Annotated in this window: 52 protein-coding genes and 2 pseudogenes (1 of these 54 cut by a window edge); 18 read left to right on the top strand and 36 right to left on the bottom strand. The window is 67.3% G+C overall.

Features of this window, described 5'->3' with window-relative positions; translation table 11 throughout:
• The 12 genes from D620_RS0109470 to recN form a co-directional block, all read right to left on the bottom strand.
• Window positions 1–225 carry the beginning of a DUF1989 domain-containing protein gene (locus tag D620_RS0109470; RefSeq protein WP_017665559.1) on the bottom strand. 390 nt of this gene lie to the left of the window's left edge, so only the first 225 of its 615 coding nucleotides appear in the window; the start codon lies at window positions 223–225; its stop codon lies off the left edge, out of view.
• Entirely contained in the window at window positions 195–929 is a 735-nt protein-coding gene (gene gntA / locus D620_RS0109465; RefSeq protein ID WP_017665558.1) for a guanitoxin biosynthesis heme-dependent pre-guanitoxin N-hydroxylase GntA, read from the bottom strand. The genes D620_RS0109470 and gntA overlap by 31 nt, the downstream gene beginning before the upstream one ends.
• A 90-nt stretch (window positions 930–1019) precedes the next feature.
• Window positions 1020–2213 carry an RNA polymerase sigma factor gene (locus D620_RS0109460; protein ID WP_017665557.1) on the bottom strand — a complete coding sequence of 398 codons (1194 nt, stop codon included), beginning with the start codon at window positions 2211–2213 and terminating at the stop codon, window positions 1020–1022.
• 26 nt (window positions 2214–2239) lie between these two features.
• On the bottom strand, window positions 2240–2599 hold the full coding sequence (locus D620_RS0109455) for a YciI family protein (RefSeq protein ID WP_017665556.1): 360 nt from the start codon (window positions 2597–2599) through the stop codon (window positions 2240–2242).
• 89 nt (window positions 2600–2688) lie between these two features.
• On the bottom strand, window positions 2689–3891 hold the full coding sequence (locus tag D620_RS0109450) for a sterol desaturase family protein (RefSeq protein WP_017665555.1): 1203 nt from the start codon (window positions 3889–3891) through the stop codon (window positions 2689–2691).
• A 44-nt stretch (window positions 3892–3935) separates the two neighbouring features.
• Entirely contained in the window at window positions 3936–4439 is a 504-nt protein-coding gene (locus D620_RS0109445) for a CinA family protein (protein ID WP_017665554.1), read from the bottom strand.
• Entirely contained in the window at window positions 4436–5632 is a 1197-nt protein-coding gene (locus D620_RS0109440) for a fumarylacetoacetate hydrolase family protein (RefSeq protein ID WP_017665553.1), read from the bottom strand. The genes D620_RS0109445 and D620_RS0109440 overlap by 4 nt, the downstream gene beginning before the upstream one ends.
• A 152-nt stretch (window positions 5633–5784) precedes the next feature.
• On the bottom strand, window positions 5785–6519 hold the full coding sequence (locus D620_RS15820) for a glycosyltransferase family 2 protein (RefSeq protein ID WP_017665552.1): 735 nt from the start codon (window positions 6517–6519) through the stop codon (window positions 5785–5787).
• Window positions 6520–6595: 76 nt separating this feature from the next.
• Window positions 6596–8665 (bottom strand): NAD-dependent DNA ligase LigA, encoded by a 2070-nt coding sequence (gene ligA, locus D620_RS0109430; protein WP_017665551.1) that lies wholly within the window; start codon window positions 8663–8665, stop codon window positions 6596–6598.
• Between the two features lie 13 nt (window positions 8666–8678).
• A complete protein-coding gene (locus D620_RS15815) occupies window positions 8679–9587 on the bottom strand; it encodes an alpha/beta hydrolase (RefSeq protein ID WP_017665550.1) in 909 nt (302 codons plus the stop codon).
• Between the two features lie 58 nt (window positions 9588–9645).
• A complete protein-coding gene (locus D620_RS15810; protein WP_017665549.1) occupies window positions 9646–10533 on the bottom strand; it encodes an alpha/beta hydrolase family protein in 888 nt (295 codons plus the stop codon).
• Window positions 10533–12200, bottom strand: a complete 1668-nt coding sequence (gene recN, locus D620_RS0109415; RefSeq protein WP_017665548.1) for a DNA repair protein RecN — start codon at window positions 12198–12200, stop codon at window positions 10533–10535. Before recN ends, D620_RS15810 begins: the two co-directional genes overlap by 1 nt.
• Window positions 12201–12397: 197 nt before the next feature.
• On the opposite strand from recN, the gene D620_RS15805 reads away from it, so the two are divergent.
• Window positions 12398–13864: an HWE histidine kinase domain-containing protein gene (locus D620_RS15805; RefSeq protein WP_017665546.1), complete on the top strand. Its 1467-nt coding sequence runs from the start codon at window positions 12398–12400 to the stop codon at window positions 13862–13864.
• A gap of 10 nt (window positions 13865–13874) precedes the next feature.
• Window positions 13875–14231: a response regulator gene (locus tag D620_RS0109400; RefSeq protein ID WP_017665545.1), complete on the top strand. Its 357-nt coding sequence runs from the start codon at window positions 13875–13877 to the stop codon at window positions 14229–14231.
• A 33-nt stretch (window positions 14232–14264) separates the two neighbouring features.
• On the opposite strand, the gene D620_RS0109395 is transcribed toward D620_RS0109400, so the two are convergent.
• The 4 genes and pseudogenes from D620_RS0109395 to D620_RS0109380 all read right to left on the bottom strand — a co-directional run.
• On the bottom strand, window positions 14265–16094 hold the full coding sequence (locus D620_RS0109395) for a potassium transporter Kup (RefSeq protein WP_017665544.1): 1830 nt from the start codon (window positions 16092–16094) through the stop codon (window positions 14265–14267).
• A gap of 136 nt (window positions 16095–16230) precedes the next feature.
• On the bottom strand, window positions 16231–17025 hold the full coding sequence (locus D620_RS0109390) for an outer membrane protein assembly factor BamD (RefSeq protein ID WP_017665543.1): 795 nt from the start codon (window positions 17023–17025) through the stop codon (window positions 16231–16233).
• Window positions 17026–17249: 224 nt separating this feature from the next.
• Window positions 17250–19067 carry a translation elongation factor 4 gene (gene lepA, locus D620_RS0109385; protein WP_017665542.1) on the bottom strand — a complete coding sequence of 606 codons (1818 nt, stop codon included), beginning with the start codon at window positions 19065–19067 and terminating at the stop codon, window positions 17250–17252.
• Window positions 19068–19292: 225 nt separating this feature from the next.
• Window positions 19293–19736, bottom strand: a pseudogene (locus tag D620_RS0109380) (EAL domain-containing protein); the annotation flags it as partial.
• A gap of 239 nt (window positions 19737–19975) precedes the next feature.
• Here D620_RS0109380 and D620_RS0109375 point away from each other — a divergent pair.
• The 3 genes from D620_RS0109375 (at window position 19976) to D620_RS0109365 (ending at window position 24508) form a co-directional block, all read left to right on the top strand.
• On the top strand, window positions 19976–21667 hold the full coding sequence (locus tag D620_RS0109375; RefSeq protein WP_026092089.1) for a PHA/PHB synthase family protein: 1692 nt from the start codon (window positions 19976–19978) through the stop codon (window positions 21665–21667).
• A gap of 154 nt (window positions 21668–21821) precedes the next feature.
• Complete coding sequence (locus D620_RS0109370) at window positions 21822–22682, top strand: alpha/beta fold hydrolase (protein ID WP_233992043.1); 861 nt, start codon at window positions 21822–21824, stop codon at window positions 22680–22682.
• 59 nt (window positions 22683–22741) lie between these two features.
• Window positions 22742–24508, top strand: coding sequence for an N-acyl-D-amino-acid deacylase family protein (locus D620_RS0109365; RefSeq protein ID WP_017665538.1), 1767 nt, complete (start codon window positions 22742–22744; stop codon window positions 24506–24508).
• A gap of 16 nt (window positions 24509–24524) precedes the next feature.
• On the opposite strand, the gene D620_RS0109360 is transcribed toward D620_RS0109365, so the two are convergent.
• The 6 genes from D620_RS0109360 to D620_RS0109335 form a co-directional block, all read right to left on the bottom strand.
• Entirely contained in the window at window positions 24525–25610 is a 1086-nt protein-coding gene (locus D620_RS0109360; protein ID WP_017665537.1) for a DUF2855 family protein, read from the bottom strand.
• Between the two features lie 28 nt (window positions 25611–25638).
• Window positions 25639–26766 (bottom strand): DNA polymerase III subunit beta, encoded by a 1128-nt coding sequence (dnaN, locus tag D620_RS0109355; protein ID WP_017665536.1) that lies wholly within the window; start codon window positions 26764–26766, stop codon window positions 25639–25641.
• Between the two features lie 167 nt (window positions 26767–26933).
• A complete protein-coding gene (fabG, locus tag D620_RS0109350) occupies window positions 26934–27692 on the bottom strand; it encodes a 3-oxoacyl-[acyl-carrier-protein] reductase (protein ID WP_017665535.1) in 759 nt (252 codons plus the stop codon).
• Window positions 27693–27708: 16 nt separating this feature from the next.
• The gene (locus D620_RS0109345; RefSeq protein WP_017665534.1) at window positions 27709–28257 is read right to left on the bottom strand and encodes a hypothetical protein; all 549 of its coding nucleotides are present in this window, start codon (window positions 28255–28257) and stop codon (window positions 27709–27711) included.
• A complete protein-coding gene (gene fabD, locus D620_RS0109340; RefSeq protein ID WP_017665533.1) occupies window positions 28257–29195 on the bottom strand; it encodes an ACP S-malonyltransferase in 939 nt (312 codons plus the stop codon). Before fabD ends, D620_RS0109345 begins: the two co-directional genes overlap by 1 nt.
• 36 nt (window positions 29196–29231) lie before the next feature.
• Window positions 29232–30062, bottom strand: coding sequence for an LD-carboxypeptidase (locus tag D620_RS0109335; RefSeq protein WP_017665532.1), 831 nt, complete (start codon window positions 30060–30062; stop codon window positions 29232–29234).
• A gap of 56 nt (window positions 30063–30118) precedes the next feature.
• Between D620_RS0109335 and D620_RS0109330 the strand changes: the two genes are divergently transcribed.
• From D620_RS0109330 to D620_RS15075, 5 genes are all read left to right on the top strand, one after another.
• Complete coding sequence (locus tag D620_RS0109330) at window positions 30119–31546, top strand: glutamate ligase domain-containing protein (protein WP_017665531.1); 1428 nt, start codon at window positions 30119–30121, stop codon at window positions 31544–31546.
• Between the two features lie 35 nt (window positions 31547–31581).
• Window positions 31582–31833 carry a hypothetical protein gene (locus tag D620_RS0109325; protein ID WP_017665530.1) on the top strand — a complete coding sequence of 84 codons (252 nt, stop codon included), beginning with the start codon at window positions 31582–31584 and terminating at the stop codon, window positions 31831–31833.
• Between the two features lie 36 nt (window positions 31834–31869).
• Window positions 31870–33411 (top strand): class I adenylate-forming enzyme family protein, encoded by a 1542-nt coding sequence (locus D620_RS0109320; protein ID WP_017665529.1) that lies wholly within the window; start codon window positions 31870–31872, stop codon window positions 33409–33411.
• Between the two features lie 155 nt (window positions 33412–33566).
• Window positions 33567–34802: a carbohydrate porin gene (locus D620_RS0109315; RefSeq protein ID WP_017665528.1), complete on the top strand. Its 1236-nt coding sequence runs from the start codon at window positions 33567–33569 to the stop codon at window positions 34800–34802.
• 34 nt (window positions 34803–34836) lie between these two features.
• Window positions 34837–36576 carry a methyl-accepting chemotaxis protein gene (locus D620_RS15075; RefSeq protein ID WP_017665527.1) on the top strand — a complete coding sequence of 580 codons (1740 nt, stop codon included), beginning with the start codon at window positions 34837–34839 and terminating at the stop codon, window positions 36574–36576.
• Here the strand turns inward: D620_RS15075 and D620_RS0109305 are convergent.
• Entirely contained in the window at window positions 36573–37223 is a 651-nt protein-coding gene (locus D620_RS0109305) for a glutathione S-transferase family protein (protein ID WP_017665526.1), read from the bottom strand. The genes D620_RS15075 and D620_RS0109305 overlap by 4 nt on opposite strands.
• A gap of 10 nt (window positions 37224–37233) precedes the next feature.
• Entirely contained in the window at window positions 37234–38172 is a 939-nt protein-coding gene (locus D620_RS0109300; RefSeq protein WP_017665525.1) for a DUF808 domain-containing protein, read from the bottom strand.
• A gap of 209 nt (window positions 38173–38381) precedes the next feature.
• On the opposite strand from D620_RS0109300, the gene rpsF reads away from it, so the two are divergent.
• From rpsF to D620_RS0109280, 4 genes are all read left to right on the top strand, one after another.
• Window positions 38382–38747, top strand: coding sequence for a 30S ribosomal protein S6 (gene rpsF / locus D620_RS0109295; protein ID WP_017665524.1), 366 nt, complete (start codon window positions 38382–38384; stop codon window positions 38745–38747).
• A complete protein-coding gene (rpsR, locus tag D620_RS0109290; RefSeq protein ID WP_017665523.1) occupies window positions 38747–38971 on the top strand; it encodes a 30S ribosomal protein S18 in 225 nt (74 codons plus the stop codon). The genes rpsF and rpsR overlap by 1 nt, the downstream gene beginning before the upstream one ends.
• Before the next feature lie 14 nt (window positions 38972–38985).
• Window positions 38986–39591 (top strand): 50S ribosomal protein L9, encoded by a 606-nt coding sequence (gene rplI / locus D620_RS0109285; RefSeq protein ID WP_017665522.1) that lies wholly within the window; start codon window positions 38986–38988, stop codon window positions 39589–39591.
• Between the two features lie 93 nt (window positions 39592–39684).
• Entirely contained in the window at window positions 39685–41166 is a 1482-nt protein-coding gene (locus D620_RS0109280) for an AMP nucleosidase (RefSeq protein ID WP_267878683.1), read from the top strand.
• Between the two features lie 37 nt (window positions 41167–41203).
• Here D620_RS0109280 and D620_RS15070 read toward each other — a convergent pair whose 3' ends face one another.
• Complete coding sequence (locus D620_RS15070) at window positions 41204–41686, bottom strand: hypothetical protein (RefSeq protein WP_051020583.1); 483 nt, start codon at window positions 41684–41686, stop codon at window positions 41204–41206.
• Between the two features lie 164 nt (window positions 41687–41850).
• Between D620_RS15070 and D620_RS15545 the strand changes: the two are divergent.
• Window positions 41851–42616 (top strand): annotated as a pseudogene (locus D620_RS15545) (SDR family NAD(P)-dependent oxidoreductase).
• 6 nt (window positions 42617–42622) lie between these two features.
• On the opposite strand, the gene rimK reads toward D620_RS15545, so the two are convergent.
• The 5 genes from rimK to D620_RS16800 all read right to left on the bottom strand — a co-directional run bounded on the left by rimK (window position 42623) and on the right by D620_RS16800 (window position 47435).
• Window positions 42623–43528, bottom strand: coding sequence for a 30S ribosomal protein S6--L-glutamate ligase (gene rimK, locus D620_RS0109265; RefSeq protein ID WP_026092085.1), 906 nt, complete (start codon window positions 43526–43528; stop codon window positions 42623–42625).
• Between the two features lie 82 nt (window positions 43529–43610).
• Window positions 43611–44078 (bottom strand): ATP-dependent zinc protease, encoded by a 468-nt coding sequence (locus D620_RS0109260; RefSeq protein ID WP_017665518.1) that lies wholly within the window; start codon window positions 44076–44078, stop codon window positions 43611–43613.
• Window positions 44079–44103: 25 nt separating this feature from the next.
• Window positions 44104–45969: a M2 family metallopeptidase gene (locus D620_RS0109255; protein ID WP_017665517.1), complete on the bottom strand. Its 1866-nt coding sequence runs from the start codon at window positions 45967–45969 to the stop codon at window positions 44104–44106.
• A gap of 64 nt (window positions 45970–46033) precedes the next feature.
• A complete protein-coding gene (locus D620_RS0109250; protein ID WP_026092084.1) occupies window positions 46034–46789 on the bottom strand; it encodes an alpha/beta fold hydrolase in 756 nt (251 codons plus the stop codon).
• Entirely contained in the window at window positions 46779–47435 is a 657-nt protein-coding gene (locus tag D620_RS16800; RefSeq protein WP_017665515.1) for a DsbA family protein, read from the bottom strand. Before D620_RS16800 ends, D620_RS0109250 begins: the two co-directional genes overlap by 11 nt.
• Window positions 47436–47512: 77 nt before the next feature.
• Between D620_RS16800 and D620_RS0109240 the strand changes: the two genes are divergently transcribed.
• From D620_RS0109240 to D620_RS0109230, 3 genes are read left to right on the top strand one after another with little or no spacing between them, the layout of a single operon-like run.
• The gene (locus tag D620_RS0109240; protein ID WP_017665514.1) at window positions 47513–47962 is read left to right on the top strand and encodes a MarR family winged helix-turn-helix transcriptional regulator; all 450 of its coding nucleotides are present in this window, start codon (window positions 47513–47515) and stop codon (window positions 47960–47962) included.
• The gene (locus D620_RS0109235) at window positions 47955–49043 is read left to right on the top strand and encodes an HlyD family secretion protein (protein ID WP_026092083.1); all 1089 of its coding nucleotides are present in this window, start codon (window positions 47955–47957) and stop codon (window positions 49041–49043) included. Before D620_RS0109240 ends, D620_RS0109235 begins: the two co-directional genes overlap by 8 nt.
• 1 nt (window position 49044) lies before the next feature.
• Entirely contained in the window at window positions 49045–50637 is a 1593-nt protein-coding gene (locus D620_RS0109230) for a DHA2 family efflux MFS transporter permease subunit (RefSeq protein WP_017665512.1), read from the top strand.
• Window positions 50638–50652: 15 nt separating this feature from the next.
• Here D620_RS0109230 and D620_RS0109225 read toward each other — a convergent pair whose 3' ends face one another.
• The 6 genes from D620_RS0109225 to trmD form a co-directional block, all read right to left on the bottom strand.
• Complete coding sequence (locus D620_RS0109225) at window positions 50653–51219, bottom strand: hypothetical protein (protein WP_017665511.1); 567 nt, start codon at window positions 51217–51219, stop codon at window positions 50653–50655.
• Window positions 51216–51821, bottom strand: coding sequence for a DUF2238 domain-containing protein (locus D620_RS0109220; RefSeq protein WP_026092081.1), 606 nt, complete (start codon window positions 51819–51821; stop codon window positions 51216–51218). Before D620_RS0109220 ends, D620_RS0109225 begins: the two co-directional genes overlap by 4 nt.
• A gap of 11 nt (window positions 51822–51832) precedes the next feature.
• Window positions 51833–52858 (bottom strand): aspartate-semialdehyde dehydrogenase, encoded by a 1026-nt coding sequence (locus tag D620_RS0109215; protein ID WP_026092080.1) that lies wholly within the window; start codon window positions 52856–52858, stop codon window positions 51833–51835.
• A gap of 86 nt (window positions 52859–52944) precedes the next feature.
• Complete coding sequence (locus tag D620_RS0109210; RefSeq protein ID WP_017665508.1) at window positions 52945–55248, bottom strand: DPP IV N-terminal domain-containing protein; 2304 nt, start codon at window positions 55246–55248, stop codon at window positions 52945–52947.
• Window positions 55249–55392: 144 nt separating this feature from the next.
• Window positions 55393–55761 carry a 50S ribosomal protein L19 gene (gene rplS / locus D620_RS0109205; protein ID WP_017665507.1) on the bottom strand — a complete coding sequence of 123 codons (369 nt, stop codon included), beginning with the start codon at window positions 55759–55761 and terminating at the stop codon, window positions 55393–55395.
• A partial coding sequence (gene trmD, locus D620_RS15060) for a tRNA (guanine(37)-N(1))-methyltransferase (protein ID WP_420705279.1) occupies window positions 55758–56380 on the bottom strand: 623 nt, incomplete at its 5' end. The genes trmD and rplS, both read right to left, overlap by 4 nt.

Below are 56380 nucleotides of genomic sequence, written 5' to 3'. Positions count from 1 at the left end.
CAGGCGCGAGCCCGTCGTCAGGCGCACGGTCTCCTCGTAATCGAAGGTCCGCCCGTTGGAGATGATTTCGCCCGGATCGCTGGCAGCCACCGCGACAAGATCGCTGACCTGCCCGCCTTGCGGGTCGATCACGGTCAGGATGTCGCCCCGGGCGAGCCGCAGCGCGGTGCCGCTGCGCGGAGCGATGCGCCCGGTCACCGGGGCCGCTCCGGCGCGAAGGGGCACACCCAGCCCTCCTCGACCGCGCGACCGCTATATTGCCGCGCCTCGCTTATCGTCCCGTGGCGGGCGAGCATCGGGTTGGGCGCGCCGTTAAAGGCGACGTCGCGGGCGAGGATCACCTCGCGCATCCGCTCGTAGCGGTCCTCTTCGCGCAGCCTTGCGAACTGTTCGTGGAGGTTGAAGACGATTGCCGGGAACGGCAGGCGGCGCGCGCGGCGCGAGGCGTTGGGGTGGAGGCCGACCGCGAAATAGGCCTTGCCGCCGAAGCTCAGCGCGAAATGCGCGTCGGCCGGATCGCTGCTGAAGCCGGGCTCGGGCGCGAAGCCGGCGGCCCGGTCCAATGCGGCAAGGCTGCCGAGCCGCGCCCACAAGGCGGCCTCGAAATCGCGCTCGTCGAGGTCAGGGGGGCCGGCAAAGACCACCGCGAGGCTGCGGAATTCCGGCGCGGCATCGGCGGGCAGCATGCTCCACCGGGCAAGCGCGCGGTGGATGCGCGCATCATCCGCGCCGCGCGTGATGTCGCGCGCGGTCTCGACCTGCAAGCCGTCCTGCGCGAGTGCGGACTTGGCGCCCACGCAGGGGAAGTCTGCCGCCTCGATATGGGCGGCAAGCGCGCCGGCGGGCGATAGGGGAGAGGCGTCCGCGGGAGCGTCGGCGGGGGCGCCGGCCTCCTCGGCGGCGAGGAAGCTGCGGGGTTCGATGTTCATGGCGCCCGGCTAGGGGCGGTTGCCGCCCGGGACCCTAACCCTGTTCAGCAGGCGGCGGCAGGGCGTGGCACGGGCAAGCCGGGCGGCCCGTCAGCCCGCCCCCGTCATGTGGCGGCGCTGTTCGAGCCACAGGCGCTCGGCGCGCGGCGGTCCGAGCGCGAGGGCCGCGTCGAGCGCCGCGGCCGCCTCTGCCGTGCGCCCGGCCTTTGCCAGCAGATCGGCGCGCGCGACATGGTAGGGCCGCGTCAGCGCGAGGCGCCCGGCGGGAAGCGCCTCGATCGCTGCCAGCCCCTCTTGGGGCCCCTCAACCTGCGCCAGTGCCAGCGCGCGGCCGAGCGCAACCATCGCCGAGGGACGAAGCGCCAGCAGCACATCGAAAAGCCGCAGCACCGCGCTCCAATCGACCACGCCGTCGAAGGCACGGCGGGTGTGGGCGAGCTGGATCGCGGCCATCACCTGGCACGGCCCCGAGCGCCCCGCCCGCGCAGCCGCCTCCATCAGCGCCCGCGCCCGCGCGATCCGGGCAAAGTCCCACCGCGCAGTATCCTGCTGCGAAAGCGGCACCATCGCGCCCTCCGCGTCCAGCCGCGCCCCGGCCCGCGCGCGGGCCAGCAGCACCAGCGCGGCGAGCCCTGCCGCCTCGGGCTCGTCATGGAGAAGTTCGGCGACCAGCAGCGCAAGCCGCTCGACCTCGGCGCCCAGATCCTCGCCGACATCGGCGGCAAGCTCGCCGGCGGCATCGGCATAGGCAGCGGTGAAGGCGAGCTCCAGCGCCAGCAGCACCGCGCCCAGCCGCTCGGGCCAGGCCCCGCGCGCAGGCAGCCCGAAGGCGATCCCCGCTTCGCGCACCTTGGCCTTGGCACGGGTGATGCGCTGGAGCATGGCGGGCTCGCTGACGAGGAACAGCTGCGCGATCCGGTCGGTCGGCAGCCCGCAGATCACCTTCAGCGCAAGCGCCGCGCGCACCTCGGCCGCCAGCGCCGGGTGGCAGCAGATGAACAGCAGCCTCAGGCGTTCGTCGGGGATGGGTTCGGGCAGCGCGATGATATCGGCCATGTCGGTCACTTGGGCGAATGCCTCGGCGTGGCGCCCTGCGGCGGCGGCCTTGCGGATCCCGTCGAGCGCGCGGCGTCTGGCGGCGACGAACAGCCATGCGGGCACATCGCGCGGCGGTTCGGGCAGCGCGAGGCAGCGCGCCTCGCTTTCCGAAAAGGCATCCTCTGCCGCATCGAGATCGCGCAAGGCGGCGGCAAGCGCGGCCACCACCCGGGGCCGCGCCGCCATGATCGCCTCGGCCAGCGCCGCCGCGCTCAGCCTTGCGGCCCCATCGGCCAGACCGGGCGCACCTCGACCCCGCCCCTGGGCACGGGAATGCGCCTTGCCCATTCGAGCGCCTCGTCGAGGCCCGGCACGTCGATGATGTAGAAGCCGCCCAGTTCCTCGTGGGTCTCGGCAAAGGGGCCGTCATGCAGGGTCACCGTGCCGTTGTCGGAACGCACCGTGGTGGCAGTGGCGGCGGGCTTCAGCCGCTCGCCCGAAAAGGGGATGCCGGCCGCGACCAGATCCTCGGCAAGCTTCATGTGGCCCGCCAGCGTCGCTTCCATCAGCGCGGCGCCCCCGGGGCCGGCATAGGCGCTTTCATCCTCGTTGATCATCAGCATGAATTGCATGTCACGTCTCCGTCATCGGACCTGCCGGCATGGCAAGGCTCTGACATGGAGACGCGCCTGCCAAGCGGGATTCGACGCCTGCGCGAAAATTATTCCGCGGGCTCGGCCCCGCTTTCCTCGTCGGTCTTCTTGCCGGTGCGGGTCCATGGGTAGAGGAACTGCCCGCCATAGCCCTTCGGCACATCCTCGGGGATGCCGTAGTCCCTGGGCCAGCGGTCCGGCGGCAGGTGGAAGGTGCCGAACAGCTTGTCGATCCACGGGAAGTGGATCGCGAAATTGACGTCGAAGGCCTCGCGCTCCAATCCGTGGTGCCAGTGGTGGAAGCGCGGCGTCGCGATCCAGTGGCCGAGCCGGTTGAAATTGCCCCCCACGTTCGCGTGGAGCAGCGAGGACCAGACATAGATGAAGCCGAGATAGGCCTGCATCACCGCGGGCGAAAAGCCGAGCGTGAACAGCGGCAGCGAGGTTACCGCGCGCAGGAGCACGATCTCGGCAACGTGCATCCGCGATCCCGCCAGCCAGTCCATCGCCGTGGTGCTATGGTGCACCGCATGGAAGCCCCACAGGAACGGGACCTGGTGGAACAGGCGGTGATACCAGTATTGCAGCAGGTCCGAGACGACGAGGATGATCGCGAACTGCACCGCCCACGGCAGGCTCGCCACACCGGCGCGCAAGACGTCCCAGCTGCCCGTATTCGCATTGATGATCTGCGCGGGCGCGAGGCTGAGGAAGGCGAGGATCTGCACGAACATCGAGCTGACGAGGAAGTAGAACAGGTCCTCGCGCCATTCGCTGCGGAACAGACGCTGCTCGCGGCGGTGGGGCACGAAGCGTTCGAGCGGCGCGAACATGAAGCCGGTGGCGAGCAGGTTGACGATGAAGAAGTCGATCCCGAAGAACATCCCCCAGCCCGGTGCCGCGTCGGGCTCGACCGAAGCCCCGCCAAGCAGCGCCGCGCCAAGCCCGATCATCAGCGCGGTAAAGCCCAGCACCTTCCTCGGTCGCAGCAGCAGGCTGAGCAGCGCCAGCGCATAGCTCGCCAGCAGCATCGCGTGGAGCGCCGTGCGAAAACCCGCCCAGTCGCGCACCACCTGCAATTCGGGGGTGGTGAAGAGCGCCGGGAACTTCAGGGCGGCCACCATGACAAAGCCGCTCACAGCGAAAAGCAGCGCGAAGAAGCCCGCAAACCACCCCGATCCGAACCGCCGCACTTCGACCGGCGATTCCAGATCGCGCATCAGCTTGGTGAAGTATCCCGCCATGATCCCGCAGCGCCTCTTGCTTGCCATGCCCCGACTGTAGGGGGAAAAGCCTTGCCAGACAGTGACCTTGCCTAGCCCTCGCCCCCCAGCACCTCGTCGAGCAGCGCCAGCGCGTTGCGGGTGAAGGCGGCCATGTTGGCGATGCGATCATCCGAGGCGGTTTCGATAAGGCGCGTGTGCTCGCCCGCCGGGCCCGCCAGCGCGGCGACGCTGCGGCCGGCGGGCGCACCGCCGGGATGCGAGGAACCGCCGACCGAGCCGCTCTCGGCCAGCCCCCATTCCGCGCCGAAATTGTCGCGGATCGCGCGGGCCTGGAGCAGCGCATACTCCTCGCTCGCCCCGCGCATCCCCTTGTAGGCCTCGCGCGGGAGAGCAAACAGCACGTCGCGCGCGCGGAAGGAATAGACCACCCCGCCACCCACGAAAAAGTCGAGCGCGCCGGGCACGGTCAGCAGGCTCGCCGCGATCAGGCCTCCGGTCGCGCCGTCGGCGACGGCGACCTTCTCGCCGCGCGCGCGCAGCAGCGCGGCGATGCGCGAGGCTTGAGGGCGGAGTTCGGTGAGCAGATCGCTCAAGGCGCAGTCACCTCGACCACGATGTCTCCGAGCCGATCCGACCCGTGGCTCACCCGGTCACCCGGCTTGAGGAAATGTCCGCTCGCCAGCTCGTTGGCGACGAACACGCTTTTGACGGTCTCAACCAGGCCTTCCCCCGATGCCGGCCCGCCCGCCCGGCCATAGGCCAGCAGCCCCTCGATCAGGTCGGCGCGGGTGGGCGGCGTGAAGATCACGCCCTCGCTCGTGCCCGACATCACCGTCATGTCCGCCGTGATCCGCCCCTCAGGTGCAAGCCGGTGGAAAGCGCCGCGATAAAGAAACCGTGCGCGGCTCATGTCGCCCAGCGCCTTTTCCACCAGCGCGCGGAAATCCAGCTCCATCTCGCGCCCGCGCGCATCCTGCCGCATGTCGCCATTGACCGCCGTGGTCATCCGCACTCCGGCCACAAACCGCTTCCAGTCGCGCGGCACCACGAGGAAAGGACCGGACGGGAACTGCCCGGGGCCGCTCTTGCTGTCGGAAAAGCCGTAGCCCGAATCGAGATTGTCCGGATCGGCAAGCGCCACCAGCGCATTGCGATTGGTGAAATCGCCGCACAGGAACACGCCCTTCATGGCCGCGTCGAAATCAGCGAGGCTGGCGATGTCGCGGTCGAAGCGCATGCACAATTCGACTTCGTAATCGAGCAGGATGCGAGGCTGCGCCGCGATCCGCGTGCGTGCGGGGGTGGCAGACCCGAACTTGGGAAACTGGAACACCGCCCCGCTGCGCGATTCGGCGGCGTGTTCGGGAAAATTCGTGCCGGTGCCGATATGGACGAGGCCCGGGGGCGCCGAGGGAAGCAGCGCATCATAGGTGAGGCTGAGGCGCGGGCTCGCCGGCAGGGGATCGGCAGCATCCGGCAGGCGCGGGAGCGAGGCGAGATCGCGCAGCGGATCGCCAGTCGTCGTCGCCCCCAGCACCGCGAGCGGGATGCCGGTGACCGAGGCCCGATCAAATCCCGTGACCAGCAGCGTCGCCGCCTTTCCGTCATCCCCGCGATAGGCCGCAAGCGTGACTGCCTCGCCAAGCGGGGCCAGCTGCGGGACGAGCGCTGCCGCCTCGAAGGAGGCGGGATTGCCCCTGGGATCGGGCGAGGTCGCCCAGGCCATTGCCAGCCCCGCCACCGCAACCAGCACCAGCGCCGCGAGCACCTTGGCGAGCCTCAGCATGTCCGTTCCCCCACTGCCCTGCCTCTCACCCTGATCTTGCCGCATTGGCGTAGACGGTGCCAGTGCGTCCCGCCTGCCCGGTCTGTCCTACCATGAGACTGCCCGGGCGGCGAACCGTTCCTCGCCCCGCCCTGCCCCTGCCCCTGCCCCCGTCACGCCAGCCCGATCCGCGCGCCGACGCGGTGATCGAGCGCGCGGCGTTCATCGGGCGAGATGCCGGCGAGCCACGCGGCAATCGCGGCCATATCGAGCGAGCGGGCCCCGGCGGGCACCGCGCCGCCGCTGGCCGCGTAATGCACCGCCCAGTGGCTGACATAGGTGACGCTCGGGCGGATGGTGCGGGCCATGCGGCAGCCGGCGGCGACAAGCGCGGCATGGAACACGCGGTCACCGATGGGCGCAAGCGGCGCCGGGATCAGCGCCCAGCGCGCGATCACCGGAAAGGCGCCGGGCAGCAGGAACAGGCAGTTGGTGTCGACCAGCCCGGGCTCGTCCCCGATCGCGACGGGGGTTCCGCCGGGCAGCTCGAACCGGCGCTGCGCGACGACGAAATCGGGGCCCTGCGCCTCGCGCGCAGCCGCAAGGCACAGCGCGGCATGATCGGGATCGATGCGGTTGTCGGCATCGAGAAAGCCGATCGCGTCATAGCCCTCGCCCGCCGCGAGCAGCGCGCCCATCGCGCGCGCGACATTGCCATGGTCGGCGTGGTTGCGGTCAAGCCGCAAGTGGCGCACGGCCTCGCCATCGAGCCGGTCCTGCGCCGCGCCATCGGCAACAAGCAGGTGATCGCAGGCGATGGATTGCGCGGCGACACTGGCGATGCAGCGCGCAATCACCTCGTGCGGTTCGGTCCAGTATGGCGTGACAATGGCGATGCGTTCGGACAAACCCGCCCCCCTGCCAAGACGCTGCGGTGATGCCACAGGCAAGCGGGCAAGTCAGCCGCTTTGTCGCAGGCCGCGCCTAACCCAGTGCCTCGGCGACGATCGCTGCCCAGCCCGCCTCGTCGGTCACCTCGATCCCGAGTTCGGCGGCCTTCTTGAGCTTGGAGCCCGCGCCGGGCCCGGCGACAAGCAGGTCGGTCTTGGCGCTGACGCTGCCCGCCGCCTTTGCGCCCAAGCGTTCGGCCTGCGCCTTGGCCTCGTCGCGGCTCATCGTCTCGAGCTTGCCGGTGAAGACCACGGTCTTGCCCGCCACCCGGGAGGCGACGGTCTTGACCTCGTAGCGCGGCGGGGTGACTTCACCGAGCAGGTCCTCCCATACGGCGACATTGTGCGGCTCGTGGAAGAAATCGCCCAATGCCTCGACAACGCTCGGCCCGATGCCGTCGATGGCGGTGAGTTCGCCCGCCGCTTCGGCATCGCCGGCATGGGCGCGCTCGGCTAGCTCACGCAGCGCGGGCAGCGCGTGGACATGCTTCATCAGATCGCGCGCGGTCACCTCGCCGACATGGCGGATGCCGAGCGCGAACAGCAGCCGCGCGGCATCGGGCGCGCGCTTGGTCTCGATGGCTGCCAACAGGTTGTCCACAGACTTGTCCTGCCAGCCTTCGAGGCTCAGGACCTCGGCTCGGCGGCGGCGCAGGCGGTAGATGTCGGCGGGGCTTTCGAGCCAGCCCAATGCGAAGAACTGCGCGATGGTCTTCTCGCCCAGCCCCTCGATATCCAAGGCCTTGCGGCTGACGAAATGTTCAAGGCGCTGGGTGCGCTGGGCCGGGCAGATAAGCCCGGCGGTGCAGCGGACATCGACCTCGCCGTCCTCGGCGACGGCTTCGGAGCGGCATTGCGGGCAGTGGTCGGGGAACAGGAACGGCGCGCGCGGTTCCTCTCTGGTCAGGTTCTCGACCACCTGCGGAATGACGTCGCCCGCGCGCTGGATCACCACCCGGTCGCCGACGCGCAGGCCAAGCCGGGCGATCTCGTCGCGGTTGTGGAGCGTCACGTTGGTGACCGTCACCCCGCCGACCAGCACCGGCGCGAGGCGACCCACGGGGGTGAGCTTGCCGGTGCGGCCGACCTGGATGTCGATGGCCTCGACGATGGTCTCGGCGCGCTCGGCCGGGAATTTGTGCGCCAGCGCCCAGCGCGGGGCCTTGGCGACGAAGCCGAGGCGCTCTTGCCAATCGAGCCGGTCGAGCTTGTAGACGACGCCGTCGATGTCATAGGCAAGGCCCGGGCGGCCTGCGCCGATGGCATCGAAATGCGCGACCAGTTCCTCTGCCCCGCCCTCAATCCGGGTGAAGAGCGGCGAGACCGGAAAGCCCCACTCCCTGAGCTTCGCTACCACCTCGCTCTGCGTTTCGCCCGGGACCGCCGAGGCCGCGCCCCAGCCATGCGCCCAGAACCGCAAGGGGCGCCTGGCGGTGACGCCCGCGTCCTTCTGGCGGAGGCTCCCGGCAGCGGCATTGCGGGGGTTGGCGAAGAGCTTTCCGCCCGCTTCATGCTGCGCAGCATTGAGTGCAGCAAAAGCCTTTTTTTCCATATAGACCTCACCGCGCACCTCGAACACTTGCGGAACGCCTGCGGGGAGCTCTTGCGGAATATCGGGAATGTGCGCGACGTTGGCCGTCACGTCCTCGCCCACCTGCCCGTCACCGCGCGTTGCGGCGCGCACCAGCTTGCCGTTCTCGTAGCGCAGCGAACAGGACAGGCCGTCGATCTTGTCCTCGGCGGTGCAGGCCAGAGGAGCATCGTCGGCAAGGTTGAGAAAGCGCCGCATCCGCGCCAGCCATTCGGCCACCTCTTCTGGAGAGAAAGCATTGTCGAGGCTCATCATCCGCACTTCATGCGTGACCTTGCCCAAAGGCGAGACGGCAACCGCGTGGCCGACCTTGCGGCTTGGCGAATCCGCGCGGACGAGATGCGGGAAGGCGGCTTCCAGATCGCCATTGCGCCGCACCAACGCGTCATACTCGGCGTCGGTGATCTCGGGGCTGTCCTCGGCGTGGTAGAGCCGGTCGTGATGCGCGATCGCCTTCGCCAGCCGCATCAATTCGTTGGCGGCCTCCGCCTCGGTCATGCCTTCAGTGCTCATGCGCGCAGCTTTTTCACCGCGCCTTCGCAATGTCCAGCAGCGCGGGCCCGATGGCGGCAAAATCCGCCGTGCCGGGCACGAGCAGGTTGAAATGCTGCTGCTGGTCGACCCGGATCACCTCGACCGCAATTCCCTGTCCGCGCAGCGCGGCGAGCGTCGCCGGATCGGGATCGGGCAGCGCGCCATCGACCACCAGCATGCGGCGCGCGAGGGGCGGATTGGTGACCGGATCGAGCATCGCATAGCGCCCCGGCAGCTCGGCCGGAGTGCCGCCGACCAGCGGCGCGATCACCGGCTCGCCGCAGATCGCCGCGTCCACCCCGACAAAGGGCCCGAGCGCCAGCGGCCCGTCGAGCGCCACCACCCCGCGCACCTGTGGCAGATCGCCTGCGACAATCGCATCGCCCTTGTCGCCGCTCGCCAGCCACACCGCCGGCGTGACCCCCGCCGAGTGGCCCACGAGCGTAATGCGATCAAGATCGAGCGGATAGCCGCGCGCGAGGGTCTTCACATAGGCAAGGCCCTGCGCCCAGTCGGCGAAGGTGTCGGGCCAGCCCCCGTCCGAGCCGAGCTCGCGGTAGGAGGGCGACCAGGTGGCGATGCCGTTCTTCGCCAGGAAACCCGCCAGCGCCGCAAGGTTCTGCGTGCCCCCCATCCCCGCCCAGCACCCGCCATGATAGAGCACCGCGAGGGGGAACGGGCCCTTTCCGGCAGGGATCCGCAGCTCGCCATATTGCCGCGCCGATGCGCTGCCATAGGCGATGCGCGCGGTGGGCGGATCCGACGGCACGGTGTTGACCGACACGGGATTGTAATTGGCGGTGTCGTTGTCGGTGACCGCGACGCTGACGGCTGGCGGCGCCTCCGGCGCACAAGCGGAAAGCATGGCGGCCAGCGAAGTCGCGGCAAACAGGTGCTTCATGGTCGTCTCCCCCGGTGTGTATCGGCAGATTAGCGCGCCGGCAGGCCGGAGCAATCGGTCACTTGATGACCGCCAGCATCGCCGCCTCGTTGGCTTCGTAGACCGGGTTGCCGGGGGTGATGATGGCGAAATGGCTCGCCCCTGCATTCTCGCGCACCGTGACGCGCGCGCCGCCGTGCGCCAGGGCGGCCTGCGTCGCGGCAGAAGGCGCGGGGAGCTTCGCCTGCACAAACAGCAGTTGGGCAAGCTGCGGCTCTGCGGCGGACGGAGAGATCGCGGCAAGGCGCCGGGGTGCCTCGTCGCCGATGAAAGGCGCGACCGCCGAGAACTGGCACAGCGCGTCGAAGGCCGGCTGCTCGGCCCCGACATCGCCGGGACCGTCGAGCACGATGGCGGCGCGGGCTTCGAGCGCAGTGCGCTTGCCGACCGGCCTGTCCGCCCCCTGCGCGCTCGCCAGCCACTGTGCCGGCAAGGCCCCCGCCGAATGGCCCACCAGCGTGACGCGGGCGCGGTCGATGGGGTATTTCGCCGCGACCTCATCGATCAGCTTGGCAGAGGCAGCCCAGTCCGCGAAGGACCCCGGCCAGCCGCCCCCGTCCCCGACCTCGCGATAGTCGACATTGAGCGTCGCGATGCCGAGCTGCTGCCAGCGGGTCGCCAGCGGGGCCATGTAGGCCTGCGAGGCGATGCCGGTCTTCCAGCACCCGCCATGATAGATCACCGCCAGCGGGAACGGGCCGTCCCCCTCAGGAAGCCTGAGTTCGGCAAACCCGCGCGGATGATCGGCATAGCGCAGGATCGCGTCAGGTTTCGACGCCGCAAGGTTGGCATCGGTGCCATAGGTCGCGTTGTTCGGCTGCACGGCGGCAGGGGCCTCCTCGGGGGCTGTGGCGGGGGAGCAGGCGGCGAGGAGGAGGGGGAGGAGGAGCGCAACAGTGGGGCGCATCACACCCCCTCCAAGAGCCGGTCCGCCTGCGCCCGCGCCTCGGGCGTCACCTCGGCACCGGAGAGCATTCGCGCGATTTCCTCCTGCCGGCCGGCGTGGTCGAGCAGCACCACGGACGTCTTGGTCACCGTGCCCGAAGAGGCCTTGGCGATCAGGTAGTGCTGCGAGCCCCGCGCCGCGACCTGCGGCGAGTGCGTCACCGCCAGCAACTGCCCCTCCTGCGAAGCGAGCCGCGCCAGACGTTCACCGATCGCGCTTGCCACCGCGCCCCCGACCCCGCGGTCGATTTCGTCAAAAATGATCGTCGCCGCCCCGCCCTTTTCGGCGAGCGCAACCTTCAGCGCGAGGATGAAGCGCGACAATTCGCCGCCCGAGGCGATCTTGTTCAGGGGCGCAAAATCCGCGCCGGGGTTGGTCGAGATGAGAAACTCGACCGCATCCATGCCGCTCGCCGCCCAGCGTTCCTCGGGCAGGGCCGTTACACTGGTGCGGAAGCGCGCAGCATCGAGTTTCAGCGGCGCCAGCTCCGCCGCCACCGCCGCGTCGAGCCTTTCGGCCCCCGCGACCCGCGCGGCATGAGCCTTGCCCGCGGCCCCGACATAGGCAAGGCGCGCCTCCTTGGCGGCGGCCTCCAAGGCATCGAGCTGCGCCTCCCCGCCCTCGATCGCGTCCAATCGCGCGCGCATGGTGCGCGCGAGGTCTGGCAGGTCATCGACCTCGCAGCGGTGCTTGCGGGCCGCGGCGCGCAGCTCGAACAGTCGGGTCTCGGCGCGTTCCAGCGCCAGCGGATCATGGACCAGCGCTTCGGCCGCGAGGCGCAGCTTGTCTTCGGCCTCGCTCGCCTCGATCACCGCGCGGTCGAGCGCAGCGAGCGCCTCGGCCAAGAGCGGATGCTGCTCGGCGATCCGGTCCAAGCGCCGCGCCGCCACGCGCAGCGCCGCGAGCGGCGAATCCGAACCCTCCCACAGATGGCGCAGGTCCGAAAGGTCGCCCGACAGTTTCTCGCCCTTCTGCATGTCCGCCCGCGCGCCCGCGAGCCGCGCTTCCTCGCCCGCGACCGGCTCCAGCGCCGACAGTTCGGCAAGGTGGGCGATGAGCAGGTCATGATCGGCCCTGGCCTGTTCGACCGCCCCTTGGGCCTCGGACAATTGCGCCTCGGCCCGCGCCCACTCGGCATAGGCGCGTTCGAGCCCGGCGACATCGGTCCCGGCATAGCGATCAAGCAGCACGCGGTGCCCGCGCGGGTTCACAAGGCCGCGGTCGTCGTGCTGGCCGTGGAGCTCGACCAGCGCGGGCGCGAGTTCGCGCAGCAGCGCGACGCTCGCCGGCTGGTCGTTGATGAAGGCCTTGGACCCGCCATCGGCACGCACCTGGCGGCGGATCATCAAGGGCTCGCCCGGTTCGAGCGCGATCTCGGCATCATCGAGCGCGGCGGCGATGGCGCGGGGCAGAACGGCGAATTCGAAGCTGGCGGTGACGCTCGCACGGTCTTCGCCGGCGCGCACCAGCCCGGTCTCGGCCCGGTCCCCCAGTACCAGGCCCAAGGCATCGAGCAGGATCGACTTGCCCGCCCCCGTCTCGCCCGTCAGCACGCCCAGCCCGCGCGCGAAATCGAGATCGAGCGCTTCGATGAGGACGACATTGCGGATCGAGAGACGGGTCAGCATGATCGCCCCGGGGGATAGCGCAGCGCGGCGGGCGCGTCACGCGGCAAGGCGCGCCAATCCCCAAGCCGCGCCGCGCACCGCGGCGGTCCCGCACCGGGCAGGCTTGACCTTGCCGCGATTTGCGGGCCAATCGCCGGCAAGGGCGGCGGTCATCGGGGCCGCCGCGCGCTTGCGGCAGGAGGATGCAGGGACAACCCATGGCCAAAGCCGGTTCCGATCATCGCGGTCACTCCGGCCCGCTCGCATGGATCGAGCGGGTCGAGGTCGCCGGGTTCAGCCCGCTCGCGCGGCTGGCCGGGACCCTCGCGATCTTCGGCGCGGCGTGGGGTGCGCGTGCGCTGGTCGATCCGCTGCTGCCGCCGGGCTTTCCCTATGTGACCTTCTTCCCGGCGGTGATCCTTACCACCTTCCTGTTCGGCTTGCGCGCGGGGCTGGTCTCGGGCGTGCTGTGCGGATTGGTCGCGTGGTATTACTACATCTCGCCCAACCGCAGCTTCAGCCTTGCGGGAGCCGAGGTGGCGCTCGGGCTCTATGTCTTTGTGGTCGCTACCGATCTGGCGCTGATCCACGGCATGCGCGTCGCCAACCGCCGCCTGCGCGAGGAGCGCGTCGCCAACCAGCGGCAGGCTGAGGAGCTGCGCGGCGCGCTCGAAGCGCTGCGCGAGAGCGAGGTCAAGACCCACCTTGCCACCCGCACCGCCGGGATCGGCATCTGGCAGTGGCACGTGCCGAGCGGCAAGGTCTACGGCGACGACACGATGCTGGCGCTCTACGGGATCGCCGAGAGGGAAGACGAGACGCCGGGGATCGCGGAATACAATGCGCGGGTCCATCCCGAAGACCTCGCCCGCCAGCAGCAGATCCTTGCCGAGACGGTCAGGAACCGCTCCGAAAGCACCCGTGAATTCCGCATCTTGCGCGGCGATGATGGCCGGGTGCGGCACCTGCGCGCGGTCGAAGTGGCCAGGGCCGGGGCGGACGGGATAACCGAGTGGGTGGTCGGCACCAATCTCGACATCACCGAGGAAAAGGACCGCGAAAGCCACATCCGCCTGCTGCTGGGCGAGGTCAACCACCGCGCCAAGAACCTGCTCGCGGTGGTGCTCTCGGTCGCGCGGCGCACCAGCGGGGCCGATCACGAGACCTTCTTGCAGAACTTCGCCGCACGCATCCAGTCGCTCGCCACCGGGCAGGACCTGCTGGTCAGAAACGCCTGGCGCGGGGTCGGATTGCGGGCGCTGGTGACGGCGCAGCGGGGCCATTACAAGGACCTGCTGGGCACACGCATCCTGCTGGAGGGCGAGGACATCGCGCTTGGCCCCCACGCGGTGCAGACGCTCGGCATGGCGCTCCACGAACTCGCCACCAATGCCGGCAAGCACGGCGCGCTGTCGCAGGACGGGGGCGAGGTCCTGCTGCGCTGGGAATGCAGCGGCCCGGGCGCGGCGGCGCGCGTCACGATCGTCTGGCAGGAACGCGGCGGGCCGCCCATAAGCCCGCCTGCCGCGAGCGGCTTCGGCTCGGTGGTGATCGGCGACATGGTGCGAAACAGCCTCGATGCCGGCGTCGAGATCCGTTTCGAGCCCGCCGGCTTTGTATGGCGGATGGACTGCGCGCTCGCCGCCATCATCGAACAGGATGAACCCGGAGCGCCTTTGCGCTAGGAGACGGGACATGAGCGCGCGCATTCTCGTCGTCGAGGACGAATATTTCATCGCCCAGGACGTGGCCGAAGCGCTCGCGGGCGCGGGGTTCGGCGTGCTCGGACCCTGTGCGACCGTCGCTGCCGCCCTCGCGCTGCTGGCGGGCGAGGAGAGCTGCGCTGCGGCAGTGCTCGATGCGAACCTGCGGGGGGAAAGCAGCCTGCCGGTGTGTGCGGCGCTGGCCGCGCGCGGAATTCCCTTCATCATCGTGACCGGCTTTACCGCCGGCCAGCTTCCTGCGGCGATGGCCGCCGGCCCGGTGCTCGCCAAGCCGCTCGATCCTGCGCGCCTTGTGGGCATGCTAAAGGGCCTGATCGCGGGGCCCTGAGCGCCGCCCGCGCCCCGCGTTCTGCGCGCGCGGTCAGATCTGCAACTGGCTGCCCAGTTCGACCACGCGGTTGGTGGGGAGCTTGAAGCTTTCCATCGCGCTTTCCGAGGCTTTCGACATCCACGCGAACAGCCCCTCGCGCCAGCGCGCCATGCCGGGGTGATCGGCCGAGGGGATGAGCTTCTGGCGGCCGAGGAAATAGCTTGTCGCCATCGGATCGAAGGGGCCGCACGCGGTCTCCAGCAGCGCCAGATCGCGGGGGATGTCGATCTCCTCCATGAAGCCGTAACGGATGATCACCCGCCAGAAGCCATTGCCCTCGTCATGGACGGCGGTGCGGGTGGCGGGCTCAATCTGCGGCACCTCTTCCACCTTCACGGTCACGATCAGCACCCGGGCATGCAGCACCTGGTTGTGCTTGAGGTTGTGGAGCAGCGCGCTGGGCACCCCGTGCTCGGCCGCGGACAGATAGACCGCGGTGTTGCGCACCCGGTGGACCGAAGTGCCGACCGAGGCGATGAAGTCCCCGAGCGCCAGATCGCCCTCGCCCATCCGCTCGCGCATGATCCGCCGGCCCTTGGACCAGGTGGTGAGCAGCGTGAACAGCACGCCCGCCACCGCCAGCGGGAACCACCCGCCATCGGGGATCTTGGCGATGTTCGAGGCGAAATAGATCACGTCCACGATTGCGAACAGGCCGATGGTGGCCCCCGCCAGCAACCTGTTCCAGCGCCACACCCTGAAGACGAGGAAGGCGAGCATCATCGTGGTGATCAGCATCGTGCCAATCACCGAGATGCCATAGGCCGATGCAAGCCGGGTCGATTCCCCGAAGCCGAGCACCAGCAGCAGCACCATCACCAACAGGCCCCAGTTGATCGCCGGGATGTAGATCTGCCCGGCCGCCCTGGCGCTCGTCTGAAGCGTGCGCAGGCGCGGCAGGAAGCCCAGTTGCACCGCCTGGTGCGTGACCGAGAAGGCGCCCGAAATCACCGCCTGGCTGGCGATCACCGTCGCCGCGGTCGCGATCAGCACCAGCGGCAGGCGCGCCCATTCGGGAGCCATCAGGTAGAAGGGGTTTTCCGCCGCCTCCGGGTGGGACAGCAGCAGCGCGCCCTGCCCCATGTAGTTGAGCATCAGGCAAGGGTAGGCAAGGCCCAGCCAACTGAACGCCACCGCGCGCCGCCCGAAATGGCCCATATCGGCATAGAGCGTCTCGGCCCCCGTCACCGCAAGGAACACCGATCCCATCGCAAGGAAAGCGGTGTGCGGATCGTGGGCGAAGAACGCCGCCGCATGCCAGGGGTTGAGGATGCCGAGGATCGCGGGATTGGCGGCGATATTGACGATGCCGAGCACCGCCAGCACGGCGAAATAGACCAGCACGACGGGCCCGAACAGCGCGCCCACCTTGGCCGTGCCGCGGCTCTGGATCAGGAACAGGCCGATCAGGATCACCACCGCAATCGGCAGCACCAGCGCCTCCAGCGCAGGGTTGACGATGGTCAGCCCCTCGACCGCCGAAAGCACCGATATCGCCGGGGTGAGCATTGCATCGCCATAGAACAGCGAGGCGGCGAGCACGCCGAGCACCACCAGCACAGCGCTCACCCGCGCGCCCTCGACATGGCGCGAGATCAGTGCCAGCAGCGCGAAGGAGCCGCCCTCGCCGCGGTTGTCGGCGCGCATCGCTACGGCCACATATTTGACCGTGACGATCAGCATCAGCGACCAGAAGATGAGGCTCAGCACGCCGAACACATGCAGCCGGTCGACGGCGAGCGGGTGCGGACCGACGAAGCTCTCCTTCAGCGCATAGAGCGGCGAGGTGCCGATATCGCCATAGCCGGAGCGATGCGCCATAGTCAGGCGAAGGTGAGCGGGTTTCGCTGAACCGGCTGCACAGCAGCCGCGAGGCCACGCTGCCGAGCCGCAGGCGATCAGGCCCGCAGGGTCTGAAGCTCGCCGTGGACGAACCCGCGGAGGCGGGTTCGCAAAACTAGGACGCTGTCACACCCTCGGCGTTCTTGTTGACCAGCTTGAAGGCGCGCTCGTACCACTCGCTGCCCGGGTAGTTGGCGCCCAGCACCGCGGCATATTTCACCGCCTCGACCGGCACGCCCAAGGCAAGGCTGCTTTCGGTGAGGCGGTAGAGCGCTTCGGGGGTGTGGCTGGTGGTGTCGAACTTTTCGACCACGTTGCGGAACCGCATGTCGGCGGCGAGCCACAGGCCCATGCGCTGGTAGTGGCGGCCGATCTCCATCTCCTTGCCCGCAAGGTGATCGGCAACCAGATCGAGCTTGAGGCGCGCATCGGCGGCATATTCGCTCTGCGGGAAGCGCCGGTTGACCTCGCGCAGCGCGGTCTGCGCCTGCTCGGTGATCTTCTGGTCGCGGTTCACGTCGCTGATCTGCTCGTAATAGCTGAGCGCGATCAGATAGTAGGCATAAGGCGCGTCCTTGTTGCCCGGGTGGATCGACAGGAACCGCTGCGCATTGGTGATCGCCTTGTTGTAATCGCGCGCGATGTAATAACTGAAGGCGCTCATCAGCTGCGCGCGGCGGGCCCAGGGCGAATAGGGATGCTGGCGCTCCACCTCGTCAAACAGCGCCGCGGCCTGAAGCGTGTTGCCCCGGTCGAGCCGCCGCTGCGCCTCGGCATAAAGCGATTCGACATCGCGCGCGACATAGGCGACGTCCTTCTCCCCCCCGCCCCCGGCGCAGGCCGAGAGACCAGCAAAAGTGAAAGCAGCGAGCGCAGCCTGCGCGATACGGGTGGGGAGCTTCATCGACATGGCCAGCCGTATAACGAGAGCAGCCCTGAACGCCAAGTGAAGGCTGAGCCCTGTGCGCAAGTCGCAAGACTTGCGTGACTGAGGCGAAAACCCGGCCGGCGGGTCGGCTTCGCCCAGCGTCGCTTCCGAACGGGTGGGCCTGCGGCCACCCGCCGGCCGGAGTTACAGCCTTTCGCTTCTAGCATGCGGGCCGCGTTGCGACCGTCTGCGCTAGGCGCTCGGCTTCACTCTTCCCCCATCCTCAGCGCCGCAATGAAAGCCTCCTGAGGAATACTGACGTTGCCATATTCCCTCATCCGCGCCTTCCCCTTTTTCTGCTTCTCGAGCAGCTTCTTCTTGCGGGTGATGTCGCCGCCATAGCACTTGGCGGTCACGTCCTTGCGCAGGGCGGCGATGGTTTCGCGGGCGATCACCTTGCCGCCAATCGCCGCCTGGATCGGGATTTTGAACAGGTGGCGGGGGATGAGGTCCTTTAGCCGCTCGCACATGCCGCGGCCGCGTTCCTCGGCATTGGCGCGGTGGACGATCAGGCTGAGGGCGTCTACGGCCTCGTTGTTGACGAGGATGTTCATCTTCACAAGGTCGCCCTCGCGGGTGCCGATCTGTTCGTAGTCGAAGGAGGCGTAGCCGCGGCTGATCGACTTGAGGCGGTCGTAGAAGTCGAAGACCACCTCGTTCAAGGGCAGCTCGTAGCTGACCTGCGCGCGGCCGCCGACGTAGGTCAGTTCGGTCTGGATGCCGCGGCGGTCCTGGCACAGCTTGAGGATCGCGCCGAGGTACTCGTCAGGGGTGTAGATCACCGCCTTGATCCACGGCTCCTCGATCGATTCGATGCGATTGGTGTCGGGCCAGTCGGCGGGGTTGTGGATGTCGATGGTCTTGGCGTCCTCGGTCTTCGAATGGCCGAGGTGGATGCGGTAGACGACGCTGGGCGCGGTGGTGATGAGGTCGAGGTCGTATTCGCGGCTAAGGCGCTCCTGGATGATCTCGAGGTGCAACAGGCCGAGGAAGCCGCAGCGGAAGCCGAAGCCCAATGCGGCCGAGGACTCCATCTCGAAGGAAAAAGAGGCGTCGTTAAGGCGCAGCTTGGCGATGGACTCGCGCAGCTTCTCGAAATCGGCGGCATCGACCGGGAAGAGGCCGCAGAAGACGACCGGCTGGACTTCCTTGTAGCCCGGCAGCGCCTCGCTCGCCCCGCCCTTGACCGTGGTGATGGTGTCGCCGACGCGGGCCTGTTCGACCTCCTTGATCTGCGCGGTGATGAAGCCGATCTCGCCCGGGCCCAATTCGGCAAGGTCGGTGCGCTTGGGGGTGAAGCAGCCGACGCGGTCGACGAGGTGTTGCGTTCCGCCCTGCATGAAGCGGATGTTGAGCCCCTTGGTGAGCTTGCCGTCGATCACGCGCACAAGGATGACGACGCCAAGATAGGGGTCGTACCACGAGTCCACGAGACTGGCGGTCAGCGGCGCATCGATCTGGCCCTTGGGGGCCGGGATCTTGGCGACGACAGCTTCGAGCACTTCCTCGATGCCGATCCCCGATTTGGCGGAGGCGAGCACCGCCTCGGAGGCGTCGAGGCCGATGATGTCCTCTATCTCGGCGCGGACCTTGTCGGGCTCGGCGGCGGGGAGGTCGATCTTGTTGATGACGGGGACGATCTCGTGATCATGCTCGATCGACTGGTAGACGTTGGCCAGCGTCTGGGCCTCGACACCCTGGGCTGCGTCAACGACCAGCAGCGCGCCCTCGCAGGCGGCAAGGCTGCGCGAAACCTCGTAGGCGAAGTCGACGTGGCCGGGGGTATCCATCAGGTTGAGCTGATAGGTCTCGCCGTTTTTCGCGGTGTAGGTGAGGCGCACGGTCTGCGCCTTGATGGTGATGCCGCGTTCCTTTTCGATGTCCATGTTGTCAAGGACTTGCTCGGACATTTCGCGCGCTGAGAGGCCTCCGGTGAACTGAATCAGCCGGTCAGCCAGGGTCGACTTGCCATGGTCGATGTGAGCGATGATGGAGAAGTTGCGGATGTGGGAGAGGTCGGTCATCGCCGGGCGATGTAGCGCCCGGTCACGCCCTTGTCATTCGCCAAAAACGCAACTGCCTTGCGGGGTTCAGACCGGTTCGCTGCGGGGGCTGCGCGAATAGCCGAACTTGGGGACGACACCGGCATTCGGGCCGCCTTTCGCCATGCTCAGGAACTTGCCCGGGGCGAGCGGGGCCAGCGGGGCACCGACTGCGGCCAGCGCATAGGGCGAGACACGGTTGCGGGTGATCGAGGCGATGATCGCGCCGTTGCGGCTGCCCTCTTCGGTCGCCCCTTGCACAAAGCTGCGGTCAATCTTGATCTTGTCGAAGGGCGCCTTCTTCAGATAGCCGAGCGAGGAATATCCGGTGCCGAAATCGTCGAGCGCAAGGCGCACGCCGACGCGCTTCAATGCCTTGAACATCGCATCGGTGCCCTGGCTGTCGTTCAGGAACACGCTTTCGGTGATTTCCAGCTCGAGCCGCGAGGGCGCAACCCCGCTGTGGGCAAGCGCGCTGGCGACGATGGTGGGCAGATCGGGGTTGGCGAATTGCAGCGCCGAGACGTTGACCGCGCAGCGGATCGAGCGCGGCCAGCGGGCAAGGTCGGCGCAGGCGCGGCGCAGCGCCCACTGGCCGATGCGGTCGATCAGGCCCGCATCCTCGGCAATCGGCACGAACTTGGCAGGGCTGGTCGATGCAAATTTCCGGATAGGTTCCCCCGCCATTGGAATGCCATGCCCCACGATGGCCTAGAAAATCGTTAATCGTCTCCCCTAATTCTTGAACCAAACCGCGCGGGCGATCCGGCGGCACTCCCTTGCTCATGCTTGCAACTTGGGAGGCTTGCCTCCATTCTTTTTCCGGAGGACCGCGTTAACCCAAAGCCGCGCAAAGCGGCTGGCGCAAAGGTCTGACAAGAGGGGATTTCATGGCAAAAGTGAAGCTCGAGAACGAAGCCGCCCAGTCCACCAACGCGCTGGGACCGCTGATCGGTGTGGCGCGCGAGGATTTCGTGAGCGCGGTCGCGCTGCTGCTGCGCGAGACGGCGTCCGATCCCTCGCGCTTCATGCGCCACTCCACCGCGATGGCGCAGGACATGGTCAAGATCATGACCGGCAAGAGCGATCTCGCCCCCGATCCCAAGGACAAGCGGTTCATGGACCCGGCGTGGCAGTACAACCCCTTTTTCCGCGCCGGCGCGCAATATTACCTCGCCGTGCAGAAGGGCATGAAGAACTGGCTGGAGGAGCTCGAACTCGACGAGCTGGAAAGGAACCGCGCGAACTTCATCGCCAACATCATCCTCGATGGCCTTGCCCCCACCAATTCGCTGGCCGGCAACCCGACCGCGCAGAAACAGGTGATCAATTCGGGCGGCCTCAGCCTCATCAAGGGCCTCCAGAACGCCTATAACGACATCGTCCACAACAAGGGGATGGTCAGCCAGGTCGACAAGCGGCCCTTCAAGATCGGCAAGAACATCGCCACCTCGAAGGGCAACGTCGTCTACCGCGACGAGATCATGGAACTGCTGCAATATGCGCCGACGACCGAGGACGTCTATGAAATACCTCAGCTTACGGTGCCGCCGCAGATCAACAAGATGTACATCAACGACCTCTCGCCCGACAAGTCGGTGATCAAGTGGCAGGTCGACAACGGCGTCCAGACCTTCGTCATCTCGTGGCGCAATCCGACCAAGGAACAGGGCCGCTGGGGCATGGCCGAATATATTGCGGCCTGCGAGAAGGCGCTGGAGGTGGTCTCGGCGATCACCGGCTCCAAGAAGGTCAACGTCTCGGCCGGATGCTCGGGCGGGCAGACCGCATCGGTGCTCGCCTCCAAGCTTGCCGCCACCGGCAACCCGATCCTCGGCTCGCTGACGCTGATGGTCTGCGTGCTCCACCCCAAGCCGACCGATATCGAGGCCGGATCGCTGGTGAGCGAGAACGGCATGCAGCTCGCCCGCCAGCGCGCGATGAAGGCCGGGATCATCAAGGCCGACGACCTCGCGCGCGGTTTTGCCTGGCTGCGCCCCAATGACCTCATCTGGAACTACGTCATCAACAACTACCTGCTTGGCCAGGACCCGCCGGCCTTCGACGTCTTGTTCTGGAACGCGGACGCGACCAACCTGTCCTCCAGCCTGATGGGCGATTTCCTCACTCTGTTCGAAACCCTCGCCTTCACCAGGCAGGGCGAGGTCGAGATGGCCGGGCACAAGGTTGACCTGTCGAAGGTGACCGCCGATCTGTTCATTCTCGGCGGGGTCACCGATCACATCACCCCGTGGAAGGCAACCTACCGTTCGACCCAGCTGTTCGGATCGAAGGACGTGACCTACGTGCTCTCGCAGAGCGGCCACATGCAGGCGATCCTCAACCCGCCGGGCAACCCCAAGGCGAAGTATTTCGTGCAAGCCAAGAAGGGCAAGCTCCCGGCGACCGCCGACGATTGGCTGCAAGCGACCGAGGAGGTCGCGGGCAGCTGGTGGCCACTGTGGATGGAGTGGGTGCAGAAGCGCTCGGGCAAGAAGAAGGCCGCGCCCGCGTTGCTGGGCAATGATACCTATGCGCCGATGGAAGCCGCGCCGGGACTCTACGTCGTCGAAGAAGTCTGATACAGGGCAATTCGCGCCAGGGGCGTTCCGGTGACGGAGCGAGGGCGCAAAGCTTGTGGGCGCGCGCGCTATGGGATCGGCGTGCGCGCCCAACCCGCCCTCCTTTCGGGGGGCATGAAAGCCCCTCGCGGGAGCGCAAAAAGGACGTGGATACGTGACCAATCCCATGGACGACGCGGTCGTCTCGATGGAGCAAGTGGGCGGCCGGACGCTACGCACTGCGGCCTGGCGGCTCGATATGCCTTCCGACCATCTGCCGGTTCTGTTCTTCAACGGCATCGGCGCGAACATCGAGGCGGTGGCACCGCTGGCGGCCGCCCTGCCCGAGCGCGGCTTCATCATGTTCGACATGCCCGGCGTCGGCGAATCGCCCGATCCGCTGATCCCCTACAACCCCTTCACCATGAGCTGGACAGCCGCGCAGCTGCTCGACAAGTTCGGCCTGGAACAGGTCGACGTGATGGGTGTTTCGTGGGGCGGCGCGATGGCGCAGCACTTCGCATTGCAGCACCCCGGGCGCACCCGCCGCCTGACCCTCATCGCCACCACCCCCGGGATGCTGATGGTGCCGGGCAACCCCGCCGCATTTACCAAGATGGCCGATCCGCGCCGCTATGTGGACCCCGAGTTCATGGCGAAGCATTTCAAGACGCTCTACGGCGGCATGGTCGAGAGCGCGGGCGAGGATCACAAGGCGAGCCACATCAGCCGCCTGAAGCCCCCCTCTCCGCGCGGCTACGTCTACCAGCTGATGTGCATGCTGGGCTGGACGAGCCTCCCTGCGCTGCCCTTCATGGGCAAGGAAACCCTGATCATGATGGGTGACGAGGACCAGATCGTGCCCCTCATCAACGGCAAGATCCTGGCCGCGATGATCCCCAATTCGCGGCTGATCACCTTCGAAGGCGGCGGGCACCTGTTCCTGCTCACCCATGCGGACAAGAGCGTCGCGGCGATCCGGGAGTTTCTGGACGCGCCGGAGACTGACAAGGAAGCCGGGCGCGCAGCCGCCTAGGCCGCACTGGACACCTCGCCCGGATTGCGACATCCTCCCCCGCAAACGGGAGAGAGAACATGGCGCAATACGACCTCATTATCCGCGGCGGCACGATCGTCGACGGGACCGGAAGGCCCGCCTTTACAGGCGATGTCGCGGTAAAGGACGGGCTGATCGCGATGGTGGGCCGTGTTGCGGGGAGCGCGGCTGAGGAGATCGATGCTGCGGGCAAGATCGTCGCGCCCGGTTTCGTCGACATCCACACCCATTATGACGGGCAGGCCACCTGGGATCAGGAGATGGCCCCTTCAAGCTGGCACGGCGTCACCACGGTCGTGATGGGCAATTGCGGGGTCGGCTTCGCACCCGCGCGCCCCGACCGTCACGAGTGGCTCATCAGCCTGATGGAGGGGGTCGAGGATATCCCCGGCACCGCTCTTGCCGAGGGGATCACCTGGGATTGGGAGACTTTTCCGGAATATCTCGACGCTCTGGAGAAACTGCCGAGGACGGTCGATATCGGCACCCACGTGCCTCACGGTGCGGTGCGCGCCTATGTGCTGGGGGACCGCGAACAGCCCGGCGCGGTGCCGACGGCTGACGACATCGCCGAGATGAGCCGGATCGTCGAGGAAGGCGTGCGTGCGGGCGCGCTGGGTTTCTCGACCTCGCGCACCGTCCTGCACAAGTCGGTCGATGGCGAGCTCGTCCCCGGCACCACCGCGACGCCCGAAGAACTGATCGCCATCGGCCGCGCGATGGGCCGCGCCAAGGCGGCAGGCGGCCATGCGGTGTTCGAGATCGCCAGCGACCTGAAGCGTGAATGGGACGAGTTCGGCTGGATGGGGCAACTCAGCCGCGAGGCCGGCATCCCCGTCACCTTCGCCGCGCTGCAATCGATCGCCAAGGAACTGCCCCTGGACGAGCAGATCGCCGAAATGCGCGCCCAGAACGACAATGGCGCAAACATTGTCGCCCAGATCGCGCTGCGCGGCAACGGGATCGTCATGGCCTGGCAGGGCACCGTCCACCCCTTCCGCTTCCGCCCGAGCTGGATGGCCATCGCCGATCTGCCATGGGAGGAGCAGCGCGCAAAGCTGCTCGATCCCGCCTTCAAGGCCCGGATGCTCGCCGAGCCCAACGACTACACCGACGCGCCCAAGGACATCGGCGGGGTGGTGATGGCGATCAGCATGGGCTGGAGCCTGCAATATGAAATGGACCCCGATTTCGACTACGAGCCAGCCGCCGATGCCAGCATCAACGCCCGTGCGCTCGCTGCCGGGGTGGCCCCGCAGGAATATGCCTACGACCTGCTGTGCAAGGGCGAGGGGACGGGGTTCATCTACCTGCCGATCCTCAACTATGCCGACGGCAACCTCGATTTCCTCCACCCGCTCCAGCACGCCGACGACACGGTGAATTCGCTGTCCGATGGCGGCGCGCATTGCGGGACGATCTGCGATGCGGCTTCGCCGACCTTCATGCTCGAACACTGGGTCAAGAGCCGCAAGCGCGGCGCGACAATCACGCTCGAACAGGCGATCAAGCGCCAGTGCCGCGATACGGCGCGGCTCTATGGCCTCGAGGATCGCGGGGTGATCGAGCCCGGCTATCTGGCAGACCTCAACGTGATCGACATGGGAGCGCTGAAGCTGGGCAAGCCGTGGCTCGCCTTCGACCTTCCGGCAGGCGGCAAGCGGCTGCTCCAGAAGGCGGACGGTTATGTTGCCACGATCAAGAGCGGCGTCGTCACGTTCCGCGATGGGCAATGGACGGGCGCAACCCCCGGCGGGCTGATCCGCGGGCCGCAGCGCGTCGAACTGGCCGAGGCGGCGGAGTAATCCGCCGCCTCCCGGCCTAGGGTTCGATCACGATCCCCTTGGCCGGGTCGATCTGGCCTGCGACCATCCTCGTAAACACCGCGCGCGCAGCGTCGAGACCTGCGTGGCGTTCGATCGCGATGCTGCCCTCGGCGGCCCGCAGGAATTCGCGCCAGGCCGCGGCGACCAGCTTGCCGCCTTCCTCGGCCCCGTGCGCCTTGAAGAAGGCGACCGCGTGGTCGGGGGCAAAGAACAGCTGCGGCTTGGGGCCGGGCAGCGGCTCGTTTTTGCCGAACACCGAGCGCGCCTCGATATGGGTCGCGCCGACCAGCACCGATTGGGTGAGCGCATCGCCGAAATGGTGGTGGATGCGGGCAAGCAGATCGGCGTTGCCGGCGAAATCGACGCTCACCGAGGGCGCGGTGGCAAGGCTCGCCAGATCGTCATAGGCGACGACCGCATCATACAGCCCGCTCGCCTCGACGAAGGCGACATTGCCCTTCGAGGTCAGCCCGATGCGCTTGATGCCCGGCGAGGATTGCCGCGCGGCGCTAGCGAGCCCCATCGCGGTCTTGGAGGAGGCGCTGGTGACGATCAGCTGCTCCGCGCCGAACCAGTCCTGCCCGCGCAGGAAGTATTCGATCAGGAAGCCGGTGCGGAACAGCGGGCCGAAGATCATGCGCTCGGCCTCGCGCGCCGGATCATGCTCGGGGTCGGCGGCGAGGCGCGTGTAGCTGTTGTAGACCGGGCTCATCGGCTGGCGGTGCGCGGCCATGTCCATGAAGCCCCCCGCGCTGACCCGCCCTGGCAGCACATCGAGGTGGCTTGCCATCGGCAGATAGCCATAGACCCGCTCGCCCACGGCAATATCGGGATGGTGGCTCTCGATCACCCGCGCATGGCCCCACATCGGCAGGATGCCAAGCGCGGGATCGGGCGCGGGGAAGAAATCCCAGTATTTGAACCCGTCACCGACCACGGCATAGGTCACGTTATTGGCGGTGACCGAGAAGCTCTCGATCCCGAGCCGCACCTCGCCGTCGCCAAGCGGGGCGAGCGGCACCTCGGCCAGCACGGCATCGGTGAGCGCGGATTTGCGCACGTGGACTTGGGCGGCGTTCATCGCTTCTCCCCTCCTTCGCGGGCGCGGATCACACCCGCATCGGCATCAGCACATAGAGCGCGCGGGCCTTCTCGTTCTCGCGGATCAGCGTCGGCGCGCCGGCATCGGCAAGGTGGAGTTCCACCGTCTCGCTGTCGATCTGGCCAAGGATATCCTTGAGGTAGTTGGCGTTGAACCCGATCTCCAGCCCCTCGGACTTGTAGTCGGCCATCAGCTCCTCGGCGGCGGTGCCGTTGTCGGGCGAGGTGACCGAAAGCGTCACGCGGTCGTTATCGAGCCCGATCTTGACCGCGCGGGTCTTCTCGGTGGCGATCGTCGCGACGCGGTCGACGCCCGAGAAGAACAGCTTGGGATCGACCTTCAGGAGCTTGTCATTGGCGGTCGGAATGACCCGGCTGTAATCGGGGAAGGTCCCGTCGATCAGCTTGGAGGTCAGCACCACCCCGCCCTCGCCGCCCATCGTGAAGCGGATCTTGCTGGCCGAGAGGTCGATGAGGACACTGCCGTCCAGCGCCTCTTCGAGGAGCTTGCGCAATTCGCCCACGGCCTTGCGCGGCACGATCACGTCGGGCATTCCGGCCGCGCCCTCGGGGCGGGGAATGGTGAAGCGGGCGAGGCGGTGGCCGTCGGTCGCGGCGGCCTTGAGCAGGGGCTCGTCCTCGTCGGTCACGTGGAGGAAGATGCCGTTGAGGTAGTAGCGCGTTTCTTCGGTCGAGATCGCAAAGCGGGTGCGGTCGATCAGTTCGGCAAGCAGGCGCGCCGGGACCTCGAAGCTGGTCGGCAGATCGCCCTCGACGATCACGGGAAAATCGTCACGCGGCAGGGTCGGCAGCTTGAAGTTGGAACGGCCCGCCTTGATTTCCAGGCGGTTATCGCTGGTGGTGAGGCTGACCTGGCTGCCCTCGGGCAGCTTCCGGGCAATGTCGAACAGGAGGTGCGCCGACACGGTGATCGCGCCGGGCTGGTCGACCGAGGAGGCGCTCATCGTCTCGACCACCTGAAGATCGAGGTCGGTCGCCATCACCCGCACGCTCCCGCCGTCGCTCGCGTCGATCAGGACGTTGGAAAGGATCGGGATGGTGTTGCGGCGCTCCACCACGGATTGAACATGGGAAAGGCACCGCAGCAGCGTCGCGCGTTCGATCGTGGCCTTCATCGCTTGTCCCTATCGGTCTACGTGTCTTGCAAGGGGGGAGAGGAATCGCCCCCAAGCGCCGGAATCTCCGGAAAACCTTAGCGCAGGCGAGAATACGGGCAAGCAGGCGGAATTGCGAGGGGCACTTACGTTGGGGATAAGGGGCGCGCGAGGGGACTCGCGGCCGCTCAGAGCATCGCCATCCCGCCGTTCACATGCAGCGTCTCGCCCGTCACATAGGCCGCCTCGCGCGAGGCGAGGAAGGCGACTGCGGCGCCGATCTCGCTGCCCTCGCCCATCCGGCCCATCGGGATGCGGGCGTTGATCGCGGCCTGCTGCTTGTCATCGAGCGCGGCGGTCATCGCGGTGCGGATGAAGCCGGGCGCGACGCAGTTCGCCGTGATCCCGCGCGAGGCCACTTCCTGCGCGAAGGCCTTGGTCATGCCGGTGAGGCCCGCCTTGGCGGCGCAATAGTTCATCTGTCCCGGATTGCCGGTCGCGCCCACCACGCTGGTGATGTTGACGATGCGCCCGAAGCGCGCCTTCATCATCGGCTTGGCGCTCGCGCGCATCAGGCGGAAGGCGGCTTCGAGGTTGATGCGGATCACCTGGTCCCATTCCTCGTCCTTCATCCGCATCCCCAGATTGTCGCGGGTGATGCCGGCATTGTTGACGAGGATGTCGACGCTGCCGAGCGTGTCGAGCATGGCCGGGATCAGCTCCTCGACCTGCGTCTGGTTGCCGAGATCGCAGGTGATCTCGACATGGCCGTCATGCTCGTGGGCATAGGTGTCGTTGAGCTCGTCGCGGAAGGCGCGCAGCTTGGCCGCGTTCGATCCTGACAGCGCCAGACGCGCACCCTGCGCGGCGAGCGCGTGGGCGATCGCCGAGCCGATCCCGCCGCTCGCGCCAGTGACGAGGGCGTTCATGCCGTTGAGTGAAAACATCGCGTCCTGCTCCAGATTACCGCATCGTGAAAGTGCGCGTGCTGGCGCGCAGCCCAGACAAGATTTTGAGGTAGTTTCTTACCTGTTGGGCCTTTGCCGTATCGCTCGCAAAGCCGAGCTCGGCGACGAACCTGTCGATCTCGGCGCCGGTATGGCCGGCCAATCCCTGGTAAGCGACCGCGTCCCACAAGTCAGTGCGGTTGCCCACGGCGAGAGCTGTATCGACCTTCGCGGTAACGCCGGGATCGAGCATGCCCTGCCGCAGGAGGCCGTTCAATGCCAGCCGATCAGATTCATAGCTGAGGGCCGAGGTGCTTTCCCGGTCAGTCCATTCGTGCTGTGCGGTGCAGATTTCGAGGCCTTTGCTTACAAGCTCAAATATCGCATTGAACGCTTCGGATCGGTTCGGCCCGCCGCTCTGGTATTCGGCCATCAGGCTATCGAGCTGGCCTTTCTCGGATGCTGAATAGCTGTTTTGCATACAGCCCAGCTCGGCAATCTCGCCGGCCGTAGCGGGCGAGCAGACCAAGAGGGCAGCGCCCACAAGTGACGGCAATCCACGCATCACGCGATCTCCTTCGCAAACCCTTCTAGGTCGGCCAAGGTCACAAGGCTCGTCACCTGTGCCTCCTTGTCGGTGCGGCTGACCATAGGGCCGACGACCTTGCCGCCGAGTTCGACGAAGTGATCTACCCCATCGGCCCGCATTGCAAGCACGCTTTCGCGCCAGCGCACGCGGCCGGTGACCTGCTCGATCAGCAGCGCGCGTGCCTCATCGGGGTCGGTGACGGGGGCTGCGGTGACGTTGGCGTAAAGCGGCAGCGCCAGCGCACCCGGCGGGGTTGCGGCGAGCGCGTGGGCCATCTTCTCGGCTGCGGGCGCCATCAGCGAGGAGTGGAAGGGGGCCGAGACATTGAGGATCATGCCGCGCTTGATCCCGTGCTCCTTGGTGAGCGCCACTGCCCGCTCGATCGCGGCAGTGTGGCCCGAGATCACGACCTGCGAGGGGTCGTTGTCGTTGGCGACCTCGCAGACCTCTCCTTGCGCTGCGGCTTCGGCGAGCGCCTTGGCCTGCTCGATGTCGGCGCCCAGCAGCACCGCCATCGTCCCCTCGCCCACCGGCACCGCGGCCTGCATCGCCCATCCGCGCAGCTTCAGAAGGCGCGCGGTGTTGGTCAGGCTGAACGCGCCGATGGCGGCAAGCGCGGTGTATTCGCCGAGCGAATGACCCGCAACGCAATTCGCGGTCTCGAGCAGCTTGACGCCGAAATCGCGCTCCAGCACGCGCAGGGTGGCGATGGCATTGGCCATGATCGCGGGCTGGGCGTTCTCGGTGAGGGTGAGGCGGTCCTCGGGGCCTTCGCGCATCAGGGCAAAAAGGTTCTGCCGCAGCGCCTCGTCGACTTCGCCGAACACGTCGCGGGCGGCCTCGCTGGCGGCGGCAAGGTCCACTCCCATGCCGACCTTCTGGCTACCCTGCCCCGGAAAGATGAACGCGCGCATGTGCAATCCCGCCTTGCTGTGTTTTGGCGGGCGCCGTTACGTCCGCGCGGGCGGGCTGGCAAGGCCGAAGGGCACAACCCTGTTGGCAGAGGTATGGCCGATCTCGGCCCGGCCAAGGTAGGGCACCCCCGCCCGGTCGCACCAGAAGCGCGCGATGTCTTCCTCGCTCTGGCCGAATTCGACGTAGTTTTCCGGCACATCGGTGACATAACCGAGCCTCACGCCAGCAAGCCGCGGCAGGGTTCCGGCAAGATGGAAGAACAACCGGTCGATCGAATACATGTGTTCGGCCACTTCCTCGACCATCAGCACATGGCCGGTGAGGTCGGGCATCATCGGCGTGCCGGCGATCATGGCGAGGGTGATGAGATTGAAGGCGGCCGCTGGAGTCGTCCCGTCGAGGCTGGGTTCGAGCCCGCTGGTATCGCCCTCCAGCCAGCGCAGCACGCGGCGGATCGCCTCCCTGCCCCCTTCCGAACGCGCGCTCACCGGCATGTGGCCGTGGACGCTCTGCCCGATGCGCTCGCGGTAAAGCGCAGCGAGGAGGTATCCGGCGTCCGAAAAGCCGATATAGGTCTTGGTCCGCGCCACCCGGTTCATCTGCGCGACGGCGGCCTCGGCGATCCGGTTCGAGCCATAGCCGCCCTTGGCAAACCACACGACATCGAAGGCGGGATCATTGGCGAATTCGAGCAGCGCGGAAAGCCTGCGCAAGTCGTCACCGGCGAAATGCCCCGCCCGCTCGAAGCACTGGTCGTGGAAGGTGACGCGGTGCCCCGGGAACTCGGCCGCCACCAGCGCCTCGAGCGCATCGCTCTGCTCGCGGGTGATCGGCGTGGCCGGGGCACAAATGGCGATATTCGTCATGACGCGCAGCCTATGGCGCTTGTCAGGGGGCACGCAAGCCAATAACCAAGCCGCATATGGATAACGGGGTCACCACGGGCTCGCTCACCGGGCGGCCGCTGTTCTTCTGCGGCATCGGCGGGTCCGGGATGCTGCCGCTCGCGCAGATCGCGGATGGGCTCGGCCACCGTGTGGCCGGCTCGGACCGCAGCCGCGACCAGGGCCGCAGCCCCGAGAAATTCGCCTGGATGGAAGCGAACGGCTTTGCGCTGTTCCCGCAGGACGGCAGCGGGGTAACCTCGGCAGAGCAAATCCTGGTCGCATCGGCCGCGATCGAGGACACCGTCCCCGAAGTCGCCCGCGCGAGGGAACTTGGCTGCGCGCGCCTGAGCCGCGCCGAATTGCTCTCGCAGCTGTTCAACGCCGCCGATTTCTCGATCGCGGTCGGCGGCACGTCGGGCAAGTCGACCGTCACCGGCATGATCGCCTGGATTCTTGCCGAGGCGGGGCACGATCCCACGGTGATGAACGGCGCGGTAATGAAGAATTTCGTCTCTCCCGCCAACCCCTTCGCCTCCGCCCGCATCGGCAGCGCGGGCGTGTTCGTGAGCGAGGTCGACGAAAGCGACGGGTCGATCGCGCTCTACCGCCCGACTGTCGGCGTGCTGCTCAATGTCAGCCTCGATCACAAGAGCATCGAGGAGCTTCGCGTCCTGTTCGGCAATTTCGTCGGCAAGAGCGGGACGGCGGTGATCAATCTCGATAGCCAGGAGGCCGGCTACCTCCTCCCGCGCGCCGATGCCAAGGTGACCTTCGGCCTGCGCGCCAAGAGCGCAGACATCAGCGTCGAGGCGGATTCGATCGACATGAGCGAGCTCGGCATCCGCGCGGCGGTGGTCGACAACCGGCGGCGCGAGGTCTTCCCGCTGATCCTGCCGATGCCGGGGCTGCACAATCTCTCGAACGCGCTCGCGGCGATTGCGGCGGCGAGCGCGGCGGGGATCACGGTGGGCCACGCGGTCTATGCGCTGCGCAGTTTTGCAGGGCTCGCGCGGCGTTTCGACGTGATCGGCACCTCGCCGGGCGGGATCAGCCTCATCGACGATTTCGGCCACAATCCTGAAAAGTGCGCCGCCACCTTGCGCACGCTCAAGGCGACGCCCGGACGGGTGATCGCCTTCTTCCAGCCCCACGGCTACGGCCCCTTGCGCCAGATGGGCGAAGAACTCGCCCGCACCTTCGCGCGCGAGCTGGGGCTGGATGACATCACGATAATGTGCGACCCGGTCTATTTCGGCGGCACGGTCGATCGCAGCGTCGGGAGCGAGAGGATCGTCGCGCTGATCAACGCTGCCGGCGGGCATGCCGAACACATCTCCTTGCGCGCCGACTGCGCGGACCGCATCGCGGCACTCGCCCGCGCAGGGGACAGGATCGCGGTCATGGGCGCGCGCGACGACACGCTGACGGAGTTCGCGCAATCGATCCTCGCCCGCCTTCCCTGACGCCTTACGCCCGCGCAGCGCGCCACGCGTGGCGGATGCTGGGCGTGCTGGCGCTCGCGGTGCTGACGGTGGCGGCCGCCGACCGGCTCTTCGGCCACTCGACCCTTGCCTTTGCCGCGGCGATCATCATGCTGATCATCGCCAATGCCCCGATGCTGCGCTTCAACTGCCCGGCTTGCGGCAAGAACCTGTTCTTCCGGGGACCTGTCGTGGTGCCATGGCCCAACCGCATCTGCACGCGCTGCGGCCACGATTGCGCCGCGCCGGCCCCTTCGCAAAATCGCTGATGGCCGAGGCGGTCCGGTAAGGATAGCCTCGCGCCCATGCACCCCCGCGACCTCTCGCTCGATACGCTACTGGCCAATTGCGCGCAGCGCCATGCCCACCGGCTGGCGAGTGTCGACGGCGTCCAGCGCCTGACCTGGGCCGAGCTCGATGCCCGCGTCACCAATCTGGCGCGCTGGATGCTCGCCCGCGGAATCGCGCCCGGCGACCGGATCGCGTTGCTGCTGACCGACGGCGCGCCCTTCGTGACGATCCTCCTCGCCTGCGGCAGGATCGGGGCCATCGCGGTGCTGCTCAACTGGCGGCTTGCTCCGGCCGAACTCGCCTGGATCTGCGGCAATGCCGAGCCGGCGTTGACCTTCGTCAACCCGCGCTTTGCCGCGCTCATTGATGGCGCCGGGGCTGGCGAGGTGCACGTGGTGGACGAGGCGCACCGCCCCGACGGCCTCTTCGAGACTGCCGCGACCACCCCGCACGGCCCCGTGCCTCACGCATACGACCTCGGCCTCGGCCTTGCGCCCAACCGGCCGCTCTACATGATGTACACGAGCGGCACGACCGGCCGGCCCAAGGGCTGCCTGCAAGCGGGAAGCGCGGTCGCTGCCTCCGCGCTCGGCTTTGCCCAGCACCGGGGCTTTGGCGCCGACGCGGTGCTGCTCTCGGTCAATCCGCTGTTCCATGTGGTGGGCATGCAGCAATTCGCCGCGATGCTCGCCTGCGGGGGCACGTCGGTGTTCGCAGGCCGCGACGATGACAGCGCGGCGATCCTCGAGCTGCTCCACCGCGAGGGCTGCACCACCACCAGCGCCTTCCCGACCATCAGCTTCCCGTGGGCCGCGATGGAGCCGGTCCGCGATGGCCGGATGCCGCTCACCAGCTATACCGGCGGGGCGGGCATGGGCCGTCCGCAGATGTACGAGTTCATCGAGCGCGAGTGGGATGCGCGCGTCGTCGGCGGCTATGGCCAGACCGAGATTTGCGGCTTTGCGACCTTTATCGACTACCCGGACATGCTCGAAGCCCCGCGCTCGATCGGCTGGACGCTGCCGCATGTGACGATGACGGTGCTCGATCCCGAGGGCAACCACCTGTCCACCGGCGAAGAAGGCGAGATCGCCTTGCGCGGCCCTTCGGTGATGCTCGGCTACTGGCGCAACCGGGAGGCCAGCGAGGCCGCGCTCGGCCACGGCTGGCTGCGCACCGGCGACCTTGGCACCATGGACGCGCGCGGGCGCGGCTATTTGCTCGGCCGGGCCAAGGAATTGATCAAGACCGGCGGCGAGAATGTCTACCCGGCCGAGGTTGACGCGGTCTTCGCCGCCATGCCCGAAGTCGCCGATGCCGGCTGCTGCGGGGTGCCCGACCGGCAATGGGGCGAGGCGGTCAAGGCCTTCGTGGTGCTGAAGCCCGGCCACAGCCTGACGCGCGAGGAAATCGCGCGCCGCTTCAAGGACCAGATCGCCGGCTACAAGCGCCCGCGCTACATCGAATTCGTCGACCAGCTGCCGCGCGATCCGATCGGCAAGCTCTTGCGCCGCGAGCTTTCCGCCCGCCCCGTGAGCCCCGACCAGGCCGCCTGATTCCACCGCCGTCCCCTGCGGAAACCCCCTAGGCAGCGTCCCGAGGGGCGCGGCTCACAGCGCCTTAGACCGTCTTGCAATATCTGCATCCTTGACAAGACCGCGCCATCCGGGCGCCATCGCGCCCCGCCCGGTCTTGCAGCGAGGGCAAGGCCATGCGGACCAGACCAGCCAATGCGAAACGCAATCGGGCGCTCCTGCGTCTTGCGCTCCTGCTGGCAGCCGGCACCCTGCCGGCCGGCCTGTACGCCGAAGACGTGGCCGGCGAAGACACGGCGCCTGTCATCACGCTCGAGGGCGAGTATGTGGTCGACCTCGTCGGGGTTGCACAAGGCGCAAGCACCGGGGTGCGGCATGTCGATCTGCTCACCCTCACCGCGACGCTCGATCTGGACGAGGCGGCCGGGTGGGGCGGAACCCGGCTGGTCGGCGAGGTGATCGCGGGCACCGGGCGCGAGCCCAACATGCTGGCGGACACGCTCCAGGGGATCGACAATGCCGAAGTCGCAAAGAACCGCGTCAAGCTCTACCAGTTCTATCTCGCCAAGGAATTCGCCGACGTGCCGGTCCGGGTGGCGGCCGGGTTCATCGATCTCAATGCCGAATTCTACAGCAATGACGCGGCCGGCCTGCTGATCGCGCCCGCCTTCGGGATCGGTTCGGAACTCGCCGCGACCGGGCCGAACGGACCTGCGATCTTCCCCTCGACCGCGCTCACGCTGATGGCGCATGCCGAACCCTGGCCCGAAACCTATGCCAGCCTCGCGGTGGTGAACGCCGAAAGCGGCGTGCTGGGCGATGCGGGCGGCATCCCGGCGATCCTGCGCGAAGGTGCGCTGGTGATCGGCGAGGCGGGGCTCACCCGCTTCGGCAAGCTGGCGCTTGGCGCATGGACCTATACCCGCCGCCAGGACGATCTGCGCGTGCTTGATCCTTCTGGAGCGCCGCTGCGCCAGCGCGCGGCGGGCGCATACCTCCTCCTCGAAGTGCCCGTCGGCACCTCGGCGCAAGCGAGCGAACCGGATACGCCAGCGGCCAGCCTGTTCCTGCGCGCCGGGATTTCGGACGGGAACACCACGCCCTATTCGGGCGGCTGGCAGGCGGGCGTGCTGGTCAATGGCCTGTTCGCCGGGCGCCCCGAAAGCCGGCTCTCCATCGGCGCCAACCAGGCCTTCCTCACCGGCAAATTCCGCCGCAACGAGGCCGATATGGGCATCGGGCGCAGGGCTACCGAGACCGGCTTCGAGATCACCCTTGCCGACCGCATCGCCCCGTGGCTGACCCTCCAGCTCGACAGCCAGTATGTCCGCAGCTCCGACCAGACCCCGGGCGCGCGCGACGCGGTGATTGTCGGGCTGCGCTTCATCCTTGCTGCCGGCATCAATCGTTGATCCCGCCCTCGTCCCTCTCCCGAAAGCGCACCGCATGACGATCAAAACCCGTGCTCTCATCCTTGCTGCCGTGCTGCTCGGCCTTACGCTGGTGCAGACCGCCGCGACGGCATGGCGCGATCACGCCCGCGTGCAGAGCGATGCCGCCGGCGAGCGGCTGGTAGGGATGCTGCGCAACCACATGGTCGGCGACATGATGCATGATGCGGTGCGCGGCGCGGTCTATGCCGGGCTCTATGGCGCATCCAGCGGCAACCCCGCGCAGATCGCGTCGGCGCGCAAGGACCTTGCCGAATATTCCGCCAACTACCGCCAGATCATGGCCGAGAACCGCAAGGATGCAGCCGCGGCCGAACAGGCCAAGATGACCGCGCTGCTCGCCAAGACCGACGCCGATGTCGAGGCCTATCTCGCCATCGCGAAGAAGATGGTCGAGGCCGCCGCCGTGGATCGCGCGCGCGCCGAGGCGCTGTTCCCCGAATTCAACACCAAGTTCGATACGCTCGAGGAATCGATGGAGGCGATCGGCCTCGTCTTCGAGGAGCTGCTCGCCGCGGAGAATGACGCTGCGCAATCGAGCAGCTGGATCGTGCTGGTGTTCTTCGCGCTGCTTTCGCTGGCGGTGCTGGCGTGGACGCTGGTGATGGTGCGCCGCATGATCGTGGCCCGCCTGTCACTTCTCGCGGAGCGGCTCGGGACGCTGGCAGCAGGCGACTTTGCGGCCCCCGTCCCCGAGGTCGAAACCCGCGACGAGATCGGCGACATCGCCCGCGCGGCCGAGGTGTTCCGCGCCGCCGCCCTGTCCAAGCAGCAGGCCGATGCGCAGCAGCACATGGTGGTGGGGGCGCTTGCCGCCGGGCTCAAGGCGCTTGCCGCACGCGATCTCACCTGCCGGATCGAGAGCCCGTTCGCGGCGGAATACGAAGCCCTGCGCGAAAACTTCAACCGCACCGCGCAGGAACTGGCGGGGGTGATCCGCAAGGTGGTGAGCGCCGCCGACGGCGTGACCCTGGGTGCGGGAGAGATCCACGCTGCCTCCGATGACCTTGCCAAGCGCAACGAATTGCAGGCCGCAAGGGTCGAGCAGACCACCAGCGCGATGGGCGAGATCGCGAGCGGCGTCCAGGGCACCGCCAGCAGCGCCCGCGACGCGGAAAAGACCGTCGGCGAGGCGCAGTCCGAGGTCGTCACGGGCGGCGCGGTGGTGCGCGACGCGATGGCGACAATGACCTCGATCGAGCAGTCCTCGCAGGAAGTCTCGCAGATCATCACCCTCATCGAAGGGATCGCCTTCCAGACCAACCTGCTCGCCCTCAATGCCGGGGTCGAGGCAGCGCGCGCGGGCGAATCCGGCAAGGGATTTGCGGTGGTCGCCAACGAGGTGCGCGCCCTCGCCCAGCGCTCGGCCGAGGCGGCGAGCGAGATCACCACGCTGATCACCGCGAGTGCCGGCCATGTCGAGCGCGGGGTCGAACTGGTCGGGCGCACGGGCGAGGCCTTCGATGCGATCCTCACCCATGTCGCGCGCACCAGCGAACATATCGCGCGCATCGCCCAGGCCTCGGCGGTGCAGGCCGACAGCCTCCAGCAGGTCAGCACGGCCGCGCGCGAAATGGACCGCATGACCCAGCAGAACGCCGCGATGGTCGAGGAAGCGACCGCGGCGGCGAGCGGGCTCACCCGCCAGGCGCAGGGCCTCTCGGACCTGGTCGCAGATTTCCGGCTCGACAGCGCCGCCGCCGAATGGGCGGCCGAAACCCGCCGCGCGGCCTAGGCGCGCGCAGTCTCCAACGCCTTGCGGCCCTCCTCCTCGCGTGCAAGGGCGCGGATATAGGCCGGGCGCGCGGTCAGGCGCTGGCGATAGGCCTTGAGGCTTTCGGGCACGCCCTCGTCGAGCCCCACGCTCTGGGCGAGGATCAGCGCGTAGCCGACGCAGATGTCGGCAACGGTGAAGCGGTCGGCGCACAGGTATTGGCGGGTCGCAAGACGCTGCTCGATCTTGACGAGGCGCTTGTGGAACCACTTGGCATAGGCGTGTCCTGCCTCCTCCAATCCCTTGTCCTTTTCGAACAGGCAGAAGCGCATGTAGACCGTCTGCGGGAAGGTGATCGTCGCATCGGCGTGGTAGGTGTAATCGGAATATTCGCCGTAATCGCGCTCACCGGGCGCGATGGCGAGGTCGGTATGGCCGCCGCGCGTGGCGAGGTAGTGGGCGATGGCGCAGCTCTCGGTCAGCTGCGTCTGGCCATCGACCAGCATCGGCACCGTGCCAAGCGGGTTGATCCCCATAAACTCGGGCGCGAGATAGCGCGGCGGGAAGGGCAGGACGCGAAGGTCGATCCCGACGCCCACTTCCTCCGCCGCCCAGGTTGCGCGCAGGCCCCGCGACCGGGCGCAGGTGTAAAGGACAGGTGTGGTCATATCTGGCGCCCTAATGCGCCTTGTCCGCGCCCACACCCAGCACTTTGTGTAAGGTGAAGGCGATGATGCTGCCGAGGATCAGGCCGAAGATCGCCGACAGCGTGGTCGCGGTCAGCCACCCGGGCACGCCGCCCGCCACCTCATGGACCGCGTGTTCGGCGGCGTGGATCGGGCCGTAGAACCAGTCGAGGCCCAGCTTGTGCAAGGAATCGACCACGATATGCCCGCCGACCCACAGCATCGCCGCCGTGCCGATCAGCGACAGCGCAGTCAGCAGCTTGGGGACGAAACGCAGCAGGAATCGCCCGAAACCTTGCGCGCCCGTGCTCGCCTTCTTCGTCAGATGGAGCCCGATATCGTCGAGCTTCACGATCAGCCCGACCGCGCCATAGACCGCGACCGTCACCGCCACCGCCACCAGCGCCAGCACCGCAGCCCGCATCACGAGGCTCTCGTCGGCGACCTCGGCGAGCGCGATCGCCATGATTTCGGCCGAGAGAATGAAATCGGTGCGGATCGCCCCGCCCACGCGCTCATTCTCGAAGGCGACCGGATCGGTGATCTCGTCCTCCAGCGTCTCGCCATGCTTGGCGAAACCGAGCTTTTCCATCACCTTCTCCGCGCCTTCGTAACACAGGAAGGCCCCGCCCACGATCAAGAGGTAGGTGATGGCAGCGGGCAGGAATTCGGACAGCAGCAATGCGCCGGGCAGCAGGAAGACCAGCTTGTTCTTGAGGCTGCCCTGGGTGATCTTCCAGATGATCGGCAGCTCGCGCGCAGGCGAAAGCCCGGTGACGTAGCTCGGCGTCACCGCCGCATCGTCGATCACCACGCCCGCGGTCTTGGTGCCCGCGCGCCCTGCGGCGACCGCAACGTCATCGATCGAGGCGGAAGCCGCCTTGGCGATCACCGAAATATCGTCGAGCAGCGCGACCAGACCTGAAGGCACGGAAATTCCCCCTTTTGCGATTCGTGCAATGAAACCCAGCGCCTGCCCCTCCGGTTCCCTGCGGACAAGACTTGCAATTGCCGGGCAAAGCTGTAAGGGGCCGCGCTTCGCTAGGGATGCGCCCTTGCGAATATGGAAGAAAGCCGGAGGGGCCCCGTTCGCGCAGGACGGATCAGCCAGCGATCGGCAGGAATGTGAAAGGACGCAAGATGGCGCTCTACGAGCACGTCTTTCTTGCGCGTCAGGATCTGAGCCAGGCTCAGGTCGACGCGCTGGCGGCGCAAGCCACCGAAATCGTCGAAGCCGGCAGCGGCAAGGTCACCAAGACCGAAACCTGGGGTCTGAAGTCGCTCGCCTACAAGATCGAGCGCAACCGCAAGGCGCACTTCGTGCTACTCAACATCGATGCCCCGGGCAATGTTGTCGCCGAGCTCGAGCGCCAGACCCGCATTAACGAAGACATCATCCGCTACATGACCATCCGCGTGGAAGAGCACGAGGAAGGCCCCTCCGTGATGATGCGCAAGAACGAACGCGAGCGCAAGCGCCGCGAAACCCGTGAGGAGCGCGACTGATGGCCCGCCCGTTTTTCCGCCGCCGCAAGTCCTGCCCGTTCGCGGCCAAGGACGCCCCGAAGATCGATTACAAGGACGTGCGCCTGCTCCAGGGCTTCATGTCCGAGCGTGGCAAGATCGTGCCCTCGCGCATCACCGCCGTCTCGGCGAAGAAACAGCGCGAACTGGCCCAGGCGATCAAGCGCGCGCGCCAGATCGGCCTTCTGCCCTTCATCGTGAAGTAAGAGGAGAAGGACACATGGATATCATTCTCCTTGAGCGCATCGAGAAGCTCGGCTCGATCGGTGACGTGGTCACCGTGAAGGACGGCTATGCGCGCAACTTCCTGCTGCCGCAGAAGAAGGCCCTTCGCGCCAACGACGCCAACAAGAAGGTCTTCGAAGCCAACCGTGACCGTCTGGTGGCCGAAAACGCCGCCCGCCGCACCGATGCCGAAGCGCAGGGTGAAAAGGTTGCAGGCGCCGAAGTGGTGCTGATCCGCGCCGCTTCGAACGCCGGCCAGCTCTATGGTTCGGTCAGCGTGCGCGACATCGTCGCCGGCCTCGCCGATCAGGGACACAGCGTCGACAAGCGCATGGTCATCCTCGGCGCGCCGATCAAGACCATCGGCATGCATGACGTGACCATCGCCCTGCACCCCGAAGTGCGCGTGATGGTAAAGGCCAACGTCGCGCGTTCGGACGACGAAGCCAAACTCCAGAGCGAGGGCGTGGACGTGCTCGCCGCGATGTTCGCCGACGAGCAGCGCGAGATCGAGGAACAGGCCGAAGCGACCCGCATCGACACCAGTCTCGAGCCGGGCGAAATCCCTGCCGAACTGCTCGAGGGCGGAGACGACGCCTAAGCATCCCGGCCTTTGGCCCAGGACACCAAGCAGGGCGCGAAGATCACCTCGATCTTCGCGCCCTTCTTGTAAACCGCGCCGCCTCGCGCAAAAGTGCTGCCACACAACGATAACAACAAAGGAGCAGAGACAACTGCCATGATCGACATTCCCGCCATCCTCGCCGAACTCATGCACCATTATGACGATGCCGTCCGCACCTTGCGTGACGATGTCATCGCGTTCGGGAAGAACGGCACCCTGCCCGCACCTTCCAGGCGTGCCGATGGTTCCTACGCCTATCCGCAGATCACGCTGCATTACGCAGGCGTTGGCGAATCGCGCGATCGCAGCCGGGCTTTCGGGCGGCTCGAGGCACCGGGCACCTATTCGACGACCGTCACCCGCCCCGACCGCTTCGCATCCTACCTCACCGAACAGCTCGAACTGATCGCCAGCGAATACGAGGTCGAGGTCACCGTCACCCGCTCGCGCCAGGAAATCCCCTTCCCCTATGTGCTCGATGGCGAAGCGGGCGCGGCGATGGTCGGCATCGCCCCGCGCGAGATCGCGGCGCATTTCCCCGCCACCGACCTTGCCCTGATCGGCGACGAACTGGCCGACGGGATCGAGATCGACGGCGACCATGACATGCCCCTGTCGCTGTTCGATGGGCTGCGCACCGATTATTCGCTCGCCCGGCTCAAGCACTATACGGGCAGCGAGGTCAGCGACTTCCAGGACTTCGTGCTGTTCACCAACTATCACCGCTATGTCGATGAATTCGTGAACTGGGGCGCGGCGCAGATCGGCACCGACGGCTATGTCGCCCTGACCGGTGCGGCCGGGCTCGACATCCGCGAGCCCACCGCCCACGCGCAGGACCAGCTGAACGACACCGCCTGGCGCAAGCACCAGATGCCCGCCTATCACCTCGTGCGCGAGGACGGCTCGGGGATTACCCTCGTCAACATCGGCGTCGGCCCGTCCAATGCCAAGAACATCTGCGATCACCTCGCGGTGCTGCGCCCGCATGCGTGGATGATGATCGGTCACTGCGGAGGCTTGCGCTCGACCCAGAAGATCGGCGACTTCGTGCTCGCGCATGCATACCTGCGCGACGATCACGTGCTCGATGCGGTGCTCCCGCCCGAAATCCCGATCCCCCCGATTGCCGAAGTCCAGCAGGCGATGGCGCTCGCGGCCGAGCAGGTCTCGGGCGTGCAGGGCGCGAACCTCAAGCAGCGGATGCGCACCGGCACGGTCGTCACCACCGATGATCGCAACTGGGAGCTGCGCTACTCCTCGTCAGCCACGCGCTTCTCGCAAAGCCGTGCGATCGCGATCGACATGGAGAGCGCGACCATCGCCACCCAGGGCTACCGCTTCCGGGTGCCCTACGGGACGCTGCTGTGCGTGTCCGACAAGCCGCTCCATGGCGAGATCAAGCTGCCGGGCCAGGCGAACAAGTTCTACGAGGAGACCATTGCGGCCCACCTCCAGATCGGGATCGAGGCGGTGGCACGGCTGCGCGACGAGGGGGACCGGCTCCATTCGCGCAAGCTGCGCGCATTTAACGAACCGCCGTTCCGCTAGGGCGGAGGGCGGCCGCGACGGACCGCCCCTCCCCCCCTTAGAGGTCGTCGCGGTCCCCCGAGAGTTCGATTTCCTTGTCGTCGGCGGTTTCGGCCGCGATGTCGAGCAGGCTCGACAGCTCGGTCGCGGTGGCGCTGTCGAGCACCTTGATGACGAAGTAGAGCACGTCGCCGCGGATTTCCCAGCTGCCCATCTTCAAGGTGCCCGAATTTTCGAGCAGTTCGAGCGCGGTCTTGCCGGTGATCCCGTCCTTCTCCACGCGCCCTGCCGGCGAGAACACCTCGCGGATGGTGAGGCCCGAGACTTCCTGCGTGGTGCCCGAGACGAACACCAGCTGGGTGCGCCCTTCCTGAGAGTAGTTGAAGGTCAGCTTGTAATCGCCGTCATCATCGACCTCGTATTTGAGGCCGGCGCGGTCGAGCCGCTTTTCGACGCTGGCATCTTCGGCGGCAGCCGGGACGGCGATAGCGGCAGTCAGGCTTGCCAGAACAGACAGCGACACGAGACGGCGAATGGTCATGAAATTCCCTCCATTGGTGACCCCGCCGGCACCATAGCCGATTCGCTGGCTTCATGGCTTGGAAAATTTGGTCATGCTGGAAGCGGGACCGGCAGACCGCGTGACGCGCCGCGAAGGCTCGGCTAGCCTTGCTGCTCCGCGCCTTCGCAAAAGGACATCTGCCCATGCCCACGTCCCCTCTCTCGCGCTCGATTGCCGGGCGCACCGCGATCATCACCGGTGCCGCGAGCGGCATGGGGCGGGCAACGGCCCGGCTGTTTGCCGCCGAGGGCGCGGCGGTGGCGGTCATCGACCGTGACGCCGCCGCCGCCGCCGGGGTGGCCGCCGCATGCGGCAGCCGTGCGCGCCTATGCGCTCGATGTCGCCGACGCTGAGGCGATTGCGGCCACCGTCGCCCGGATCGGCGGGGACTTCGGCGCGATCGACATCCTCGTCAACAACGCCGGTGTCTCGAGCTTCTGTGCGCTCGATGACCCCGCCTACGAGGATGTCTGGGCGCGCGCGCTTGCCGTCATGCTGACCGCCCACCAGCGCGTGGTGCGCGCCTGCCTGCCCTTCCTCAGGCAGAGCGATGCGCCCCGGATCGTCAACATCGCCTCGACCGAGGGCCTCGGCGCGACGCCGGGCGATACGCCCTATGTCGCGGCCAAGACCGGGGTGATCGGGTTGACGCGCGGCCTGGCGGTCGATCTCGGGCCGGAAGGGATCACGGTCAACTGCATCTGTCCCGGGCCGATCCGCACCGCGATGACCGATGCGGTGTCGGAGGAACACAAGGCGATCTTTGCGAAGCGCCGGACTGCACTCAGGCGCTACGGCGAACCGGAGGAGGTCGCGCACATCACCCTCTCGCTGGTGCTCCCGGCGGCAAGCTACATCACCGGCGCGGCCATCCCCGTCGATGGCGGGCTGATGGCGCGCAATGCGTAAAGGCGCCTAGCCCCGCCCCTTGGTCTTGGTCGTCCCGCCCGCCGCATTGGCGACGATGAAATCGATGATCTGGCCGGCGATGTCCTTGCCCGTCGCGCTCTCGATCCCTTCGAGACCGGGGGAGGAATTGACCTCCATGATGACCGGTCCGTGGTTGCTGCGCAGCATGTCCACCCCGCACACGTTGAGGCCCATGCGCTTGGCCGCGCGCACCGCGGTCGAGCGTTCCTCGGGGGTGATCTTGATGACCTGCGCCGAGCCGCCGCGGTGGAGGTTCGAGCGGAATTCGTCCGCCGCGCCGGTGCGTTTCATCGCCGCGACCACCCTGCCGCCCACCACCAGCGCGCGGATGTCGGTGCCGCCCGCTTCCTTGATGAACTCCTGCACAAGAATGTTGACGTTGGCGCCGCGGAACGCCTCGATCACCGACTTGGCGCTCGACATGGTCTCGGCCAGCACCACGCCGATGCCCTGCGTCCCCTCGATCAGCTTGATGACGACCGGGGGCCCCTTGACCGCGCGGATGATCTCCTCGGCCTGCTTGGGATCATTGGCATAGGCCGTCAGCGGCAGGCCGAGGCCGTGCTTGGCGAGGATCTGCAAGGACCGCAGCTTGTCGCGGCTGCGCCCGATCGCCACGCTCTCGTTCAGCGACCAGATGCCCGCCATCTCGAACTGCCTGAGGATCGCGAGGCCGTAATTGGTGATCGATGCGCCGATGCGCGGGATTACCGCGTCATAGGCGTGAATGGGCGAACCATTGTAGAACACCTGCGGGTTGTGGCTGGCGATATGCACTGTGCAGCGCAGCGTATTGAGGATGTCGAGGCTGTGCCCCCGCGCTTCGGCGGCCTCCTTCAGCCGCTTGTGCGAATAGAGGTTGGCATTGCGCGCCAGCATCGCGATTTTCATGAAGACCCTTTCAAGACCGGCGCGGACTTTGGTTGACGCGTTTTCCGAACCGCCGGGTGCCATCACCCGGCTGGAAAGCGCGCTACCGGCGGAGGCGGCCCATATGCGCTATCGCAGGTGATTGCAGCCAGGAATGACCGCTATCCACCACCATCCGCCGCCGGAGCGCGGTGCGCCCGATCAGCATCGGGAACTGCATCTGGGACCTGTCCGCCAGGCTGATCTCCGCCCGGAAGGTGAGATTACCGATGGACAGCGGCGTCTTTATGACAAAGCGGGTCTGCTGGTCGCCGTTCGAGGAGGTGATGCCGCGCACGTCGACATGGATCGCCTCGCAGTGGTGGCGCACCCCGTCCCAGTCGACCGCAAAGCGCACGAACCGCTCGCCGTCGCGCACGAAATCCTCGAGCACATGGGCGTGGAGCGAGGACGTGCGCGCGCCGGTGTCGATCTTGGCGGGGATGCCGACAAGGCCGAGTTCGGGGAGGCTCACAAGCTCGCGCCAGCCCACCACCAGCGGGGTGCGCCCCCCGTTCCCGCCCCGGCCCATCGTGCAGCGCCCCCGCTTACCGGCCTTACCAGCCCGCGGTCTCGCCCTTGTTCTGCTCGTCGAGCCACTTCTTGAGCGGCGCGAAATATTCGAGCATCGGCTTGGCGCTCATCTCGCGGGTGCCGGTGAAGGCTTCGAGCGCATCGGGCCAGGGCTTAGACGCGCCCATTTCGAGCATCTTGCCGAGCTTCGCGCCGACCTCTTTGTTACCATAGAACGAGCAGCGGTGCAGCGGCCCCTTCCACCCGGCAGAATCGCAGGCGGCCTTGTAGAACTGGAACTGGAGGATGCGGGCGAGGAAGTAGCGCGCATAGGGCGTGTTGCCCGGAATGTGATACTTGCCGCCCGGATCGAAAGCGTCCGCCGGGCGATCCGCGGGGGGCACGATGCCCTGATAGTCGCGCTTCAGATCGACCCACGCCTGGTTGTAGCCATCAGGCGTGATCGCGCCGTCGAACACCCCCCAGCGCCACTTGTCGACGAGCAGGCCGAAGGGCAGGAAGGCAACCTTGTCCATGGCTTGCCGCAGCAGGAGGCCCGTGTCCTTGTCGGCGCTGGGCACCTTGTCGCGGCCCAGCAGGCCGATCTGGACGAGATATTCGGGCGTGATCGACAGCGCGACGAAATCGCCGATCGCTTCGTGGAAGCCGTCATTGGCGCCGTTGAGATAAAGGAACGGCTGCGCGTTATAGGCGCGCTGGTAGTAGTTGTGGCCGAGCTCGTGGTGGATGGTGACGAAGTCGTCGGCCTTCACCTTGATGCACATCTTGATGCGGATATCGTCCTTGTTGTCGATATCCCAGGCGCTGGCGTGGCACACCACCTCGCGGTCGGCGGGCTTCACGAACTGGCTGCGCTGCCAGAAGGTTTCGGGCAGCGGGGCAAAGCCGAGCGACGAATAGAAGCCCTCGCCGATCTTCACCATGTCGAGCGGGGCCTTGCCCTGCGCCTCGAGCAGCGCGCCGATGTCATAGCCGACATCGCCCGAGCCGGCGGGCGCGACGAGCGGGTAGATATTGCCCCATTCCTGCGCCCACATGTTGCCGAGCAGGTCTGCGCGGATCGGGCCGGTGCGCGGCTGGACGGCATCGCCATACTTCTCGTTCAACTTGCCGCGCACATAGGTGTGGAGCGCGATGTAGAGCGGCTTGGTCTCTTCCCACAGACGTTCGGTCATCGCGGTGAAGTCTTGCGGAGGCATGTCGTAGCCCGAACGCCACATGGCCCCCACATTGGCAAAGCCCAGTTCGCGCGCGCCTTGGTTGGCGATGCCGACCAGCTTGGCGTAATCCTCCTTCATCGGCGCGCCGACATTGTCGTGCCAGCTCACCCACATTTCCTTGAGTTCATCGGGCGTGCGCTGGGGATTGCCCATCTCGGCCTCGATGTCGCTGCCGTTGATCGGCTTGCCGTTCAAGGTGCCCTTGCCCTTGCCGTACTGGCTGTTGAGGCGGGTGGCGATCTCGTTCAGTTCGGTCGCCGCGCCCGGGGTGGTCGGCGCGGGCAGGACGAGACCGTTGCGCATGATATCGAGCTTGCGCTTCAGCTCGGCAGAGATGCCGGGGACTTCGGCATAGCGGGCCGAAAGCAGCGCATATTGCACGCTCTTCTCGGTGCCGATGGCGTTGATCCGCGCGGCCATCGCGTCGGTATCCTCGGTGATGTAGGTGTTGTTGACCCAGTTCACCTGGCTCGCCTCGACGGTGTAGGCGAACAGGTCCTGTTCGGCTGCGGCGACGAATTGCGCGGCGCCCTCGGGGGTCAGCGGAAAGGGCGTTGCAGCAGCCGCAGGCGCGGCTTCGGGCGCGGCGGTTTCGGCCAGCGCCGGGGCGGCAATCGCGATGGCGAGCGCGGCAGCGGCGCCCTTCAGCAGGGGGAAGGCAGATTTCATTGCGAGGGTGTTCCCGTCCGTCATGTGACAATGGCGGCAGGTTTGGACGCGCTTGCCTGCGGAATCAAGCCGCGAGAAAGCCGGTGATGGCCGAGCCGAGCTCGCGCTTGGTTACGCTCCCCATGTGCGTCCCGGGGACGACGATATGGCGCGCATCGGGCAGCAGCGCGGCAAGGCCCTCTGGCGAGCCGTTGTCGCGGTCCTCGTCGCCGCAGATGACGGCGGTCGGCATGGTGATATTGGCCAGCTTCGCAAGGTCGAAGCCGTCCATGGCATCCAGCAACAGCCGCGCAGCGACGCGGTCGATCCCCTGCGATTTGAGGAAGGTGCGCGCCGTGAACGCCGGATCGCCGGGCTTGATGGTGTCGAATTCGTCGATCACCCGCTTGAAGAAATCGGCGCGCCGCGCCCAGCCCGACAAGCCCTCGACCCCCATGCCGCACAGGCACAGCCGGCGCGGTTCGAGCACGCCGTGGGCGACGGTGTGGACCGCGGTGCGCGCGCCGAGGGAAAAGCCGACGAGATCGAAGCCGCCCGGCTCGAGCGCGAAATGCTCGGCCAGTGCGGCGACGTCGCGGACCAGCACGCCGGCCGGATAGGCATGCGCATCGCGCGGGGCCTCGCTTTGCCCATGCACCCGGAAATCGAGCATGACGGCCCGCAAGCCCGCCGCCGCGAGCCGCTCGGCATGGCCCCACTTGATCCAGTTCATCTTCGCGGAGGAGAACAGTCCGTGGAGCAGCACCACCGGGCGGCCCTCCCCGAGGGTGTGGACCGCTAGCCGGGTGCCGTCGAAACTGGCGAAGTGTTCAGGCGTCACGGCGCGCGAGCCCGTTCTGCTCCATCCGCCACTGCGCCATGGCGATGCGGTCCTGGCCGAAGAAGGGCTCGCCTTCGAACACCAGTGTGGGCACGCCCCAGTGGCCCGCCGCCTCGAGCGCGGACTGGTTGGCTTCGATCTCGGCATCGAGCGCCGCCGCATCGTCAGCGGCTTCGGCCTCCAAAGCCGCGAAATCGAGCCCTGCGCGCGCGGCCGCGCCGGCGAGGTGATCGCCCTCGTGCCAGTCATCGACCGTGCCCGACCAGATCAGGCTCGCCACCTCGTGCGCAAAGGCAAGGCCCCGCCCGGTCCGCTCGGCCGCCTGCCCGATGCGGCACAACCGGTAGATGTGCGGCTGATCGGCAGCGATCTCGCGCGTCATCAGGTTCTGCACCACCGGATCGGGGCGCGGCCAGCGATAGGGGATGCCGAGCATCTGCGCGCTGCGGGCGGCGTCGATGAAGATATAGCGCCCGACAGCCGGGCTGCCGGTGAACAGGATCGAAGGATCGCGGATGGCGATCGGCCACACGGTGCGCAAGCCGATCGTCAGGTCATATTCCTCGCACATCTGACGGTAGCGCCCGACGGCGAGGTAGGAATAGGGCGAGCGGAAGCTGAAGAACAGGTCGGCATGGAGCGTCATGCGCCCGTGCTAGCGCGCTTCCACGCGGGGGGCCAGCCTGCTTGAATATGATAAGCACACTTATTATAAGTGCACGCATGAGTATCGAGACCGGTTACCGACTCGCCGACAATTCGCGCCAGCTGCGCCGCCTGTTCGATGAACGGGTGCGCGGTCTCGGCCTCACCGGCCCGCAGGCGCGGCTGCTGCTCGCGCTCGCACGCCACCCGTCGGAAAACCAGGCCTTCTATGCCGAACGGCTCGAGATTGAACCGATCACCCTCACCCGCATCGTCGACCGGCTGGAGGAGGCTGGCTGGATCGAACGCCAGGCCGATCCTGCCGACCGCCGCGCGCGGATCCTCCACCTCACCGACAAGAGCCGCGGGATCGTCACCCGCCTGCGCGAAAGCATCGAGGGGATGACCGAAGACATGCTCGACGGCTTCGATTCTGCCGAACGCGCGCTGTTTGCGCAGATGCTCGAGAGGATTGCCGCCAACATCCTTGCCGCCCGCCATCCCCAACCCGAGGCCCTCCATGGCTGAAGCCGATCCCGCCCGCGCCCCCGGAACAGCAAGCGCAACCCCCCTCGCCGCGCCCGCCGATGCCCGGACCCGCCGCCCGTGGGGCCGATGGGCATTGATGCTGATCGTCCCGCTGATGCTGGCGGCCGGGGGATGGCTCTACTGGCAGAGCCTCGAAGGCAAGGTCTCGACCGACAATGCCTATATCAAACAGGACATGATCTCGGTCAGCGCCGAAGTCGGCGGGCCGATTGCCGAGGTGCTGGTGAAGGACGGCGATGATGTCGAGGCGGGCCAACTGCTGTTCCGCATCGATCCCGAACCGTTCCGCTTGCAGATCGCCGAGGCCGATGCCGCGATCGCCGGCGCGCAGGCCAATGTCATCGCCCTCCAGAGCGATGCCGACCTCACCGGCACCGATATCGCCGCCGCGCGCAGCGACGTGGGATTCGCGCAGGCCCGCTTCGAGCGCGTCAAGGCGCTGCGCGACAAGGGCTTTTCGACCAAGGCCGATTACGAGGCGGCCGAGCAGGCCGTGGTGCAGGCGCGCGAGCGCGTCCGCCAGGCCGAGGACCGCCAGCGCGAAGCCCGTGCGCGGCTTGCCAGCGGCCCCGCCGTCCCCGGCGTCAATCCCGAAGTCGCCGCCGCCGAGGCGCGCCGCGCCAATGCCCGGCTCTCGCTGCGCCGCACCGAGGTGCGCAGCCCCGCCGCCGGCCGCATCGCCCAGGCCGACCGTTTGCAGACCGGCCAGCAGGTCGTCCCCAACCTGCCCGTGCTCACGCTGGTGCGTGTCGGATCGACCTATGCCGAGGCGAACTTCAAGGAGACCGATCTTGCCGACATGGCGGTCGGCCAGCGCGCCGAGGTGCGCTTCGATGCCTATCCCGATCTGGTGCTCATGGGCCGCGTCGCCAGCATCGGCGCGGGGACGGGCGCGGAATTCTCGGTGCTCCCGGCGCAGAACGCGACCGGCAACTGGGTCAAGGTCACGCAGCGCGTGCCGGTGCGGATCGCGCTCGAAGGGACGAGCCCGCGCCGGTTGATCGCCGGCCTTTCCGCCGAGGTGACGGTGTTCACGGCAAGCGGCGCTGCGAAGAACTGACATGGCGAGCAGCGCCGCCGCCGCGCCTGGTGCCGGCCATCCCCCCGCCCCGGCGCCTCCCGCACGGCCCGATGTGGCCGAGCTCGAAAGCGGCAATTACCCGCTGATGATCGTCGGCGTGATGGCCGCATCGCTCCTGCAAATTCTCGACACCACCATCGCCAATGTTGCCCTGCCCCACATGCAATCCTCGCTCGGGGCGACCGTCGATACCATCACCTGGGTGCTGACGAGCTACATCATCGCCTCGGCCGTGGCCCTGCCGCTGACCGGGTGGCTCGCCGACCGGATCGGGGCGCGGTTCCTGTTCATCGGCTCGGTTGCGGGGTTCATCCTTGCCTCGATGCTGTGCGGGATCGCCCAGAGCCTCGAGGAGATGGTCGCCTTCCGCGCCATGCAAGGCGTGGCCGGAGCCTTCATCGCGCCGCTTTCGCAGTCCTTCATGCTCGACGCCACTCGCCCCTCGCGCCATCCGCAGATCATGGCGGTGTGGGGGATGGGGATCATGATCGGCCCGATCCTCGGTCCCATCCTCGGCGGCTGGCTGACCAAGACCGCCAACTGGCGCTGGGTGTTCTTCGTGAACCTGCCCATCGGTCTTGCCTCGCTGGCGATCCTCATCGCCTATCTGCCGACGCGGCCGCAGCGCGAACGGCGCTTCGACCTGCCCGGTTTCATCCTGCTCGCCGTCGCGCTTGCCGCGTTCCAGCTGATGCTCGACCGCGGGCAGCAGGAGGACTGGCTCGCCTCGGGCGAAATCTGGGTCTACCTCATCCTGGTGCTGTCGGCGACGTGGATGGTGGTGATCCACTTCGCCACCGCGCGCGCCCCGATGTTCGACCGCAAGCTCTTCGCCGACCGCAACTTCGCCATCGCGCTTGGCTTCATGATCGTCATCGGGATCGTGATGTTCGCGGTGATGGCGCTGCTGCCGCCGATGCTCCAGAACCTGTTCGGCTACGGCGTGATCGACACCGGCATGGTGCTGATGCCGCGCGGCGTCGGCATTCTGGTCTCGATGCAGGTCTCCGGGCTTTTGATGCGCCGCGGGGTCGATGCCCGGCCCGTGGTGGCAAGCGGCTTCCTGATCTGCGCTTACTCGCTGTGGCAGATGGCGCACTGGTCGCTCGAGGTGGATGCGGTGCACGTCATCGTCAGCGGCTTGCTTCAGGGCCTTGGCATGGGCCTCGTCTTCATCCCCTTGCAGGTGAGCGCCTTTGCGACCCTCAGCCCGGCCCTGCGCACCGACGGATCGAGCCTTCTCAACCTGTTCCGCTCGCTGGGCGCATCGGCGGGGATCGCGTGGATGACGGTGCTGCTCGCGCGCAACATCCAGACGAGCCACGAGGACCTTGGCGGCAACATCACTGCGGCGACCGGAAGCCTTGTCGATTTCTCGGCCACCGACCGCTTCCAGGTGCTCGGCGACACGGCGATGAGCCTCATCGATGCCGAGGTGAACCGCCAGGCGGCGATGATCGCCTATGTCGACGATTTCTGGCTGATGATGTGGATCACGCTCGCCGCCGCGCCGCTCGCGCTGCTGATGCGGCGCAACCTGCGGCCGGCCGGGCCCGTGGCGCTGTCCGAGTAGAGGTTGGCCGAATAATCAGCGGAAGAAGCACTGGGTCCCGGCGTAGAGCATCTCCACCCGGTCCCCGGTGATGAACCCGCCGAGCTTGTCGCCGAGCGTGAATTCCTCGCCCAGCGTGCTGCCGTCGACCATGGCGAACCCTTGTGCGGCCTCCACCGCCGTGCGCGGGGCGCCGAGCTGGACCTTGCCGGCGAGCGCAACCGTGCCGCTTGCCGCGCGGTCGCCGTCCTGCGGCAGATGCCAGTTCCAGCCGACCAGCTTGCCGTCCTGGAAATGCGCGGTGAGCCCGCCCGCATAGTCGGTGAAGCTCATCGGCCCGGCCCCGCATTCGGGATTGTCCCCGCTGCGCAGCGCCGCGCCCAGTGCCTTGGCGAGCCCGGCTTCGACCTCGGCCTTGCCGGCGGCGAAGAAGAAGCTTTCCGCGCCCGCGCTGAGCCCGTCGGCGCGCAATTCGACCGCGTTGGCGGTAACCGGGGCCTGCGCCGCCCCGCCCGTCGCCGCCGCATCGGGCGCGGCGCCGGGGTCGCACGCCGCCAGTGCCATAGAGCCAGCGAGCGCGAGGAAAACCCGGAGCTTGATCATTGCGAATTCCCTTTCCACCAGCTTGCGCCCCGCACGAGCGGAGCGACCAGCACGGCACCGAGCCCAGCTAGCGCCATATCCTTCTGCGCGTCAAACCTGTCGCCCTGCTCGCCATTGTATGCCCCGGCATCCTCGGGCGCGAGCGCGAGCGTCAGGCTCCATTCGAAGATCTCGTAGAGCCCGCCCACCGCCAGCACGAAGAAAAGCGCGAAGATCAGCGCCATGCGCGGCGAGAGGCCCCAGTAGCGCACCCCGCCCTCGACCATCGGCGCCATCGCCAGCGCACCGAAGGCGAAGTGGACGAGGCGGTCGAAGTGATTGCGCTCGGTGGCCAGCGCCGGGAACCACACGTCATAGGGCACGAAGCTGTAGGACCACCGCGCCGCCACCAGATGCAGCAGCACGAAGGCCGCGATGCAGCCCGCTGAGGCATTGCTGATCGGCGAGCGGGCAAGGGCCCGCCACGCAAAGGGCAACCCCGCCGCCACGGGGCCGACCTGAAGCCAGGTGTTCGATGGATAAAGCGCGCCCCAGGCGCTGAGCGGAATGCCCAGCGCCACCGCTGCCAGCATCCCTGTCTGCGCACGGGTCAGCGGCGGCATGGGCGCGCCGCTCAGCCCTTCTTGAGGTGGCGGCGGCCGAGCAGTTCGGCGATCTGCACCGCGTTCAGGGCCGCGCCCTTCCTGAGGTTGTCCGAGACCACCCAGATGGTGAGCCCGTTCTCGACCGTCGGGTCCTCGCGCACGCGGCTGACGAAAGTCGCGGCATCGCCCACGCATTCGATGGGGGTGATGTATCCGCCATCCTCGCGCTTGTCGATCAGCATCACCCCGGGGGCCTCGCGCAGGATGTCCATCGCGGATTCGGCGGAAAGCTCGTTCTCGAACTCGATGTTGACCGCTTCCGAGTGGCCGACAAACACCGGCACGCGCACGCAGGTCGCGGTCAGCTTGATCTTGGGGTCGAGGATCTTCTTGGTCTCGACCACCATCTTCCATTCTTCCTTGGTCGAACCATCGTCGAGGAAGACATCGATATGCGGGATCACGTTGAAGGCGATCTGCTTGGTGAACTTCTGCGGCTCGACCGGATCGCCGACGAAGATCGCGCGGCTCTGGGCGAACAGCTCGTCCATCCCCGCCTTGCCCGCGCCCGAGGTCGACTGGTAGGTCGAGACCACCACGCGCTTGATCGTCGCGGCATCATGCAGCGGCTTCAGAGCCACCACCAGCTGCGCGGTCGAGCAATTGGGGTTGGCGATGATGTTCCTTGCGGTGTAGCCGTCGATCGCATCGGGGTTCACTTCCGGAACGACCAGCGGCACATCGGGGTCCATGCGGTAGAGCGAGGAATTGTCGATCACGACGCACCCGGCGGCGGCCGCCTTGGGGGCATATTCCTTGGCCGGGCCCGAACCTGCGGCGAACAGGGCAATGTCCCAGCCGGCAAAGTCGAAGTGCTCGATATTCTTGCACTTGAGCATCTTGCCGGTGTCGCCGAATTCGACTTCGCTTCCCGTCGAGCGCGGCGAGGCAACCGCGGCGACCTCGTCGCACGGGAACGCGCGCTCGGCCAGGACCTGCATCATCTCGCGCCCGACATTGCCGGTCGCCCCGACCACTGCCACCCGGTAACCCACTTGCGCATTCTCCTATGGTTTTGCAGGCGCGAGATAGCGTGCGTTGCCCTCAGCGCAACATCATTCGTCTTTGCGCAGACCTATACTTACTTGTGGGGCGTCACCCCATGCGCCTCGAGGAACCGGAAGATCGCGTTCCACACGTGCGGGCCGATCCGGGGGCCCGAGACGCGGTGGGTGTAGCCGGGGTAGAGCATCATCTCGAAGGGGGTGTTGCTTTCCTGGAGAACGCTGATGAGCTCCGAAGAATTCTCGAAGATCACGTTGTCATCGGCCATCCCGTGGATCAGCAGCAAGGGATCGGCGATCTTGGCGGCATCGGGGATGGCGCTCGCCTTTTCATAGGCCTCTGGAACCTCGCGCGGATCGCCCATGTAGCGTTCGGTGTAGTGGGTATCGTAAAGCTCCCAGCGCGTCACCGGCGCGCCCGCGATGCCTGCCGCATAAAGCCCGGGATCGGCCTCGAGCATCTTCAGCGTCATATAGCCGCCATAGGACCAGCCATAGGTGGCGATCTTGGCAGGGTCGACATAGTCGAGGCTCTTCAAAAACAGCGCGCCCGCCTTCTGGTCGCGCACCTCGGCCCCGCCCATCGCGCGGTGGAGCGGCTGTTCGAAATCCACCCCGCGATTGTTCGACCCGCGATTGTCGAGCGCGAAGTAGATATAGCCCCTGTCCACCACCGCCTGCGCGAGCGCGCCCTGCCAGCCCTTGCTGACGAACTGCACCCCGGGCCCGCCATAATGGGCGAAGAACACCGGATAGCGCTTGCCGGCCTGCATCTCGGGCCGCAGCATCATCCACTGGAGCGGCGTGCCGTCCTCGGCGGCGATGGTGCCGTATTCGGGGGTCACATGGCTGGCGAGGAAGGGCGCATAGGGGTGCTCGCCCTCGACCCGGTTCTCCTCGATCCACGCCACGCGGCTGCCGTCAGGCGCAGCGAGGTAGGACTGCGGCGGCTGATTGGGGCTGGAGCGCGAGACGTAGAGCAGCCGCCCCGCGCCATCCATGCTGGCCGCGTTGGTGAAGTCGGGATCGGTGAGGAGTTCGGGCTCCCCCGTCCCGTCAAGCCGCGCGCGATAGATCTGCTGGGTCAGAACGCCCTCGGTCGCCTGATAGGTGAAGGTCCCCGCGGCCTCGTCGACACCCACAAGGCTGGTGGCGGGAGAGCTGCCGTGCGTGAGCTGCTGCCACTGGCCGTTGTTGTAGATCACCGGCTCACCCGCCGCTTCGGCTGCAAGCACTTGCGCGGCAACCTTGGAGCCGCCGAAGCGGTAGAAGTGGCCATAGCCGCCGCGCTCAGACCACCACAGCAGGCTGCCGTCCTTGAGGAAGCGGTAATTGTCCGACAGGTTGACCCAGTAATCGGGCCGCGCGGCGGTTTCGGTGAACCAGATCGTGCTCGCGCCCGTGGCGGGATCGACCTTGAGCATGTCGATCCTCGTCTGCGCGCGGTCCTGCCGCTGGACATAGATCGCGCTGCCATCGGGCGCCCAGTCGACGCGGGCCACATAGATGTCGATGTTCAGGCCGAGGTCCACCTTGACGCTGCCCGTCCCATCGGGGTTCATCACGAACAGCTCGGCCACCGCGTTGTCGGTGCCGGCGGCAGGATAGCGCTGGTCGAACACCTTGGTGCCCTTCGCCCCGATCGCCGCGCGGGTGACGACGCCGACCGCCGCCTCGTCGGTGCGCTGGACGACGATGCGGCTGTCCTCGGGGCTCCACCAATAGCCTTGCAGCCGCGCCATTTCCTCTTGCGCGACGAATTCGGCCTCGCCCCAGCGGATCGTCTCGGCCTCGCCTGCCGGGGTGACGGGTTGCGCTTCCCCGCCGGCCGGGCCGACCCACAGCCGCCGGTCGCGCACGAAGCTGACGAAGCCGCCCTTGGAGGAAAGCTGCGGGTTCAGTTCGGTGCCTTCGGTGTCGGTCAGGCGCGTCACCATGCCGTCGAGCTTCGCCAGAAACAGGTCGCCATCGAGCGGCACCAGCACGCCTGCGCCGTCGCTCGCCCACTGGTAGGCGATGATCCCCTTGAGGCTGCCAACCCGCGCGCGCTCGCGCTGCATCTTCTCGTCTTCGCTGAGTTCGCGCCCCGAGCCGAGCTTTTCGGAGTCCACCAGCATCCGCCATTGGCGGGTCTCGATGTCGTAGCCCCACAGGTCATAGCGGTCGCGGTCATCCGCGCGGTTCTTCAGCAGGGTGAGGAAGCGGCCATCGGGCGAAAGCTTCACCTGGCGCGGCGCGGGGCCATCGAGGCCGGGGCTGGCGAACACGCGTTCGAAGCTGAGGGTGGGGGCCGCTTCAGTCATTGTGGCGGTCTCCGCCAGGACCGGCGTTGTCAGACAGGTCGAAAGACCAAGGGCAACCGCAGCAAGAACCGAACGCATCCAAAGCTCACCTCGTCATGGCACATCGCCGGAAAGGCGGCGGGCCAATGCTCCTCGCAATGACGACGATGCTTGGCAAGAGGCGCAAACGAAAAGGGCGGCCCCCGCAGGAGCCGCCCTTCGCAATTCGCTGGCCGAGAAGCCTTACGCCTTGGGCGCGGAGGCCTTGCGCTCGACGATACGCGCGCTCTTGCCGGTGCGGCCGCGCAGGTAATAGAGCTTGGCGCGGCGCACCACGCCGCGGCGGACCACGGTGATGCTCTCGACGATCGGCGAGTAGAGCGGGAAAACGCGCTCGACGCCTTCGCCGAAGCTCATCTTGCGCACGGTGAAGTTCGAACCCATGCCGCGGTTCGAGCGGGCGATCACGACGCCTTCATAGGCCTGGATACGCTCGCGGTTGCCTTCCTTCACCTTCACGCCGACGCGGACGGTGTCGCCGGCGCGGAATTCGGGGATGTCCTTGCCGGACTTGGCGATTTCTTCGGCTTCAATCTGCTGGATCAGGTTCACTGGTCCGGTTCCTTAGCTTTTTGCCGCGCGCCAGAGGCAGACTGGACCCGAGCGCCCTCATGGCGCTCCCACAAGTCCGGCCTGCGTGACCGTGTGTCGTTCTCGCTTTGCAGCTTGCGCCAGCCAGCGATCTTCGCATGATCCCCCGATCGCAGCACTTCGGGGATCGTGCGCCCTTCCCATTCCTGAGGTCGGGTATAGTGCGGGTATTCGAGGAGGCCGTTTTCGTACGACTCCTCCGCCCCGCTCAAGGCCGCGCCCATTACGCCGGGAATGAGGCGAATGCAAGCGTCAAGGAGGGTGAGCGCCGCCATCTCGCCGCCGGAGAGGACGATGTCGGCGAGGCTGACCTGCTCGATCTGGGGGCGGGCCTCGAACAGGCGCTCGTCGAAGCCTTCAAAGCGGCCGCACAGGATGATGACGCCGGGGCCTGCCGCAAGCTCGCGGATGCGCTGTTGGGTGATGGGTTTCCCGCGCGGGGTCATGGCGAGGATGGGCCTTCTTCCTCCCCTCCCCTCGGGGAGGGGATTGAGGGGTGGGGGCTCGGCGGTTGAGGGGAATGAGCGACCTTCCAGCGCCGCCCCCCCCCCCCCCCCCCCCCCCCCCCCCCCCCCCCCCC

The organism is Porphyrobacter sp. AAP82, assembly GCF_000331285.1.
GTDB lineage: Bacteria > Pseudomonadota > Alphaproteobacteria > Sphingomonadales > Sphingomonadaceae > Erythrobacter.
The sequence above is the reverse complement of the archived record's forward strand: the minus strand, read 5'-3'. Positions and strand labels throughout refer to the sequence as shown.

Bases quoted from the DNA above. Each gene is read 5' to 3' on its own strand.
- gntA (WP_017665558.1), bottom strand. From the start codon at position 929: ATGAACATCGAACCCCGCAGCTTCCTCGCCGCCGAGGAGGCCGGCGCC.
- D620_RS0109460 (WP_017665557.1), bottom strand. From the start codon at position 2,213: ATGGCGGCGCGGCCCCGGGTGGTGGCCGCGCTTGCCGCCGCCTTGCGC.
- D620_RS0109455 (WP_017665556.1), bottom strand. From the start codon at position 2,599: ATGCAATTCATGCTGATGATCAACGAGGATGAAAGCGCCTATGCCGGC.
- D620_RS0109450 (WP_017665555.1), bottom strand. From the start codon at position 3,891: ATGGCAAGCAAGAGGCGCTGCGGGATCATGGCGGGATACTTCACCAAG.
- D620_RS0109440 (WP_017665553.1), bottom strand. From the start codon at position 5,632: ATGCTGAGGCTCGCCAAGGTGCTCGCGGCGCTGGTGCTGGTTGCGGTG.
- ligA (WP_017665551.1), bottom strand. From the start codon at position 8,665: ATGAGCACTGAAGGCATGACCGAGGCGGAGGCCGCCAACGAATTGATG.
- D620_RS15815 (WP_017665550.1), bottom strand. From the start codon at position 9,587: ATGAAGCACCTGTTTGCCGCGACTTCGCTGGCCGCCATGCTTTCCGCT.
- D620_RS15810 (WP_017665549.1), bottom strand. From the start codon at position 10,533: ATGCGCCCCACTGTTGCGCTCCTCCTCCCCCTCCTCCTCGCCGCCTGC.
- recN (WP_017665548.1), bottom strand. From the start codon at position 12,200: ATGCTGACCCGTCTCTCGATCCGCAATGTCGTCCTCATCGAAGCGCTC.
- D620_RS15805 (WP_017665546.1), top strand. From the start codon at position 12,398: ATGGCCAAAGCCGGTTCCGATCATCGCGGTCACTCCGGCCCGCTCGCA.
- D620_RS0109400 (WP_017665545.1), top strand. From the start codon at position 13,875: ATGAGCGCGCGCATTCTCGTCGTCGAGGACGAATATTTCATCGCCCAG.
- D620_RS0109395 (WP_017665544.1), bottom strand. From the start codon at position 16,094: ATGGCGCATCGCTCCGGCTATGGCGATATCGGCACCTCGCCGCTCTAT.
- D620_RS0109390 (WP_017665543.1), bottom strand. From the start codon at position 17,025: ATGTCGATGAAGCTCCCCACCCGTATCGCGCAGGCTGCGCTCGCTGCT.
- lepA (WP_017665542.1), bottom strand. From the start codon at position 19,067: ATGACCGACCTCTCCCACATCCGCAACTTCTCCATCATCGCTCACATC.
- D620_RS0109375 (WP_026092089.1), top strand. From the start codon at position 19,976: ATGGCAAAAGTGAAGCTCGAGAACGAAGCCGCCCAGTCCACCAACGCG.
- D620_RS0109365 (WP_017665538.1), top strand. From the start codon at position 22,742: ATGGCGCAATACGACCTCATTATCCGCGGCGGCACGATCGTCGACGGG.
- D620_RS0109360 (WP_017665537.1), bottom strand. From the start codon at position 25,610: ATGAACGCCGCCCAAGTCCACGTGCGCAAATCCGCGCTCACCGATGCC.
- dnaN (WP_017665536.1), bottom strand. From the start codon at position 26,766: ATGAAGGCCACGATCGAACGCGCGACGCTGCTGCGGTGCCTTTCCCAT.
- fabG (WP_017665535.1), bottom strand. From the start codon at position 27,692: ATGTTTTCACTCAACGGCATGAACGCCCTCGTCACTGGCGCGAGCGGC.
- D620_RS0109345 (WP_017665534.1), bottom strand. From the start codon at position 28,257: ATGCGTGGATTGCCGTCACTTGTGGGCGCTGCCCTCTTGGTCTGCTCG.
- fabD (WP_017665533.1), bottom strand. From the start codon at position 29,195: ATGCGCGCGTTCATCTTTCCGGGGCAGGGTAGCCAGAAGGTCGGCATG.
- D620_RS0109335 (WP_017665532.1), bottom strand. From the start codon at position 30,062: ATGACGAATATCGCCATTTGTGCCCCGGCCACGCCGATCACCCGCGAG.
- D620_RS0109330 (WP_017665531.1), top strand. From the start codon at position 30,119: ATGGATAACGGGGTCACCACGGGCTCGCTCACCGGGCGGCCGCTGTTC.
- D620_RS0109325 (WP_017665530.1), top strand. From the start codon at position 31,582: ATGCTGGGCGTGCTGGCGCTCGCGGTGCTGACGGTGGCGGCCGCCGAC.
- D620_RS0109320 (WP_017665529.1), top strand. From the start codon at position 31,870: ATGCACCCCCGCGACCTCTCGCTCGATACGCTACTGGCCAATTGCGCG.
- D620_RS0109315 (WP_017665528.1), top strand. From the start codon at position 33,567: ATGCGGACCAGACCAGCCAATGCGAAACGCAATCGGGCGCTCCTGCGT.
- D620_RS15075 (WP_017665527.1), top strand. From the start codon at position 34,837: ATGACGATCAAAACCCGTGCTCTCATCCTTGCTGCCGTGCTGCTCGGC.
- D620_RS0109305 (WP_017665526.1), bottom strand. From the start codon at position 37,223: ATGACCACACCTGTCCTTTACACCTGCGCCCGGTCGCGGGGCCTGCGC.
- rpsF (WP_017665524.1), top strand. From the start codon at position 38,382: ATGGCGCTCTACGAGCACGTCTTTCTTGCGCGTCAGGATCTGAGCCAG.
- rpsR (WP_017665523.1), top strand. From the start codon at position 38,747: ATGGCCCGCCCGTTTTTCCGCCGCCGCAAGTCCTGCCCGTTCGCGGCC.
- rplI (WP_017665522.1), top strand. From the start codon at position 38,986: ATGGATATCATTCTCCTTGAGCGCATCGAGAAGCTCGGCTCGATCGGT.
- D620_RS15070 (WP_051020583.1), bottom strand. From the start codon at position 41,686: ATGACCATTCGCCGTCTCGTGTCGCTGTCTGTTCTGGCAAGCCTGACT.
- rimK (WP_026092085.1), bottom strand. From the start codon at position 43,528: ATGAAAATCGCGATGCTGGCGCGCAATGCCAACCTCTATTCGCACAAG.
- D620_RS0109260 (WP_017665518.1), bottom strand. From the start codon at position 44,078: ATGGGCCGGGGCGGGAACGGGGGGCGCACCCCGCTGGTGGTGGGCTGG.
- D620_RS0109255 (WP_017665517.1), bottom strand. From the start codon at position 45,969: ATGAAATCTGCCTTCCCCCTGCTGAAGGGCGCCGCTGCCGCGCTCGCC.
- D620_RS16800 (WP_017665515.1), bottom strand. From the start codon at position 47,435: ATGACGCTCCATGCCGACCTGTTCTTCAGCTTCCGCTCGCCCTATTCC.
- D620_RS0109240 (WP_017665514.1), top strand. From the start codon at position 47,513: ATGAGTATCGAGACCGGTTACCGACTCGCCGACAATTCGCGCCAGCTG.
- D620_RS0109235 (WP_026092083.1), top strand. From the start codon at position 47,955: ATGGCTGAAGCCGATCCCGCCCGCGCCCCCGGAACAGCAAGCGCAACC.
- D620_RS0109230 (WP_017665512.1), top strand. From the start codon at position 49,045: ATGGCGAGCAGCGCCGCCGCCGCGCCTGGTGCCGGCCATCCCCCCGCC.
- D620_RS0109225 (WP_017665511.1), bottom strand. From the start codon at position 51,219: ATGATCAAGCTCCGGGTTTTCCTCGCGCTCGCTGGCTCTATGGCACTG.
- D620_RS0109220 (WP_026092081.1), bottom strand. From the start codon at position 51,821: ATGCCGCCGCTGACCCGTGCGCAGACAGGGATGCTGGCAGCGGTGGCG.
- D620_RS0109210 (WP_017665508.1), bottom strand. From the start codon at position 55,248: ATGCGTTCGGTTCTTGCTGCGGTTGCCCTTGGTCTTTCGACCTGTCTG.